Genomic DNA, 57,671 nt, shown 5'->3' with positions numbered 1-57,671 from the left:
TGAACGAGAAGACATGAGTAGCGAATACCATATGAATTGGCAACAGATCTTAGACTGCATGGAGATCTTGACCAAGTTACGAATGTGTATCCCTGATATGGAGAAGCCAGAAGAGTATGCGAGATTCAAATTCTACGCCTCTCAGACACACAGAAAACTTAACCAATTATCGATTATCTGTCCTATAAGCAGTGGGTCACCCATTTGCACACGTGCGATGCATGCACTCACCGAGATCGCATCAAGTACCGAAGCAACTCAACCGGCAGATAGCATGTACGAATTAACAAGCGATATATCAACCGTCGTTTCAAAAGTATACGACCAAGTATTGACGGACATTACCAGAAGCTTGTATCGACCTTTACCTGACATTAACGAAAAGGCGATAGACACCCGATTATCCGTACATCATTACATGTAAAGACTTCGTGAGAGGAGAGCGTGCTGGAACTCTGAATTATTGAGTTCAAATCCGATATCATCTTTGATATCGGATTTTTGTATTTATATGTTTATGCCTTGTGTACTTGTGTACTTAGGATATATAACCTCAAACACCCTCAGATTTAATATCGTTAGACCAAGCTTCTGCTGCAAAATCAATAAACTGACGTACAACAGGGAGTTGATAGCTGCGTGATAGATACACCGCCCAAAGCACACTGCTCGGTGAAACAAAGTCTTCCAAAATCCGCTTCAACTTACCATTGGCAATCAATGGATTCGCTAAGTCACACGGTAATCGCACGATCCCTTTGCCATGCTGTGCGGCGCGGGTTAACACCCCAACATCGTTGGCTTTAATGGTGCCAGACACCTCAACCGAATAATGTTGGTTATCCTTAACAAAATCCCACTTAGAGACACTCAAATGGCGAAAGCAATTATGTTGTCGAAGTTCTTCAATCGTTTTAGGTTCACCGTGCTTGTCTAGATAAGCAGCAGATACACACACAACGGAATCGATTCCCATTAGCTTTCTGGCAATTAAGCTTTCATCAGGTTGATCGGTATATCGAAGTGCAATATCTATCCTCTCATCCACCAACTGAGTAAAACGATCCGAAGCAAAGAGTTCTACCGTAATATTTGGATGACGCTCAGTGAACTGCTCGACCACATCCAATAACATGTTTTGAGTTAAACCAATCGGCGCTGCGATTCGAATTGTCCCGGAAAGATCATCGGTTTGATTAAGCGCAGTAACCTCTAGCTCTGCGGTCTCATGGAGTATTTTTTCACAGCGTTGTAATGCGATTTCCCCTGCCGCCGTCAAACTCACCTTTCGAGTTGTTCTATGCAAAAGTCTTTGTTTTAGCCACGCCTCGATCTCTTGAACGTGGCGCGACACTTGTAATCGACTCATGTCCAAATGCTCTGCCGCTTGCGTAAAACTGGCACAATTTGCCACTTCGACAAAGCTGCGCATCGCCGTCAACCTATCCATCGCACTCTCCTTGAGCTGTTTAGCAGCTAACCGAATCTTATTAGATCACTATATAGATACAATCTACATCATTTTACGATATTTATCTCAACCCAGTAATCTATTAGACTGCAATGGCTGTCGAGAAAACGACTCAATAAATTCGATAATTGGAGAGACATTATGAAAATTGCAGTATTAGGTGCATCAGGTTGGATTGGTAGTCACATCGCTCAAGAAGCTCAATCTCGTGGTCACGACGTGGTTGCTGTAGTAAGAGATGCAAGCAAAGTAGAAACCAAAGGTGTTGAAGTTCGTTCATTTGATTTACAAGATGAAGCAGCAAGCCTTGCAACCGCGCTATCCGGCGTTGATGCAGTAATTACTTCGATTGGCGGACGTGCTCTGGGTAATCACGACATCGTAAAAAATACTGCGACTAAATTGTTAGCCGCATTACCAAGCCTTGGTATCGAGCGCCTACTTTGGGTTGGCGGTGCAGGCTCATTAGAAGTGGCGCCAAACGTACCGTTAGTTACCGTTCCGGACTTTCCAGCAGAGCATAAAAACGAAGCGCTAGCACAAGGTGAAGCTCTTGAAGTGTTCAAACAGTCTGATAGCCAGGTTAACTGGACGTTCATTAGCCCAGCGGCAGAAATCTTCCCGGGCGAGAAACTGTCAACCTACCGCACAGGCGGCGACCAATTACTCACCGACGAAGCTGGCAACAGCAAAATATCCGTCAGCGATTACGCTATCGCGATGATTGATGAACTAGAATCTGGCAAGTTCCCACGCCAACGTATTGGTGTCGCTTACTAGTCAGCTCATATGTAAAAACTAAAAAAGCCGCTTGTTCAAAACAATGCGGCTTTCTCATCTTTGTATTGGGCATTCCTTTAACCCAATGGCAAGTGCCCCGTTTTCACGAGGATAACGGTCTCTTCTTCCACATATGGAAAATGCTCGCTCATGTGAGGGCTACGCATCCATGTGTGTTGAGTATCAAGTAACACCCTTTGGTGAGAAGTTTTTACTGATTCTGGACCAGCTGGAAAACCTACAAAACGAAATCGACGAGATGTAAGTTCGAGCCAGTCCAACTATTGCCAAAAAACGCAAGGCGTAAAAAGCACGCACTATTTAGCTCACTGGCATTTGCTCAAAGCGACCTTTTACAAAATCAATAAAGGTTCGAATTCGGCTCGGTTGATAGCGGTCTCGATGGTAGATCGCTGAAAAATCGACCTTAGGCACCACCCATTCTTCAAATACTTGCAGCAGTTGCCCGTCGTTCAGTTCTTGCAAGCAATAGATGGTTGGTACACGAATAATTCCGTTGCCCGACTTCGCGCCCTGCACCAACACTCGCCCATTTTTACATTGCAGCCTACCTGTCACATGCACATCGACCGTTTTCTTGGTGTCATCTAGCGCTTGAAAGCTCCACTTACGCACCGAGCCGGTTAAGCAATCATGATGGATCAGATCTTTGGGGTGACTAGGCTTTCCTTTACGAGCAAAGTACTCTGGGCTCGCGAGTGTTCCCATCTCAATGTCCAGAAGCTTTCTTGCGATAAACCCTGCATCTTCTAAGCTCCCCATGCGAAAAGCGATATCGAAAGCGTCTTCAATCAGATCGACTCGGTTACTACTAAAATCAAGGCTAATACTGATGTCTGGGTAAAGCTGCATAAACTCATTCACTAGATCCGCGATGATCACCTCACCAAGATAACCGCCGACACAGTTTACTTTTATGTCGCCACGTACTTCTTCGACATCGTCCACAGCAGCAATCAGAGCTTGGTCTATATTATCTAAGGCTTGTTCACATCTCGCGTACAGATCTTGCCCTGCGTGCGTCAGCCTTAAAGTTCGAGTGGTGCGGATAAACAGAGTCACACCCATCTGCTTTTCTAAGCTACTCACTTGACGTGATACGTGGGAGCGTGACACATCAAGCTCCTCCGCTGCTTTAGTGAAGTTACCTAAACGAGCGATAAGCACGAAAGAACGAATGTCAGACAGGTTAATTTGATTGAGCATGGTCGCCAGCTTACTTGTGAAATTAAAAAGTGATGAAGCTATAGAGTTATGACGCTATAAATCTATAAATCTATAAATCTATAAATCTATAAATCTATAAATCTATAAATCTATAAATCTATAAATCTATAAAGTGAACATCTTTATTGTTGCACTTCAGCAACAGTGTTTCAAGTAAAGCGCTATATATCAACAATGCTATTTTCCTTAATATACCTCCATCGCAACGAAACAAGGCAACAAGCACTTGATTCGAATGCACTTAAACAGCACGTCGTAGCCAACCGACGCAATAAAAGTACAGAGGAAATAAAATGAAAAAACTAATCGTAATTACAGGTGCAAGCTCTGGTATTGGTGAAGCAATCGCTCGTCGTCTAAGCGATGAAGGTCACCCTCTGCTACTTTTAGCTCGTCGTGTTGACCGCCTTGAAGCGCTGAACCTACCAAACTCTCTATCTGTAAAAGTAGACGTAACAGACAAAGCGTCTTTTGATGCAGCAATCGCACAAGGTGAAGCGAAATTTGGCCCTGTAGACGCGCTTATCAACAACGCTGGTGCAATGCTTCTTGGTCAAATCGATACTCAAGACGCTCAAGAGTGGAAGACAATGTTCGATGTAAACGTGATTGGCCTTCTAAACGGCATGCAATCTGTACTTGCTCCGATGATGGAACGCAACACTGGTACTATCATCAACATCAGCTCTATCGCGGGTAAGAAAACATTCCCAAGCCACGCAGCTTACTGTGGTACTAAATTCGCGGTACACGCTATTTCTGAGAACGTTCGTGAAGAAGTTGCCGCTTCAAACGTTCGTGTTACGACTATCGCACCGGGCGCTGTAGAAACTGAGCTTCTGTCTCACACTACCTCTCAAGAGATCAAAGACGGTTACGATTCTTGGAAAGAAGACATGGGCGGCGTATTGGCAGCTGACGATATTGCTCGCGCGGTATCATTCGCTTACCAGCAACCACAGAACGTTTGTATCCGTGAAATTGCTCTAGCGCCAACTAAGCAACAACCATAGAAGTTAATTATCACGCATATATTTGTGATGCATAAATAAAAAGCGCCACTACTGATTCAGTAGTGGCGCTTTTGTTTTTATTGAGTCTAGCTACAAGCAGTAACCGTGATTAAAACTCAACGCGATAAACTGACGTGCTACCACTCACTTCGTTGCCAACCGCAATAAAGTGGTTACCAGAGCGAGTGAAATACTTGATTGACTCTGGGCCTAGGTCACCCGCTTTCGAGTTGTAAGTCTCGTTGTCACAATCACCGTCTTCATCAACCTTAGTGCACACAGGCTGAGTAAAGTCGCGGTTATTTAGATAGCTGATGAAACTTGCGTTCTTAGGCTGCGTTACGTCGTAAACCATGATGCCACCTTGGCGCTCAAGTCCAATAAAAGCATACTGCTTGCCGTTAATCTCAGCCACTTCGATAGCTTCAGGCTCTACCCCTTTATCATCACTGCGATCATCACCGCTTTGGTTGTTATCATTGGTGCTGTTGAAGTTTGCTGGATCTTGTTCAAGAACGATTCGAGCGAAATCATCACCGCTATCAAACACTAACTCGCCTGACTCATCCCAGATAGAGAACGAGCGGCTACCGAATGCTTGAACTTTTTGGTCAGCAGCAAGTGTTCCTTGTGGCTTAATCACCTTAAGGCGAGCCAGTTGCTTATTATCTTTCAATGCACCTGCCAATGGGTGGTTAGCGTCAACGTCTAGCTTCTTGCCACGCACTTCATCGACATAAGCAATACAAAAGTCTTTTTCTGTGGTGTAGTTTTCGGTGCCTTGGTAATCGTCACCATCCCACTCAAAGCCTTTGTCATCACACATTTGTTGTGTCGTTTTGATGCCATATTCACGGCCATCACCTTCGTTCGCAGTCACGATATAGGTATTGCCATCAACACTGTAGCTGGTGATGCTGTCTGGCATGTAAAGGCCTTCTAGCATTGCGTAGCTTTGTAGGTTACCGATGTTTTTGTCTTTATTTGACGCATCCAACTGAGCAGTATCCCAAGGCTTTCCACCTAATCCCAGAATCGCATCCACTTCTGCACTCGCCACGTCAATTGCTGCCAATGCATTGTTCTCTTGCAGGGCTACGTAAAGCTTTCCGTTATCAGCAAACGTTAGGTATTCCGGTTCAAGATCTTGAGCAACGGTTGCATTAGGCGCCGAGATTCGAACCTTGTCGGTTAGTTCTGCATGGCGTGGCTGGCCTTGGTTAAATGCCTTAAAATCAATCTGCGTGACTTTCGCTTGCAAAGGACCATTGGTTAAATCAACCAGTGTCACTGAGCCTTCAGGATCAATACTGTAATCCGCATTCGGCTCACCTTCATTTGCAGAGGCAATATAGCGACCATCTTTCGAGAAGCTCACCATGTCCGGCAATGCACCAGCCGTATAAGTAGTGATCAGCTCTAACGTGTCTGAACGATAAAGTGCAATGATGCCGTTTTGTTGCTTGTCGGCGTTTTCAATCGCGACAGCAACTAAGCCTTGATGAGTCGATACACTGTTCGCAGCACCGATAGTAATACCAGAAGCCGCGGCGGCTGATTGAAGGTCAATAGAACCCTCTGATGTTGGGGCGCTGTCAGCGTCCATCGATAGCACGTCAACTTTCTGTGCTTGAGCGTTAACCACATAAAGCTTGTCGGTACATGAATCGTAGCTGACGATTTCGGCTGCGGAAGTATCAAACGGGGCGTCAGCAATAGCACGACCAACAAGACTAATCCCAGAAACAATGGCATCTGTCATGTTCGGTTGTTGAATGGATTGGCATTGGAGGCTAAAAGTATCAAGTGACGTTTGAGACGATGTTGCAGTCGTTGATGGTGTTACCAACGTTGAAGTTGACTGAGAACACCCAACCAGAGCAGAACTTACCGCGATAGGCAGTAATAGAGTCAGCTTATTAAATTTACGATTCATATATCCTCCATAATTAGAACCGCGATCATAGAGGGCTGTTATGACAGTTATCTTTCTCTTTTATTAACAATAAATGACGACAATCAGTTTGCTTTACCCATAACAACAGAAAGTTAAGATGAGCACTCTATTAACAAGCAAGCAAAAAAAAACGCCCAAGCTGACTGATGCTTGAGCGCCTTTAGTAAACAAATAAGGAGGGTTAGAAGTTGTAACCACCACCGATCATGAATACCCATGGGTCGATATCAACGTCTGTTGAGTACTGTTTTCCACCCGCTTTGTATTTCGCTGTAGTGCTAATGTCTGCATACCAAACTGACGCATTCAAGAACCAATCTTCATTGATCATGTAGTCCATACCGATGTTTGCAGCAAGACCCCAAGAGTCATCAAGAGACAGGTCACTCAAGCCTGCATCTTTACCAGTGCCATTAAGTTCTTCATCAAAGAAGACAGTGTAGTTAATGCCCGCACCCACGTAAGGGCGGAAGTCGCTGTTCGCTTGGCCGAAGTAGTACTGAACCACAAACGTTGGCGGAAGGTGTTTAGTGTCAGCAACTTTACCTAAACCATTAACAGAAATACTGTGAGAAAATGGGCTCGCGGCTAATACTTCAAAACTGATGTTATCAGTAAACATGTAGCCGAAAGTAAGGCCAAGCTGAGTATCAGAATCAACCGAGAACTCTAGGTCTGGGTTGTTAAGTACAGCGCCGCTGCTGTCGTTTGGAGATACTGTTGCTGCACCTGCACGGATGATGAAATCACCTTCTTTATGAGCAAGAACATTGGTTGACATAAGAGCCGCAATAACCGCAATACCACATACTGTTTTTTTCATTATAATTTCCTTTTGAGGGCTTAATTCTTTATTGGTGAATGAGTAATCATTTCTTATTTTGCGTGCAAGGTAGCATATAATAACCCTACTTTATTGATGGAAATCAATTTGTGAAAACTTGTGATTATTTATGTAAATTTATATCGACTTGATCACTTTATTGCCTCATTTTATTGACAATTTTGTAATGCAACTTTCCCGTGCGTCATGCCGTTAAACTCACCGTCTCAATCTTGCTCGGACCTTTTGGATCAAAATGGAGCAAGCCAACATTTCGTGCGCATCAATTTGGTGCGTTCTCGTATTATTAGCTCATACCTCGCTTAATATTCAATAGGTTACATTTGGCTTAGTGCTTGCAAGTGTATGTTCATAATCATAAATACATGAGGTTCTGACCATGCAAGACACTCTAACGATCGTTCTGGCCGGCGGTGTTGGCTCTCGGCTTTCTCCCCTCACCGATAACCGTGCAAAACCTGCGGTGCCCTTTGGTGGCAAATATCGAATCATCGATTTCACACTCGCGAACTGCCTGCATTCTGGGCTTCGCCAAATTCTAGTACTGACTCAATACAAGTCTCACTCTTTGCAAAAACATTTACGAGATGGTTGGTCGGTGCTTAACCCCGAGCTTGGCGAATACATCACCAATGTTCCTCCACAAATGCGAACGGGTGATAGCTGGTATAGCGGAACAGCAGATGCGATTTATCAGAACCTGTATTTGCTTTCTCGCAGCGAAGCGAAACATGTGGTGGTGTTATCAGGCGACCATATTTATCGTATGGACTACGCGCCAATGCTCAAACAACATAAACAGAGCGAAGCCGACTTAACGGTGGCTTGTATGGAAGTTTCGATTGATGAAGCCAAAGAGTTTGGCGTTATGGAAATCAACGAATCGCATCAGATAAACAACTTCACAGAAAAGCCCCGTTATCCTGCCTGCGTACCCGGAAGGCCAACACGAAGCATGGCTTCAATGGGGATTTATATTTTCGATAAAGAAGTGCTTACACAAGCACTATTGGCGGATGCAGAAGATCCAAATTCCAGCCACGATTTCGGTAAAGATGTGATACCTAAATTGGTAGGGGATAAAAGCGTTTATGCCTACAAATTTGGAGACACCGAAGGCAGAGTTACACAAGATACTTATTGGAGAGACGTTGGTACCCTCGACTCTTATTATCAAGCCAATATGGATTTACTAAAGCCAGTTTCCCCTATCGATTTATACCAGCCCGATTGGGCAATCCGCACTTACGAACCTCAATTACCACCCGCTCGAACCATCGCTTCAGTTGAAGGTAATCAAGGGATCTTCATCAACTCGATGATCGCAAATGGTGTGGTGATAGAAGGTGGTTCAGCGCAGAACTCCATCTTTTTCCCAAAAGTTAAAGTCAACAACGCGGCCATTGTGATTGACAGTATTCTCTTTGAAGATGTTGAAATTGGGAAAAATTGTCATATACAAAACTGCATCATCGACAAGCATGTGAAAGTGCCTGATGGTACCCAAATAGGTATTGATAGTAGAGCGGATTCAGAACGATTTCATATATCAAAGAAAGGCGTGATTGTGGTGCCCTCTTCTTATGAATTTAATAAGTCATAACCTTAAACAAAACTAAATCACACTATCAAAAGGCAGCTTCAGTTGCCTTTTTCAATACCCGTAATTCAGTGTTCATCAGAACTGTCTATTAACCTAAAAGTGCGCTGAAAAACAAAAGTGTTGTGCAAAAACAAAAGCGCCCTATAAAAACAGAGCGCTTTCTAAATACAGAAAAGGCTACTTAGGTGCTAGTTCGTAGTTTTCTTGCATCTCATGTGGGGCAATCCCGTATTCATAATCAGCCAAGTAACCATCCTTATAAACCTTCATTCCTTTCTCATCCCAGCTGACTTTAATCACAGCCGTTTTTCCATCTTCACTGCCCATCAGTTCGAGAATTTCATCGTCAATCTTAATTGCTTTGATGGTTTTAATACGCTTAAACGGTTTAAATTCAGTGGTCGATGTTGGCAATGATCCATAGCTGCTGATCCAGGTTTCTTTTGGTACTAGCCATTGATTGAAAATGTCATCCACAATCGCTTTAGGCATGCTTGCAATCACTACATCACCCGTCATTACATTGTTTGTCTCTAAGCTGTAACCGCCCTTACCATCTGAAACATAAGTAGGAAAATCAACGCCAATTTCAGACTCCGCAGGCAAACGGCCTAAAGTGACGGATTTCTTAACGTACAGATCGGCGGTTTCAAATTGCTGCATGATTTCTGGAATTTTCTGAAACTCAACAGGTGCAGCAAAAGCATTAAAAGCGAAAGAAAGGGAAGCCGCGATTGCAGCGAATTTAACAGGCATTTTCATGGTGATGGGTCCAAATATAATGAAGCTGTTAGAGTATCCCGTACCAATCGTCGCCTCAACGGTTAACTGTTCTTTATATCAGTAATTGTGATACTGAGTGACGAATTGATAAAAATCACTACCATAACTGACCTTCGCTCTATCCTCTCAAAGATTCCACTCTTCTTCGATTTCAAACGACAAACTATCTTAAATAAAAAACCGACACCATTTTTACCGTACTGTCAGCCTTATGTCAGTGGCGCAAAATGGTAAGTCCTGCGTTCGAACGAAACTAAAATGAGATCTCGATCATCATTTTGAGGTTCTCATGAAGGCTATTTACATCATTACTGCAGCTTTATTGCTGAGCAGCTCTTTAGCAAATGCAAACGTGCACAAATGGAAAAATACCGAATTTCAGACCTATTCCGATAAAACGCAGGTGAGGTTTTTATTAGTAAACCGTTACACCAAACAAGCGGATTACTACCTGCGAATTGATGACAAAGAATTCCCAAACAAAATCACACTGAATGCGAACCAAGAGTTAGAACTGGACATCAATGTTAAGACACCAGCAGCTCAAACAACCAAGAAAAAGCTCTGCACACGCATGGTAACGGACTCTCCGAACAGCTACGAAGTGTGCACGAACCTTAAATTTACACGGTATTAATCAAATTCAAACGGTACTCACGATGCACAAAATCATAACCACGCTACGCAGAGCTTTATTGACTGTCGTTGCACTGGCTATCGCTTCATTGACCAGCCTTTCTCTAACAAACCCGGCATTGGCAAACCCGATACCGAGTGTATCTAACCCATCAGGAACCGACCGAGTTCGCACTTCTCAAGGCGCTTCTTGTGAGCAGGCTATCTCTACAGGAAAAACCGTACAGTTCGGTACTTATGGGTCAACCGGTAATGAAGATAGTGACAGCTATTACAACAATTATTACTACCAGAATCAGGATGAGGCAGGCGTGTACGCAGCTGTTACATTCCAATTTGGTGGTGAAGATAGAGTTGACTGTCGTCGACTCTACGAGTTCGAGCTCCGTGAGCGAGAACGTTTAGAAGAGCTAGCTCAAGCGGAGCATGAGTTAAAGCTATTACAAATCGAAGCAGAGAAATATCGCCTGCTGAAGATGAAACAAAGCAATACCACTTTTTCGGAGTAAAAAATGCTGAATAAAAAACCATTATTTGGCCTAGTTGCCATGTCTATTTTCGTAACTGGATCGGCGATTGCCGTACCGCCAAATCATCAAGATGACAAAACAGGTGATGTTGTATTCTCAGCATCTGTGGAGTCTCAATGTGGCATAGAAGCCACGGAAGACAAGGCTGATTTGGCTTTTGGTGAAAATTACAATGAATCCTATGCGACCGTGAAACTGGTGAGTAACAGGAACGGAATTAAAGTTCGAGCGGAAGAGATCAAATTGGAATCGTTCGATGGCCAAATTCAAAAAAGCGATGTGTACTTCCAATCAACGGGGACAACGGATATCTCCCAATCAGCTGAAGGTTGGGAATCGGGGGTAGACATCACTCGAGATCAAATCCGTGAAGATAATAATATGAATCTATACGCTCGTATTGCTATTGATGAAAGTAACCTTGATGCAAGTGACGACTACGAAGTAAAAACAAAATGGAAGATCGAGTGTAACTAACCCACTCACTCTCACACGGCAAGCCCTCTTCAAAGAGGGCTTACTGACTCAGAGGCCTTATGAAAACCTTATTATTATTCTTTTCGATACTGTTTATCGCACCCTATGCTTTGAGCGCAGGATTCGATAGGCAAGAGGTCGAGCATTTCAATCAAATGTGTGTGGATGGTTCAGACAACCACCAACGTCGAATTTTTGATGCACTTTCAAATTCAGAATACATCGACTGGTCGAGCATCGAATTAGTCGATACAGAGAGTCGTGTTAACTATACCGATACTACTGTCGAGATTAAACAAACAGATCGCGTCACGTGTGACCTTATTGTCGAGTACAAATACCACCACGCCGACATTGTCCTAAGCTCAACCTATCAGGTATCACTAAAGGATAAGCAGACCATCAGCAACGTCGCTGTCACTCAGCAAGCGGTCACGGATTTTATCGTCCGCGTTATGGTGAACTAACATGCTACGTTTTATTGTCGCATTCATCCTAATCAGCTTATCCAGTTGTACATTGGCATTCAATAATCACTCAACTCTTAGCTTTAATAAGCACGTAAGAGAACGTTGTGGGTTAGAAGTGATCAACAATCAAGGCGAAATGAGCTTTGGGCAAGACTACGATGGCCGAGCGATCGTCTTAAGACTGGAGTCCAATCGTAAAGACTCGCGATTGCTTCTCAAACTCCAGTATATTGACCTAGGCTCTACTAATGAACCTCGCCTTTCTCAACTCGTTCGATTTAAAGTCGAAACGCCTGTTCTCTATGAAGGCGACATTGATTATTGGCGTCAGGGAGTTGAGTTTCCCGTCGAGCATCTTGCATCAAATCAAGAAGTAGACATTAAAGCACGAATTGCCATACCCGAATCACAAGTGACGGCTGGTGAGTTTCACTTAAATATGGAATGGGCGGTTGAGTGTCTATAAATCAGCGCTATTTGGGTGTTTATTTATCGAATAACGAGAGGTACGAAAGAGTGACAAGTTCGGAATTATAAAACCAAGGCGGGGAAATTCTCTAGGTTTGAAGTCAAGAGTAGAGTAAATAATCAAGGATGGAGTTTTTTTGAACATGTATTGAAAACACGAAACATAATATGCGCTCTGTACATCGGACTTTCAAGGGACTAACGAGAGATTATTTGATAACACTGAAGTTAATCACACATGTGCTATTTCACGGTTGGTCAATCCATCCGATGTTTGCTACGTTTAAATGACACAGTCATTGGAAAGGTATGATTTATGAAAATAAATGTTCAAACACATCACGTATCAATTAACGACGAGTCACGTAAAGACATCGAAAGTAAATTCGAGAAGATATCTAACCATTTCCCATCACTGATTAGTTGCGACATTATCATCACAAAAGAACACAGCCAACATCAGGTTGAAGTTTTCACCAACTATGAAGGTGTACGTGTAACAGCAAAAGCAACAAATGACGTTATGTATCCAGCTATCGCTTCAGCACTCAAAAAACTTGAAGTAGGACTAAGTAACCGTAAGGGGCAATTAAAAGCCGATCTACACGAGAAACCAACCAGTACGAAGCCAGAAATTGCTTCAGACATCATCCAAGAGATGAAGTTGGTATAATTACTCAAGTAGTTGAAGCGTACTAACTAATAGTAATAGACGCTCATTAAGATTTTCAAAGCCAGCACTTGTTGCTGGCTTTTTCGATTTCTCTAACCTATCCCTGCACTATTTTTCTAAATTCAACCTCGAAGTACCTCCCCTGATAAACGTGTATAAACGATTGGCGCTCCTAACAATAACTTGTAATACTGAGCAAAGTTATGAACGGTAATTTATAGCCAATGAAGAGATATTTACTATGAAAAAAGTCGCACTAATTCTATTTCTAGCTTCTCAACTTATGGCTTGCACAGAAGTAGGCAGTGAAGCCTGGTGTGTTGATATGAAAGAGAAGCCTAAAGGTGACTGGACGGCTAACGAAGCCGGTGATTTTGCCAAGCATTGTATTTTCTAAAAAAGCACTCACCATTCCAATATATTTGTCTTTTTAGATAAAAAAACGACCGCTAGGTAGACCGAAGTACCTAGGGTCGTTTGAGCTTAAAAATGCTAGATAAGCTCTCAACTTTCACGCAGCACATACCACACAGAACGCGCCACACAACAATATGTCTATATGAGTTTGTTACGGATGTGGATCACTACGGCTTCTGCAACGATAACTACCGCAAAGATACTCACTAGTACCATCGACACTTTTTGCCACTCAAATAGGTTCTGCGCATCGTTAAGCACCACGCCAATGCCACCTGCGCCCACCAAACCCAGTACTGCAGATTCACGTACATTAATGTCCCAACGGAACAATACGATTGAGTAGAACGCTGGCATCACTTGTGGCCAATACCCTTTGAGCAAAACGCTCATCCACGAAGCCCCTGTTGCGCGCAGAGCTTCAATCGGCCCCATGTTCACTTCGGCAATCGCTTCCGCTAACAGCTTCCCTACAAAGCCGATACTGCGAATGGCAATCGCCATAATGCCTGCAAGCACACCGGGGCCAAACAGTGCGATGAACAACAACGCCCAAACCAATGAGTTCACAGAGCGTGAAGACACGAGAAAGAATTGAGCAATCCAGTTCAGCGCTTTATTGGGTGTGATATTTGGCGCATTCATTAACGCCAAAGGAATCGCAAACACCAAGGTAAAAAGTGTCCCTAAGGTCGCGATATGTAACGTTTCGATCATCGCTGCGTGAATCGACTCAGGATAGAACGCATAGTCCACTGGCACCATTCGCTCAAACATGTCGACAAACTGTGCGGGTGCGTCGTATAAAAACTCAGGTATCACTTCAACCGTCTGCCAAGACCAAACGATGGCACACACTAGGCTGAGATAAACGGCAAAACGAGCAATGCGTTCGTTAGGTGTAAAGCGTTGCCACTCTTTATCGATAGATGCAGTTGTCATTAGAAGATCCTCCTAACAATGTTGGAAAGGAATTCACCCACAAGAATCAGAGCGATAATAGTCATCAAAATAGCCGCGACAAAGTCATAGTCGAAACGCTGGAATGCCGAGAAAAGAGTACCACCAAGGCCACCAGCACCTACAATACCGACCATGGTTGAATTACGTAGATTTGAATCCAACTGGTAACTTGCAAAGCCAATGAAACGGGTAAATACTTGAGGCATAACGGCATACAAGATGACACTAGTAAAACTTGCGCCCGTTGCTTTAATCGCTTCCACAGGTTTAAAAGAGATCTCTTCAATTGCCTCAGCAAAAAGCTTGGCGATAAAGCCAATTGATGCAAAGACCAAGGTCAAGATACCGGCCAAAGCTCCAAAACCCACCGCTTTTACAAATAGGATGGCAATGATCACTGGGTGAAAAGAACGACACAGTGCGATGAAGCAACGAATTGGCGTTGATACAATTGAGGGCATCATGTTTCTTGCGGCAAGTAAGCCAAGAAACAATGAAATTACGATACCAAAAAAGCTTGAGATAATGGCAATCTGTAAGCTTTCGGCTAAGCCACTCAATAGTAGACTGGTACGTGAGAAATCTGGCGGAAACATTCGTGATAGTAACCGCTCACTTTCGCCAAAACCGATGACCAAGCGATCAAAAGTTAGCCCTAGCGTCGAAAAACTGTAGAACAGGTAAGCAACGATAGCTGCAATGATCGCGCGATTCGTCCAAGAGGTTTTAAACGGATTTTCACGGTTCAGAGACGAGCTTGGGGTTAATCCAGCCATGACTCACCCCCATAGATAATTTTTAGGTCGTCCTCAGAGATACCTTCAGGACTGCCGTCGTAATGCACCTTGCCATTACACATACCAATAATGCGCTTGGCATAACGTTTCGCTAAGTTCACATCATGAATGTTAACCAACACTGGGATATTTTTCTGCTCTGCAAATGTTTCCATGAGCTCCATGATCTCAACCGCAGTTTTTGGGTCAAGCGATGAAGTTGGTTCGTCTGCTAATAAAACATATGGGTCTTGCATAACAGCGCGAGCTATACCGACACGCTGTCTCTGACCGCCCGATAAGCTGTCAGCACGTTGGTTTGCAAAATCTTGTAGGCCAACAAATTCAAGCAACTCGAAGGCTTTTGCTAAGTCTTGTGGAGAGTAGTTACGACGCCATGCATTCCAAGCTGTCATATAACCCAAACGGCCACTCAGCACGTTCTCGATAACCGTCAAACGTTCAACAAGATTATATTCTTGAAAAACCATTCCTATATGACGGCGCTGTCTGCGTAACGCTTGCCCTTTTAATTGGGTCAGATCGGCACCATCAAAAATAATCTCGCCTTGGCTTGGGTCATTAAGGCGGTTGATACAACGGAGAAGTGTACTTTTACCAGTACCCGATGGGCCAATAATTGCGATAATTCCCGGCTCATCGATATCAATATTAATACCTTTAAGGATTGGCTTGCCTGCCACGTATTCATGAAAAAGGTTGTTTATCTTTATTCCTTCATAGCTTGCTACGGCCATACTGCATTTCCTTGTGCGAATTTTAAAATGATCTATGCCCTACCCGTGAGGGCATAGATTTTAAATAAGCTTACTCAGAGAATAAGCTGAATAGTTAAATCATTAACGAAGGGAATTACTGGCTATCGGCTTGTTTTGCTAGCTCTGCAGCTTTTTTCTTAGCACGCTTCGCTGCGTCTTTCTCTGCCAGTTTCTTTAGGCCAGCTTTGGTGTAAGCCGTACCTGTTGCATGTGCGATATCACGAATCACATCCCACTCTTCTTTGTAGCTAATCGGTGAGAAACGATCTGCACCCTTGAACGATGCACTCATTTCAGGTGTAAAGCGGTAGCTAAAGAAAGCTTCGGTGATCTTCTCAGCAAGTTCTGGTTTTAGGTTGTAAGCATAACCAAAAGCAGAGGTTGGGAAACGAGGGCTACGATAGATGATCTTCAGTTCAGAATCGTCGACACGACCCGCTGCAACCATACGATCGTACACATCCGATGCCACAGGTGCTGCATCATAGTCTCCGTTGAATACACCTAGAATAGATTGATCATGTTTACCTGAGTACAGAACTTTGTAATCCTCATCTGGTACTAAGCCTTTCGCTGGGAATAACGCACGAGGAGCTAGGTTGCCAGAGTTTGATGATGCAGAAGTATGTGCAACTTTTTTCCCTATAAGATCAGACATTTTATTAATGCCGCTGTCTTTACGCACAATCGTGATTAGGTTGTAGCCTTGGAAGCCAGACTCATCGCCTTTCACTGCAATTGGAACGTAACCTGCCAGGTTTACCGCATAGCCAGTAGGGCCTGTAGAGAAACCAGCAACATGCAATCGACCTGAACGCATCGCTTCTACTTGCGCTGAGTTCGAGTGCACGGTGTAGTAAATCACTCGCTTGCCGGTAACCTTACTTAAGTGTGCTTGGAAGTCTGCGAACGCATCTTTGTACAACGCAGGGTCTTCTACTGGAGTGTAGGTAAACACAAGCGTACTTGGGTCATTCCACTCGTCTGGATTCTTTGGTGAATCGGCCACCAAATCTTGGTTTTCGTCACAGTATCGATCGTCTAACACACCACGACTAGAGCATTCGCTTGCCATAGCCATTGAAGGAAGTAGTAATGAGCTAGCGATTAACAGTCCTTTAACACTGATTTTCATATTCAAACCTTATTTTTACTTATCGTTGAAAGTCACCTTGGTCATTGCAGCCTTTGTGCCATCTTTTAAATCATTTAAAATCAATGTGTTAATATAAATTCAATTTTCGACAATTACTTTTGTGTCATTCATGTCCAACTCAAAAGCTGACATTTGGGTCATTTATGTCCCAGTGATTTTAATGGTAAAAAAAGAGCCCGAAGGCTCTTTGGTTCACTGCTTTTTCTATTATTATTTCTTGATTGAACGATTAACGATCAAGAGTCAAAACCGATAGTTCGCCAACGCCTAGGCGTCGCTGTCCATACAGTTAGCGTAGTAAGTCACGGTTGCAGGCCAATCGCTGAATACGCCCATCACACCCACGTCTTGCGCCAGTACATCGAGCATTTTCATCATATCGCCATCATTATTGATGCCGTCTGTCACGCTCTTGTAATACCAGCCACCGCCTTGAGCAAGTGGGCCTGAGCGCTCTAATGTCCATGCGATGATCTCGAGATCTGCATCTTTCGCCAATTTCGCGTAGTTTGACGCAACCAGTTCGTTTTTCTCGTCTAAATCAACCAGAGCAAACAAAGGTGGTGCAATAATATTCACACCAGCGTCGTGTAGCTCTTTCATGTTTTCAGCAGAGGCGACAAAGTCCGCTTGCTCATAAACACGGTCATCAAGATAAACGGCCTGTTTACCGAACTTAGGCGTTTCCTTAATCCAGTACTTCACATCGTCAAGGTTGAACGACTGCAAGTAAGTTTCAGAAGGTTTAAAACCGGCATCTTTTAACTCATTCACCAGCTTTTGCGCGTACATCTCTTGGCTAAAGCCATTAAAAGGCATTTCTACAGCAGCCGATTTCAATTCAGGGGTTACCTTCACCCCGTGTTCTTTAAACAACGCCGCGCTTTCAGCGTGTGTCATCAGTGTCCCACTCTGGCTGTAAAGGTCAGTCCTCCAGCCCGGAGTGCCATTCATATACTCTTCCACCGTGGTCGCTTTCGGGTTCGCGCCGTCCATTTTGCCTTTTAACGTCCTAAATTCCGCGAGTGTAAAATCAGAAGTACGACACTCAGCTTGAGCATCCTCACCCGTCGCCAGGTTCGCTGGCTTAAATGGAGTCGAACACTTCTTAGCAAGATCCGGGTGCGCCAATACATCAGTTGTTGTATGCAGATCACTTTGTGAGTGACGACATACCAACGCCTTATCCTTAGTGAAAGTGACATCACATTCGACAACACCCGCGCCCATTTGAATCGCGGCTAAGTAGGATTCTTTGGTGTGCTCAGGAAACTGCATTGCAGCGCCACGGTGTCCGATAGAAAAATCACTACGATGGAAAGGTCCTTCGCTACAACTCAGTAGCTTGGTTTTCAAAGGGCTCTCATCCATATTGTTAACTAAAAAGAGGGGACGAGGTCCTAAGTTTGCAGGCTCTTCAGCGGCCCATGCCGTCATTGAGCTAACGCCTAGTATCAGAGCAATAGAACCCTTCAGTATTTGCTTCATGTTTGTATCTCCTTGCAACAAGCAATTATTTTTCTAATTTCCTTTATTCGATCATTCCGTATTTGAACTGGAAGCATTGCCTTCAGATAAACACCGGATAACCTCATGTGAACGTATGCCACCACGTAGGGATTGCACGCATTGTGCCAAATGTTAAAGCTCTTTTATTACAATTACTTGAAACAGTTCATCATTCGTAATTAAACCAAATGGGTCATTGTTGTCTTGTGCTTTTACTTGTGATGTTACTTTTTACTTTCATTAAACGACCGAACCGGTTAAGCCTTGAAACTTTCTTTATCCAATTGATGTTTCTTCATTTTTCGATAAAGTGTTTTGCGCGGTAGGTTCAGCTTGTTTGAAACCTCATTGATGTTGCCTGCACTTTCAATTAAGGCTTCGGTCAATACGTTTCTTTCGTATTGCTCCATCTGTTTCTCAAATGCAAAATCTTCACCCGAGGTTTCACAAATCGGTGATTGCAGATCAAAGCCATCACCAACAATACCCAACACAAATCGGTCGGCAACATTACGCAATTCGCGCACATTACCCGGCCATTCGTGTCGACATAACTGCTGTATTTGTTCAGGATAAATCGTTGATGGGCGTGTCTTATATTTTTGGCTTGCTTGAATTACAAAGTGTCGAAAAAGTACCTGAATATCTTCTTTTCTATGGCGCAGCGCTGGGAGGTTTAAGCTCGCAATGTTCAAGCGATAGAATAGATCGGCTCTGAACCCACCCGACTCACTAAGGCGTGCGAGATCCGCTTTACTGGCTGCTACAACCACGATATCGACAGGTATCAATTCATTACCGCCAACACGCTCGATCATTCGCTCTTGAATCACGCGCAGCAGTTTAATCTGCACAGCAATCGGCATGCTCTCAATTTCATCAAGAAACAAGGTGCCACCATTAGCTTGTTCTATTTTGCCAATACGTTTTTTGTTGGCACTGGTAAACGAACCCGCTTCATGACCAAACAGCTCGCTTTCAATAATGCTCTCTGTCATACCACCGCAGTTAATCGCCACAAACGGTTTAGCCTTGCGACGACTAAATTGATGCAAAGCACGAGCAATCACCTCTTTACCCGTTCCGGTTTCACCATTAATGATGGTATCGACGCCGGTATGCGACAAAGCGAGCACTTGCTGACGTATTGTGTCCATTGCTTTTGACTGGCCAATCACCACGGATTCAATGGATAGGTCTATATTCTCTTTATCGCCTGAAGTTTTGTGGCTATTGTGCCGGCATTGCGCCAACGCGAGATCGAGTTTCTCCACCAATTCAGTCGCATTAAGGGGCTTTTCTAGAAAATCGAATGCACCCAACTTCATCGCCTCTATCGCCATCGGAATATCACCGTGACCACTCATCAGCAGCACAGGAACATTGGCTGCTCGGTGTTGAATCGAACTTAACAGTGTCAGCCCATCCACTTTGGGCATGCGTACATCACACAACACCACCGACTGACTGTCCGCTTTAAGGGACTTTAGGCCAAGGTTCGGGTCAGTAAAAGTGGTGATGCTAAAACCTTCCAGCTCTAACATTTCACTCACGGCTTCAACGACATCTATTTCATCGTCGATAAGAACTATGTGTTTGTCTGAAATCATGAGCTTGTGCCTTTTGGTAAAGTGACGATAAATGTTGTGCCTTGGTGTTCAATCGATTCCACGTGAATCGAGCCACCAAAATCTTTTATTATGTTGTAGGCGATAGACAAGCCAAGCCCAAGCCCCTTTCCTGTTGTTTTGCGGGTATAAAAGGGGTCAAACAAATGCGGTATATCCTCTTCAGCAATCCCTAATCCATTGTCTTTGACTAAGATTTGAATCGTGTGTGTGAGATCTTTCGTGGCAATATTGAGTTGAGGTTGGCCTTTATGTTCAACAGCATCCAATGCATTACTGATCAAGTTCACCAGTACCTGTTCCAAGCGTATGCTGTTGGCTCGCACCATCAGGCAGCTTTGCGGTGAATACTGAATCGAGACCGTACTCTGCCTGGTTTCAAAGAGATCAATGGCATCACCAATCACCTTATCCAGTTCCACATTATCAATCTTGCCATCGCTCTTACGCGAGAACGCTTTCAAGTGACGAGTGATCGCTGCTACTTTTTCTAGCAAAACCTCGATCTTTTTCAGGTTTTCTTCCGCCCTGTCTGGCCTTTGTTTGCCTAACCAAAGCTGAGCACTTCGAACATGGCTATTCACAGCAGTCAGAGGTTGATTGATCTCGTGAGTGATCCCGACACTTAACTGCCCCAACGCGGCCAGTTTTCCCGCTTGAACTAATTCGTCTTGAGTAACACGTAGTTTGGCTTCTGCTAAGGTTCGTTCTTCAACCTCAGCCTCTAATTTGCGATTGGTTTGCTTAACAATTTTTGCCGTGGTTTGGAACACCTTGAGATACTTGGCCATTTGCGTCACTTCATCTTTGCCACGAATTGAGACTTCGGTATCTAAATGCCCCGTAGATATGGCAAACATGTTGTCTTTCAGCTGTAACAGCCTTTCTAAAATACTCTTTCGTACGTAGAACCATGAAATGGCAGCGGCGGCCAATACGCTAAACAAAGAAAGAAAAAGAGAGAGACGTTGGTTGGATTGCAAAGACTGCTGCGCTTGCTGAATCGACAAATCAATATTGCTGTTCACCTTACTGGTGTTACTTTCAATTTGTACGGTGAGCTGATTCAGGTGCTCACGACTATTTTGCAGAAAGTACTGTTCTTGATAAAGATGATCGAGCGCTTTGTTCTTGAGTTCATACAAACTGCTGTCGCTAGATGCGAGGTTATAAATAACGGTTAATTGATGATCTAATTTTGGGAAGTCACGTCTCAGATCCCCACTGACCCAGAGTTGCCACCACTCTTCACCTACCTGCTCTAGTCGGTAGCTGGTGTAATCCAACTCATTAAAACTGGAGTCGTTATACAGCTTTTCGACCAAACCTAATTGGTAATAAAGTAAAGACTTTAACTGTGTGTACTGGATTTGAGCTTTGGCTGACTCAGGCAAACGATCAAGTGAATCACTCGCTTGCTGCAACAGAGGATAAAAGCCCTCAAGCAAATTACGAAGTTCTCGATTAAGCTGTTCTGACTCAATTTCACTTTGATACAACAAGCTAAGGCTGTTATTAACTTGAGCAATAAGATCTTTAAAATAGGAGTGATAATCAGGAAATTGAACCATGACGCTGTTCATTTCTGAAATAGCACCTTCAATTTTTAGCATCGCCTGTTTACGTTCTAAATTGGATTCTGCGCCACTGAGTTGGGACGACGTTGTGATAATCACTCGCACCATATCATTGAGGCGGGCGGCGTTATCTAAGGCAGGAATTTCACTTTCTTTTAACTCGACAAGGCGTTGGTTTAAATCATCAAAAGTGAAGCTTGAAACCACGGAAAGGAAGATAGTGGTCATTGATAGCATAGCTAATGCCAACACTAACCGTAGTTCAATGCCTTTCCAACCAAACCACTTGCGGCGTGGAATTTTGATCGAAAACGGGCGTTCGAAACTGTCCTTATTCTCTATTGCTTTGGAGACATGACTACTCACTCGCCCCACCTTATTCTCATCAAAAACCAATATGAATTAGCCAGTGATTCAAATAGTTAGGGCTTACACCTTACTCAACCTCACATCAGATAGCTTTAGTGAAACTATTAAATGAAGAGTAATCATTAACATTTCACATAAGATATCATAACAATTATTTTATAAAGCTTAGGTTGTCTGTTTTGCGACAATAGAAAGTGACCCCACCGACAGAAACGTGATTAGTTTATCAATAAGCCCTTAAATTATACGAATAGTACTCTCAATCAATCAGGGAAAATCTTTGATTATTTAATAAGTTAAGGTTTAGAGATCTAAAAAATCGCACAAGCTTTCACTGATGCGATTTCATTTATTATGTCATGTCCATCAACTAGCCGAAACTGAACGATCTTAGATAATGATCATCCCATCTCGATAAGTTAAAGCTGGCGTAACATCTTGCCCAAGTAACACCGGACCATCAAGGTCGACAATCTCAGATTGAACCGCAATAGGTAGTGCTGCGCGCATCGCCAATGAGGTACCAAGCATACAACCAGACATCAGAGTAAAACCAAGCTTTTGGGCTTGTTCAGCAAGTACCAATGCCTCTGTCAAACCACCGGTTTTATCTAGCTTGATGTTAACCATCTCATACTTGCCTAACAACGATGAAAGTTGCGAAGTGGTATGACAGCTTTCATCAGCACAAAGTGGAATCGGGTGCTTGATGTGTGCCAATGATGCATCATGCTGTTGTGGTAGAGGCTGTTCGATCATAGCAATATCAAATTCAGTCAGTTGGTTAAACAATTCTTCGAGATTCAACCCTGTCCACGCTTCATTGGCATCCAATACAATCGTTACACCTTCCGCAACTTCTCGAACTGCGCGAACACGATCCACCACTTGCTCACCATCAAGTTTCACTTTCAGCAGTTTTGCGCCGTTTGCGACATAATCTCGCGCTTGGGTCGCCATCGCTTCTGGCGTACCAATTGAGACAGTCATCGCGGTGATGATTTGCGTTGGCAGCTCAAACAGGCTTTTCGGGAAGACCTGATCAGCTTGCTTAGCTTCAAGTTCCCAAAGCGCACAATCGACAGCATTTCGCGCTGCCCCTCCAGTCAATAAAGACTGAAGATGATCTCTTAGCTCTGCGGGATCGGTAATGCCTCGCTCAAACATCGCTTCAAGCGCACTAGACGCTTGTTGAATTTGCGCTAACACAGACTCCGACGACTCACCATATCGTGGGTAGGGGGTACATTCCCCTTGAGCTTGTTTGCCATCGTGTTCGATGTGAACACGAACAACATGACACTCAGTTCGGCTGCCGCGAGAGATGCGAAAAGGTGTTTGCATCGCGATAGTAATGGGTTCTGCTGTAATCTTCATAATTTCACTCGGTTGATGTTCGCTTTAACAAATGGAAACGTAGAAATGATGAAGTCGTTAAAGTGAATGTCGCAAATGATTCATAATGTGTTGTACACCAAAACGCACAGGGTCCGTCACGGGTACTTGATATAGTGTGGTCCATTCTTGGCACAATGTCGCAGCATCTTCAGCGCTAATCGACGAGGTGTTCAAACAGATACCAAATAGTTTCGCATCTGGGTTAGTCAATCGCGCCGCTTGCAAGTTAGCTTCAATAGTCTGTTCAATACTTGGCAGTTGCGCGTGTGGCAGATTGCGAATATGTGGCCTTCCAACTTCATGGCACAATACCAAGGCATCGGCTTGCGCGCCATGTAAAAGCCCCAAACTTACACCAGCAAAAGACGGATTGAACAATGAACCTTGCCCTTCAATGATATCCCAATCATGGTCGGTAAATTCTGGGCTAATCGCCTCAACCGCGCCAGAGATAAAATCTGCGACGACGGCATCAATCGAAATTCCGCTGCCTTCAATCAAAATACCGGTCTGCCCTGTCGCTTTAAACTGAGCAGATGTTCCCGCTTGTTTAAGCGATTTTTCAATCGCTAATGCCGAGAACATTTTGCCTACTGAGCAATCCGTTCCGACCGTAAGAAGACGCTTACCTTGACGAGGCTTACCGTTACCTACCTTTAGGTCACCATCAAAATGGCGGACATCATGAAGCTTAGTCAATCCTTGCAGCTCCATGTCAGCAAGCGGTGAAAACTCACCCAATCGTTGGTGCATGCCAGATGCAATCTCAAATCCCATTTCTGCAGCTGCCATTATGGTTGACTGCCATGAGTCAGGAATAACGCCACCAGAGTTTGCCGTGCCAATCACTAAGGTTTTCGCCCCCTGTGCTTGCGCCTGTTGTAACGTCATGTCCGTTAAGCCAAGTGAAACGGTATCGCCCGTTAAACGCAGTTGGCCTAGGCAGATTTCTGGTCGCCACTGGTGAATACCGCGAGCAGTTTTCGCGGCGAGCGGGTCAGTAACATCCCCAAGAAAAAGAAGGTAAGGTTGAGCGATAGACATGAGCGTTCCTAATTAATAAGTCCTTGTATGGATTTACTTTAATTAAGAAATTGGTAGCTGCCGAATACCTATTTATCTCGTGCCTATAACCTTAAGTTATAGGGTGAGTATGGCTATTCAATGAAGCGATAAATTGTTTAACGGAAATCGACTGAGGGGTGTGCTCTGCGCAAAGCATCGATACCGAGAATTGGATATCTGGTTGAAGTGGCAACACACAAACCGAATCTTCATTTTGATACTGCTCTGCCGTCCAAGGATCCACAATCGCAAACCCAGCTTGATATTTAACTAATTCAGCAGCCGCACTATATCCACGCACAGATATTGGATGATGATAATGCTCATCTCGCGCAATAAGGCTTTGATGTAACAGCAGACCTAATGGATCGCGGCTATCGAGCCCGATGATTGGCAACGGATAATTGATCAGATCATCTAGCGTTAATTCTGCCGGTAACTGCTCAACCGTATTGGATGGAACCAAAACCTTGAGTGACTCGGTTAAGAGCATTTCACTTAATATAGCCGGCGGCGCTTCATCGCCAAACGCGATAGCAATATCAAGCTCATGCTTTAACAACCCAGCACACAGTTCATCGCGATTGGCAGTCAGCAACTCAAAAGAGAGCTCTTGTTCGCGAGACATTTGGGCTATCACCGGAGTCAGCAATTTAGTCGCCAGAATCGGTGGCGCACCAATGCGCAAGTGTTGATGCCCTTGCTTCACTTTATTGGTCAAAGAACGGAACTGCCCCAATTGCTGATAGACCTTTTCCGCTTCCGGTAACAAAGTTTTCGCTTCAACCGTTGGTACTAAACGCCCTTTAACTCTTTCAAATAAACCAAAACCGAGTTGTTGCTCTGTGTGCGCCAGAATACGCGTCACGTTAGGTTGTGACACATGCAGATTACGTGCGGCTCCAGATACGGTGCCAGTTTGCATGATGGCGTAAAAGACTTCCAACTGTCTTAGGTTCACATTGATGTCCTTATGGTTCACGAAACAAATCTAGGGGTTGGATTTTCTTATATTAGCTAAGCTGTTTATCGGTCTAGCTAGCTTTTTGCGTGAGTCCATTTTAGTAACTCAGCTATCGCAGGTTGAAGTACCTCAGCCCAAACTTGATAAGCTTTAGCATTCAAATGCAGGTCATCACACGAGTATTCATTCGACAGAATCTGATTAGGCGACAAAACTGAATTCACATCTAAGAACGCAATACCTTGCTGAGAACAGTACTCGCTTATCTTGCTATTGAGCAGTTCAACCGACGAATTCAAACCTTGCAGTTTAGAGCCAACATAAAGCGTTGATTGCACCAATATGCGAATATCCTTTTCTTGCCACACCCTAAGCATATCAATGTAGTTCTGGTAGATATGTTCGACATCATAACCCTGAGCTAAATCGTTTATCCCTGCCATAAAACATACCAGCTTTGGTTTCACATTCAACGTGGTATCAATGCGGCGCAACATGCCTGTTGTGGTATCACCTGCTAGGCCACGATTGACCATTGAGATATCACGGAAAATATCCGCCCACGGGGCCCATTCAGTGATCGAATCACCAAACATCACTAGGTCTGCATTTGGGGAAAAATGGCGGTGATTATCTGATGTCATGATGTAACGGCTCATGCTGTGGCCTCGTTGCTGAATCTCAGATTGGATTGCGACCGATTCGAGGATTTCACTATCAGACGTGGTGCTATCGAATTGAGCCAATAATCCTTCAATGTGAGGTTTGAAAGGGCTAAGACGAGTATTTAATTGATGCTGTTCTTTAAGGGAAGATAATCGCTCTAATAAAGCATATAAAGAGTGGTTTTGACCGACTTCTTGGAATAACTGGTATAAATCGAGGACAGGATTTTGTTGTAGCGCGGCAAGTAATTGCTTGTCTTCCATGGTGTTATCTAACCCTTCAATTATCTGGTGGTGAACTCAGATAATATCCGATTGCATGAGGGATAGATAACACTAGAAGCGGAGAATTACTTTTCTTTTACTAATAAGTGATTACGATTATCACGGCTTTTCTTAATCAGCTCGTTGCTCTCGTCCATTTCATCCGATTTAGCAAGGCGATCATAAAGTAGCACGTTGACCGTCGCAGCTAGATTCATACAGCCTACCGTTGGCACATACACAACGTGATCAGCTCTATCCGCAACATCTTGAGAAATTGAGCCATCTTCAGGGCCAAAGATATAGATAGCGTTTTCAGGGTGTTTAAAACGAGGCAGTGGTGTCGCACCTTCTGCTAGTTCTACACACACAATCTGAGTTTCCGCGTCAAGATTATCTAAAAATGACTCCGCGGCTGTAAGCGGGATCGTGCGCGCTGCGCTCTTCGTATCAGTGTGGAATTTAGCGGCTTTTTCGTAGCGTTGCCCTGTGTATTTAACTTCGTCGACTTGGTAACAACCAGCCGCGCGCATAACAGCGCCAACATTCGTCGGGCTCTTTGGGTTAGTTAAACCAATAATCACATGGCTTTTGTTCATGAATATTTCTCACTTAACGAATAAACATAGCAAGGTGCTACAAAGGGCCGCATTCTACCAAAGCAGCGTCGAATTCAAAAGCATCGATACAAACTCGCTTTTTCGCTCTTAAGCCTCTAATTGCAAGGCTTCTCACTTGAAAAACTTAACCATCATCATATTTATCAAACAAAAACACTCTAGAGTAACAATTAGACAACAAGCCCATTTACATTTTGAAACCACATTAATAATGTGTTGAAAATTGTATGAGAAAATCACACAGGAAGCGTGAAATGACCCTAACCATCAAAAACCGCCTTTATATTCTCTCTTTCATTCCTTTGCTACTAATGGCAATTGGCATGATGAGCGTGACGTATATGAAGAGCACCGAGCTAACCGCACAGCAAGTAGAATCGACGCGTAGCAATATGATGGCGATGAAAGAAAAGGAACTCAAAGCGTACCTGCAAATGGCCTACTCTTCGATCAGCCCATTTTTAGATAAAGGGGCAACGCTAGAAGAGGCTTTACCAACATTGAGAACCCTAGAATATGGCGAATCAGGCTATATTTTTGGCTATGACTCTAAAGGTGTCCGAGTTGTGGTTGGGCAAAGTAACGATGGTATTGGTAAAAACTACTATGACCTTCAAGACAAACAAGGTAATTACCTAATCCGAGACCTGATCAAGAACTCAAAATTGGGTGAATTTACGACTTACTATTTCCCGAAACCGGGCCAATCTATCGCGTTACCAAAACTCAGCTACTCAGTATTTGTTCCGCAATGGGACTTAATGCTTGGTACTGGCTTCTACACCGATGACATCGACGCTGTTATTGCCGAGATGAAAGAAAGTTCGAATATCGCGCTACAAAGTTCCTTGACTGCTATCGCGATTTTCTGCGGATTGATTGCCCTAGTGGTAGCCGTTTTCGCTGTTGCAGTGAACCGTACCATCATGCAACCTCTTGAGCAGTTTGACCGTTCGATTAGCGCCTTTGCTAGTGGTGAAGCCGATTTAACCGCACGAATGGAAGCGTTCAAAGCACCAGAGTTCACTAAGCTCAGCGAAAACTTCAATGCCTTCGTTGCTAGCCTGCAAACCATCATTCGTAGCGTAAGTGATGTGGGCCAGCAAGTCGTATCAGAAACCAGCAGCATGTCTTCTCGCGCCGCACAGGTTGACGAGATTGCCACTGGTCAGCGTGAAGAGACTGAACAAGTTGCAACAGCAATGACCGAGATGACCACGACGGCACAAGAGATTTCAAGCAATGCAAGCCAAGCAGCAGACTCAGCCAAACAAGCGGAAAACAACGCCAAAGAAGCTCAACAGATTGTTAATGCGGCTGCAAACTCGGTTGCAGGCCTTGCCAGCGAAGTATCAGAAGCGAACACTGTGGTATCTAGACTTGAAGGTGATGTACAAAACATCTCGTCTTCACTGACAGTCATTCAAGATATTGCAGAGCAAACCAACTTGTTAGCACTGAATGCAGCGATTGAAGCCGCACGTGCTGGTGAGCAAGGACGTGGATTTGCGGTGGTAGCGGATGAGGTACGTAAACTGGCAAGTCGTACTCAAGAAAGTACGGGCGATATTCACAAAATGATTCAACAGCTAAAAGCCGCTTCAGATGCCGCCGTAAAGGCCATGGATTCGAGCCAAAATCGAAGTGCTCAAACCGTAGAAGAAGCGAATGCCGCTGCTGCAGCACTGGCCAAAATTCAGGCGTCGATTGATACCATCATGGACATGAACTCGCTTATTGCCACCGCGACTGAACAACAAAACATTGTAGGCCAAGAGATATCACAACGTATTGTCGTGATTTCAGATCAAAGCTCACAATCGGCATCACTGGCGAATCAAAACCGTACAGGTAGCCAGAACCTAAACAGCCGCGCGAATGAGCTTTACCACTTGGTGGATCGCTTCACGGTTTAATACATTTTCAGTCTAGTTAATAACAAGCAAACGCTACTTAACTATAAAATCTTTCGCACTACATAAAAACGGGCTTCAGAATCACCATTCTTAAGCCCGTTTTTTATTCCAATGATATATTGATACAGCAAGCTCGTTGAGTCGAACCAAGGTCAAACTCCTGCCTTAGTGCAACCTTGATTCAGTGGGCAATGTTCACACTTGGGCTTTGGGTTACAAAACTGCTGACCGTGCTCTACCAATAAGCCATGATAGTAAGCATACCTTTGTGTATCCAACGGAATCACACTTTCCATCAAGGCTCGGAATTTCTCATACGATTTAGGGACATCAAGCCCGTTGCGAGTGAAGATCCTTCTTGCGTATGCATCAATCACAAAAGAAGGTTTACCTATCGCGTACACCAGAATCGCGTCAGCCGTTTCACCGCCGATTCCTTTGACTTCCAGTAACTCTTTTCGCAGCTGATCTTTGTCCTGCTTACGAACCACCGACATATCGTATTGGTACTTCGAAAACCATTCCGTCACTGCCTTTAACTTAATGGCTTTTTGATTGTAATAACCACTGGAACGTATCTTCTGCGCAAGCTCATCAATATCCATCATAGCAACGGCTTTCGGATTACAGTCTTCTCCAAGGTTATCTATCGCCTTCTCTGCATTCTTCCAATTGGTGTTCTGAACCAGAATAGCGCCAAGCATTATCTGGTAAGGAGCATCCGTTTGCCACCAATCAAAATAGCCATAGTGCTGCTCAAGTATATCGAACACTCTGAGTATCACGTCGTTTGGACTGATTTCATTACGGTGGCTTGGCGTCATAGAGCTAATCCAGTTGCTCAGATAGGAAATCGACTAATAAGCGAACCTTTGAAGACAAGTTACGGTTCTGAGGATAAAGCGCCCAGATCCCCTCTTTGTCGTCTCGGTAATCCGACAGCACCTCAACCAACTCTCCACAATCAAGGTCTTCACTCACGTAGTACTCTGGTAATTGCACCAAGCCAATGCTCTGCTTCGCTGCATCCAGCAAGGCTAGACCACTGTTACACCTAATGCGCCCGTTGACACGAACCGAACGAGGGCGATTATTCTCTTTGAAACGCCAATGTTCAAAACCACCCACTAAACATTGATGATTGCTCAACTCAGAAAGCGTATGCGGCTCACCATAACGTTCAATGTACTCAGGGCTGGCACATACATAGAGTTGTCGTTGAGACAGCTTCTTGGCCACGAGGCTTGAATCTTCTAATCGGCCAAGGCGAATCGCCACATCAACACCAGAATCGATAAGGTCGAGCTTTTGATTAGTCAGCATCAACTCAAGTTCTACCTGTGGGTGAAGCTTTAAGAATTGATGGAGTATTGGAGCTAGTTGACGCTCACCATAGGTCACAGGTGCGGTCACTTTGAGCAAACCTTTGGGTGTAGATTGCATCTGGGTTACTGCTAACTCTGCAATTTCTAAGCCTTCTACCAACAACTTACATTGCTGATAATAGAGTTGGCCTGCTTCTGTTAGGGAAACCTTACGAGTCGTTCGATTGAGTAGTTTCACAGCTAAGCGCTCTTCAAGATTCGCCACTCTGCGACTGATTTGAGCCACAGACGTAGCAAGCTTCTGCGCTGCACCTGTAAAACTTTCACGCTCTGCTACTGCAACAAACTCACTGACCCCTTCCCAATTAGCCATACCTTTACCTTATTCTGAACGATGGTTACCCATACAGTGTATTGAAGTTATAAATCAGTGTCACTGGCTTGCTATGCTCTGTGCATAAATCTTCGCCATCTACAATCGCTCAAAATCATTCCAACCAAGCCCTGACATTTCTCAATTTTCCTCACCGAACACTAACAAATTTAGCATTCCCTCTGACACTCATCTTACCACTTCATTGGTATGTTAGTTCTGTACCGGAACACAGGTACTTCAACAAAGTAAGGTACTCCTATGAAAAAATTAATCATACTTGCATCAACTCTTGTACTCAGCACGACAGCGTTTGCAGCAACCAAAACAACGATTCAAGAAACAACGCTAAAATCTGATACATTTGTTACTGAAGCGGAAGCATACGATGCAGGAACAAACCTTATGGATGAGCTAAGCGCAAAGACACCTTTTGAGCTTTCTAGAGAACTACCACAGTTCCAACAAACAACAAAATACGATTCGTTCAAGATTGATGACGCGAATATGGAAGTGAAAAAAATCACTAACATGAGTGGCGACATCCATTACCAAGCGAATGTAAAAGTTGACTACCGTTACACATACAAAGACGGTCGCAGCAGCTAACCCAGACTTATTGACTAGATCGGCAAAGCACATTGCGTGTCTAAAATGAAAGCCTGTATCTCAACAAAAAGTCCGTATAAAAACAAAGCTCGCATATAAAAAGAAAGCCCGCACTCATAGAGTGCGGGCTTTTTGATTTATTCTTCTTTGGCTATTTTTTTCTGACAATTCGGTTTGATCAATCTATTTCGATTCTCGCTACTCATGACAGGTTGACGACCAAACCACGACCTTGTTCGCCTGCGCGCGCCGCTTCAATCACAATTTCACTCTTAATTGAGAGGTTATTGATACTCATAAGGGGGTTTATAACCACACCGTAAATAGGGACGCGCGCATAATATACAGTATCAATTTAAAAGCTAGCTAAAAGTTTGTGAATCTAGTCGCATAGCAAACGTTACCCTTGAGTCAACTGTCGAATACTTAACCAAACGTCAACTTGAAAAAGATCTGAAGAAAGCAAATATCGCACTTATTTACCCTAGACATGCTCAAACACTGGAGAAGTATTGGAAATAGCACCATAATGTACGGCTCAAAAGTAAATAGGTATGAACATGAAAATTTGTGGTGTTGAAATCAAAGGTAACGATGCAGTCATCTGTCTTCTTTCTCTGTCAGATGGTGTATTTAATATCCCTGATTGCCGAGTTTCTAAGGTTGCGATTAGCGACGCAAACGACACGCAGAATATGAAAGACTTTCAATTCTCTTTTGCAAAGTTGATGGAAGATTACCAAGTAGACAAAGTTGTGATTCGTCAACGCCAAACAAAAGGCAAATTTGCTGGCGGTGGCTTTGGCTTCAAACTAGAAGCAGCAATTCAACTGATCGACGGCCTGGACGTAACGGTTGTATCACCTGCTGACATCAAAGAGAGCCTAAAGCGCAATCCTCTTATGATGAAGTTTAAAGAAACTGGCCTTAAGCAATACCAAGAAGCACCGTTTACAACGGCTTACGCTTGCTTGATGCAGCGCTAGTTCATAGACGAAAAAAATGATCCAAACGAAAAGAGCCTGAATATTCAGGCTCTTTTTTCATATCTATCATGTCAGTTTTAGGCCTAACACTTCTCGTTCAGCCTATATCCAATAGCTGCAGCTATATGTTTGCTCACTATTAACGGTTAAGCGATTCTCAGCGATTCAATGCAGCGTGTCTTCGAGACTTGAATAGCTCTGGCTTTTTGACCACCAAATATACCGCAGCGGCCGACAGAGCAAACCCCATTGCGCCATAGATATCGAACGATTCACCGAAGATAAGCCAAGCTTGAATTGCCGTCGTTGGTGGTACTAAATAAAACACCGATGCCACACTTGAAGATGCTCCATGCTCTACCATGTACAGTAGCAACAGTATTGCGATACAGGACAACACAACCACCAGCCAGATTAGCGTTAACGTGAATTCTACCGTCCAGTTCACTTGCATGGTTTCGTAACGCATTGCGAAAGGTAAAAACAACGAAGCTGCAGCAAGATATTGCACCATCGCGCCACCGACCATATCCGTCCCTTTGCAGAAACGCTTTTGGTACAGAGTACCGACCGTGATACCCACCAGCGAAACCAAACACAACAGCGTCGCCATGCCCTTTTGATCATCTGATTGCCATTCAATATTTCCCATCAACACTAGGCTAATGCCCGCAAAGCCGAGGGCTAAACCCAGCCATTGTGCGAAGTTAAACCGCTGTGAAGTACAACTGATCATAATCAATGCGGTAAGAATTGGCTGTAAGCCTACCAGTAAAGAACTCAACCCTGCAGGCATACCCATATCAATCGCCAGATAGGTGCCACCAAGGTAGAAACCATGAATCAATATACCGACAACACAAGCATGGAAGAATGCGCGACCACGAGGAACTCGACGCTTAAGAATGGCGATCAAAACCAAGAACAGCGCCACATTGGCTGCCATCCTGAGTGAAAGTAACGTAGCGGGTTCAGCATATTCCACACCAAGACGTGCGCCAACAAAACCTGACGACCACAATATTACAAACACAAACGGAATCATTTTAATCAGCATTACAAACCTCTGGTCAACTCTTCATCAATGCTGTTACCTTAGTTGGGTACAGATAACTAATAAAGATACAGATATAACACTTTAAATGGTTACAGATTGAGAGTGAGCAACGAGGGAGAATAACGTGGAAGTAGAACTCAGCGGCAATAAATACCTTGCTACCGAACAACATATTAAGGCTCAAATTGATAAAGGGCTCTTTCACCCAGATGATCGCCTTCCCTCGATCCGCCAACTCAGTGAACAGCTTGGCGTGAGCAAAAACACCGTGATTCGTGCCTATCAAGAACTGGAGGCTACAGGCTGGGTTTATTCGGTCCCCAAGTCGGGTTATCGTGTCAAAGCGCCCAATACAACAAGTTGGGACACGCCAAGTCAACCTCAAAAAGTCGACCTACTCTCTGTCACTAAATCGGTGCTCTCTCGTCCAAAGGGTCGCTTGAAGCTTTTAGCAGGTTCTGCACATCCCAACATCAACAACCCCGCTATTCGTAGTTTATACGCCGAGATCGGTCGCCACAGCCGATTGCAAACTCAGTTACCCGGTTACTACCAACTACCTCCTGGCGACGAGCAATTAGTAAAGCAATTGTTAAAGATCACCCATGATCTAGGCGTGCCCGCGGGATCGAAAGAGATTGCGATTACTCACGGTGCTCAACAGGCGATCAGTTTGGCTCTGCGGGCATTAACCAAACCGGGTGACATCGTCGCTGTTGAGTCGCCGTGTTATTTCGGTAACTTACTACTACTTGAATCACTTGGGTTACAGGCTCTTGAAATACCAAGTAGTATTAGCCACGGAATCGACATCCCTTCACTACAAAGTGCATTGGATAAATGGGAAGTAAAAACGCTACTGCTAACGCCAAACTTTACCAACCCGACAGGCTCAAGAATGCCTTTAGCTAATCGAAAAGCGCTGCTGGAGATAACCGGATCTTTGCCGATTATCGAAGATGATGTGTTCGGTAGCTTGGCATTTGACACACCGATTGCGAGCTTGAAAGAGCTGGATGACCAAGATCGAGTCATTTACGTCAACTCGCTATCCAAAACCTTAGACTCTCGCCTACGCATTGGTTGGTTACTTTCAGGACGTTACCAAGCTCAAGTCGAAAAATATCTACTTTGCGACAACATGGGCAGTTCCAACCTCATGCAATCGGCGGTCGGACAGTTTCTCACCACAGGCAAATACCGCAATCACCTGTCCAAAATGAAACGACTCTATCAAACTAATCAAAAGCAGTTTCAAAGCTTGTTAATACAAGCATTGGATAGCTACCCACACCTTGTTGGGTGCTACCACTTGTCAAAACCGGAAGGCTCTTTTTTAAACTGGATAACACTGCCTGAGTCGGTCGATAGCTACGCGGTCTATCAAGACTGTTTAAAGCATAAGTTGGGGATTTTACCCGGCACCGTTTTTGGTACGCACGATCAATTCAAGCACTGTTTGCGCTTTACTGTGGCTAACATTGAAGAGAGTAAAGATTGGAAAGAAGGGATAGTGACGCTGGCTATGATCATCGCTAAACATGCACATTAATCGTTCACTTTCCTCAATTAGAACTGACACCAACGAAAAAGCCCCACTCAAGCGAGCGGGGCTTTCACTATATCCATAACCAAAGGCTAATTAGCGTAGCCTTCAAGCAACTTACCCTCTAAGCAAGTTGATATTTAGGCAGATTAACCTTGCCAAGCAAACTGTTCGAACACCTTGTCTACTGGCGTTTTGGCAACGCGGTTTACGTAGTTGCTGATCACTTTCTGAGACAAGCCAAGAATCACTTCTAATACCTGTTGCTGACCATAGCCCGCTTCGAAAAATGCTGCCATTTCACTTTCAGGCACATTGCCACGATTACGTACCATGCTTAACGTGAAGTCGTGCAATGCTTGCAGTTTTTCAGTTGGCAGTGCAGTACGGTTACGAAGTGCTTCGGTGATTGCAGGATCAACCTTCATTGAATGTGCAATGCCAGTATGCGCAGGCACACAGTAGTGGCACTCGTGCTCAACATTTATGGTTTGCCATACCACGGTTAACTCATCAGCATCAAAAGACGAATCACTAAATGCTTGATGAAGCTGCGTGTAAGCTTTGAGAGTATTAGGTGATTCAGCCATCACCCCAAAAAGACCAGGAACTCGACCCATCTGTTTTACAGCCCCTTCAAGAATGGGTTTGCTTTGCTCAGGTGCTGATTCTACTGAGTGAATTTTAAAGTTGCTCATGTTCTATTCCTTTCGATTCTTTATACTAATTTGATTCACAATCGGAGTGATATATGACTGTTCTCCGTTGGCGTGAAAACAATATAGATCAAACTAGAACGATCGTTCAAGTATTAATTTGAACAATCGTTCAGATTAACACTATTTATCGAATCAACAATTAAGAAATAACCGTATTCATTTGAGAAGTTCTGACCCTATCCGTATGATTTAAAATAAAAAGCCCATCAGATAACATCTGATGGGCTCACTTCTAACTCTGAATTCTTATTTCAATCAACGATCAATATTAACGGTACAAGCCTTCAGGTCATCTAATCACATTTAATCTCATCACAAGGTTAGACACTTTTACCTTCAAACTGGTAAAGCTCTCTAAGCGTGTCTTTTAGCCATAGAACGATTGGGTTGTAAGCATTGCGTTTATGCCAAATCATGGTGAACGGGATCAGCAGCTTTTTGGCGTTCTCTTCATCTAGAGGAATAGGTAGACAAGTAAGATTAGGATGAAGTTGTTCAACGTAACGTCGGCAGTAATTCGGTGCCACGGTAGTCATGGTGTGGTTTGACTGAGCCGCCATAAACAAAGACTGCTCAAAACCCGCTAGCGTAAGTGCGATATGTCGGTCGAGTTGCAAATCTGTGAGAATTTCATCCAACGCCCATGTTTCACTTTTTTCCCACACAATATTGATGTGAGGGTATTTGAGGAAAGCCTCAAGGTTCCACTCTTCTTGCAAGGCTGGGTGGTCTTTTCTCAAATACACCACGGGCAAATCGTGGAACAGTACCTCGAAATCAATGAAGTATGGCAGTGCATCTAGAGATTCTTTCGAACGTGGGTGGCTTTCTCGCCCTGAAAATCCAATATCAGATTCGCCACGTACGATGGAATCTATCGAATCGTAGTCCCAATTACGCATTTTGATCTTCGCATTGGGATAACGTTGATACACGCTTTGCGTCAATTCGTTCAACATGATCAACGATAACGGAGATTCGGCTTCTAAATTTAAACGTAAGTCCTTTGGGGCGTCGTCGCCACGAGTAGTGAGTATTTGACTACCAATCTGCAACCAGTCTTGAAGATCTTTCACCATGCTCAGCGCAAGTGGTGTTGGCGTTAAGCCCCTCGGCGTTTTCACAAATAGAGGATCATCGAACCAGTCTCGAAGTTTAGTCAGTGATTTGCTTACCGTTGAAGGCGTGACGTTGAGCTTTTTGGCAGCTTTTGAAACACTCTGCTCTTGCAACAGCAATTGCAGAGTGAATAACAAATTCAGATCAAGACGGGCTAGTGGCTTCTTCATAATCACTTTTAACTTGGGAAGGACCTACCCATAGTATTAGAGCAATACTGATAACTCCACCAGCAGCCAATATAAATGCCAACATATTCAATGCACTTAACCCGATAACGCCCATAAACCAGATAAACAGTGCTGAAGTACATACTTGGGAAACTCCGAGTATTGAACTTGCCACACCTGCGCGCTGTGAATAACAGCTCAATGCTTGGCTCATCGCGACACCAAAACCCAATGAGAAGCCGCCGCACACAAAAGCAAAGCCCAACAACGTCACGTAATGCCCTAACCCACCATCAATCGATGCGAGCAACAAGATAGCCGCAACGACAAAGCAAACTTGTGAAGTCAGCATTAAGTTCTTTTGCTTAAACACATTCAAAGCAAATGGTGCAGAGAATGACACCAACATACTCACCAATGCGGTTAACGCCATAGTGTAAGAATACTGACCTCGGTCGAAGCCAAGCTCTGTCATGATCAACAGTGGAGAGACATTCACATAAGTGAGAATTGCGGTCACTCCTAGGCTGGTCATGATCACTCGGCTGATAAACAACGGGTCTTTGAACGTTTCAGTTGAAGTTGGTTGAAATGTCTCAGATAAAGAAGCTTTTGCTAACACCGACCCTATAACCTTAGGTTTAGTCTCTTTTAGCACGAGCACCGACAACAAACACACCACAACACCCATGCTCGCCATGGTCGTGAACAAGCTCGGCCACGGGTAAACCGTCATGATTAAGTGGCCAATCACAGGCGCAAGCACTGGTACGATGCAGGTAATGCCATTCATCATCGACAGCACCTTAGCGCGTTTTTGGTCATCCAATACATCTCGCAAGATAGCGAACGCCACCACATAACAAGAGCCAGCACCCACACCTTGAAAGAAACGCACGAGAAGAAATGGTTCTGCATTGGTCACAACACCGCCGAACATCGAAGAGGTAGCAAAGACAATCGCACCGAAAATAGCGACAGGTTTTCTTCCTACACTGTCGGCAAATTTACCGGCAAACAACATGGTGGTTGCCATTCCTGCGAGATAAATAGAGAACGCGGCATGAAGCTGAGCCTCAGACGCATTTAGGTCCGCGGCAATTTGAGGCAACCCAACTAAATACAAATCAATAGCCGTTGGATACAAGAGAACAAGCGTAAAACTACAAAATAGAAAACGGTACATAACACCCCCACATAATTGGTGTGAGGATAATAAGAGCGAAACGCCAAACTACCGAGTGGTATCTACGACAACGGATCTTTCCATTTACGACAAACCCTCATGCTACAACTGGATAGCCTCTTCATTGGGGAGATCCAATTAGTACTCATAAAATAAGGGAATCCGGCAGGAAATCATCAAATAAGCAAGGTTTTGACTTGGTTTCACTGAAATTAAGGCATCCGTTAATCAGCCGTATAGAACGAATGATTAAACGGCTGTTAATGAACATAAGTTATCAAAAAGATAAAACAACTCACAAGATGAATACAAAAAACAACCAGCCATATGCAGCGTAAATCTCTTCGTAAATTTTTTAGAAAATTTCAAAAATTATTAGAATTTAATCCCTAACTCTAATGAGTATTTTGTTAGTCTTGGAAACAATTATTTACAATCCAAAGAAAAATTATTTGGATCGCTAGAGGTTGTTTTTTTGAATATGAAATTATTCGGCAGTTCTTTGATTCTTTCAGGAACTGCATTAGGGGCTGGTATGCTTGCCATTCCCATGGTGTTGGCCCAATTTGGCTTCATGATCAGCTCAGTGCTTATGCTGCTTATCTTTATTGGCACCACCTACTCAGCACTCCTCCTGGCAGAAGCGTGCACCAAAACCAAAGACAACAGTGGAATGAGCAGTGTTGCTTACTTAACGCTTGGCAGTAAAGGTAAACACTTTATCAATGCACTCTTTTACCTGTTGCTGGTATGCATGCTGATCGCTTATATCTTGGGTGTCGGCGACATCACCCACAAACTGCTGCTCGACGTTGGCATCGATGTGTCTACATCGGTTGCCTATACTATTTTCAGCCTATTGATGGGTGTGATTGTGGTGGCGGGTAAGTCGTATATCGACAAATTAAATCGCGGTTTATTCATCACGATGGTGGTGATGCTGCTTATCGTTATCGCCTCTTTGTTTAGCAACATTCGCATTGATTACCTGACTCAAGCCAGCAAATACACGGCTAATGACGTGGTGCAGTACAGCGCGGTTATCTTTACCAGCTTTGCTTCTATGGTGGTGATTCCGTCACTGGTTATATACAACCGAGAAGCGACTCAAAAACAGATCCGCAATATGATTCTATTGGGTTCAGTGATTCCATTAATTTGCTACCTCACTTGGTTATTCGCAATTATTGGCAACCTTGGCACAGACGCTATCAGCCAATTCCATAACATTTCAGAACTGATCTCAGCGTTTAGCAGGCAGTCTGCTTGGTTAAAAGTAGTGATTGCGCTGTTCTCAGTATTGGCATTGGTAACCTCTTTCCTTGGTGTGTCTATGGCGCTGTACGACCAAAACAAAGATGCAGTCACCAGCAACAAAGCATTGGCTTATGCCCTAACCTTCGTTCTACCTTTGGTATTAGCTGAGTTATTCGCTAGCCAATTCGTGAGCATGTTGGATTACGCGGGGATGGTGTTGGTGTTCTTAGCTATCTGGGGACCACTTGCAATGGTGGTTAAAGTTCGTAGGCCAGACTTTCCTCACCTACAGACTCAAGGCAGCTATACCGCAGCCGGTGGTGACACGGCACTTATCGCAACATTTGGTTTTGGTGCGTTGATTTTTATCTCTTGGTTTATGGGTTAATTCTCAAACTAATACAATATCAAGTGACCATTTCAACGGTAGTCGATACCAAAAAGCCCGTGAGCATTACTCTGGATTAGCAATGACCGCTAATTAGTAGTAAAGGCTTATGGGCTTTTCATTTTCTGATTATCATTGCCGAGAACTAAAAGCCCTCTCTCATTTGGTCAAGTTACCAAGCAATTGCTCACACTGTGCTTTTAATGATTTAAGCTCATCTTCGTTCATCTTGGAGAGACACAGCATTTCGACTGGCACGGTTTGCGCTTGTTCTTTGAGATCGACCCCTGCAGGTGTCAACGTGATAACTCGAACTCGTTCATCTTCAGCACTGCGAGTTCTAAGCACATAACCTTTCGCTTCCAAACGCTTGAGTAGTGGCGTCAAGGTACCAGAATCTAAATGCGTTTTTGCGCCTAGCGCTTTGACATTTATCTCTTTTTCTTCCCAAAGCACCATCATCACAATGTACTGCAAGTAAGTAAGATCAAGCGCTTTCAGTAAAGGTTGATACGCCCTACTCATTGCATTCGACGCACTATACAACGCAAAACACACCTGATTATCCAGCTTTAGATAGTCATCTTGGTCGCTCATGATCACCTCACCAATAAATTAAATTGTGCACAATATACTTGCGCGCTCAAATTTTATCAATTAAGCTAGCTTTAAAATTAAGTTGTGCGCAATTTAATTTTACACAATTCAAGTAAGGACTAAAACAATGACAACACTCTACACAACTTCTGCAACAGCAACGGCAGGCCGTAACGGCCAAGTTTCTACTGATGACAACCTGCTTTCAGTGGCGTTGAGCTACCCTAAAGAGATGGGCGGTACAGGTGAAGCGACCAACCCTGAACAACTGTTTGCTGCGGGCTACTCTGCGTGTTTCTCAAACGCGTTGCTTCATGTAGCGAAAGAGATGAAGATTAAGATCGCATCAGCGCCAACGACTGCAACGGTAGGCATTGGTCCAAATGAGAATGGTGGCTTTGCTTTAACCGTTTCACTAGCCGTTGAACTCGATTTAGATCAGGAACAAGCTGTTACGCTTGTGAAAACGGCTCACCAAGTCTGCCCATATTCAAATGCAGTTCGTGGCAACATTGATGTGAAATTGTCGGTTAACGGACAAGCGCTTTAGTTCTTGGTTCTTGGTTCTTGGTTCTTAAAGCATAGAACGAGAACCTAGAACTTAACGATGAAAATCAACACGCCGACGATAAGCGTGAATGACATTCTTACCTCAATGCAGCTAAATCAGGATATCGAGATATTGCAATATCTTACTTTAAAGAGTATATTTCACGTTAATCGAAAACAGCAGCCAAACGCCATGTCAGATATGAATGAAGTTTTAAAGTCAATCAACAACCCTGTACGCAGAGATATTCTTCATTGGCTTAAGTCGCCTCAAGAGCACTTTAACCTAGAGAAACAACTCGTTGATACCGATGTTGAGGGGGTATGCGTCAGCATTATTCAAGAGAAGAGTGGCTTATCTCAATCTACCGTTTCTTCTTACCTCTCGAACCTGCAGCGTGCAAAGTTGGTTACTTCAAAACGCATTGGCTCATGGACGTACTACAAGCGTAATGACGAATACATCGAGACGTTTTTAAAAGAGTTATCTAACTCACTCTAACAAGCAGAATCAAAACAGACTGGGTGGATAACGCCGCCCATTTTAATCTTATCTATTTTCAGAAGACTAGATATCGAGATTTCTCGATATCTAGCTATTCAGATGTGCCATTAAATAGAAAAATATACGAAAAATTAAACGGAGTTGGTAAACATGAGCAAGTCTATTCAATCTTTTAATCCTAGTAATGGAGAACTGCTTGGTGAGGTCAATAACGCCTCTAGAGATGAAGTAGTTCAAACGATTCGCCAATCAAAGGCAGCACAAAAAGCATGGAGAAAACTCCCGATAAATGAGCGCGTGCGAACCATTATTAGAGCTTACCAACACCTTGAACAGCATGCAGACTCCTTCTCAGAATTACTTGCCCGCGAAATGGGTAAAGATATTGGTCGCGCGATTGGCGAAGCAACAGGCGCGATTTATATGGGTCAGCATTATGCAGAAGATGCTCAACGTGCACTCAACACTCGAAAATTGTCCGGCTCAACAGAACTTCAATACCGCCCACTAGGTGTTGTCGGAGTTATATCTCCTTGGAACTACCCGGTGATGATGGCAAATAACCTCATCGTGCCTGCATTAGTCGCGGGTAATACCGTGATTCTAAAACCTTCTGAAGAGACCCCTCTTATCGCTCAAGCATTCTTTGGTGAGCTACAGAAACACCTACCCGAAGGCGTATTAACAATTTTGCATGGCGACCGCGAAACGGGTAAGGCTTTAGTTGAAGGTGATATTCAAATGATTGCGTTCACGGGTTCTAAAGCAGCAGGCCAAGACATCATGGTTCGTGCAGCAAGCAAAGTGAAACGCCTTGTAATGGAGCTGGGCGGCAAAGACCCCATGATAGTGATGCGCGATGCTAACTTAGAGCAAGCAGCACGTTTTGCCGTCGCGGGTAGCTTTGAGAACTCAGGGCAAATGTGTACGTCCATCGAACGTATTTATGTTGATGAGCGAATCGCCGATAAATTCGAACAACGTGTTACTGAGATCGCCAATATGTACCAGATTGGCCCGTGGGATATGCCTAACGTAAACATAGGACCAATCATCAATGCCACGCAACATGGAAAAATCTCGGATCAACTAAAAGACGCACAACAAAAAGGGGCAACTTTCCTTCTAGGCGGGATTGAACAACCAAAGCGTTATATCCGCCCTACTGTTATCACCGGAATGACAGCAGAAATGAAGCTGGAAACAGAAGAGACTTTTGGGCCAGTGGTCGCGATCAGTCGTTACTCAAACATTGAAGATGCGATTGAGCGCGCTAACAACAGCGAGTATGGGTTGGGTGCCGTGGTGTTCGGAAACCAAGGTGTCAATGACGTTGCTGACGAACTTGATGCTGGCATGGTTGGCATTAATCAAGGACAAGGCGGCAGTGGTGATGCTCCCTGGGTTGGCGCGAAACAGAGTGGCCTCGGTTACCACGGCTCGGTTGACGGGCACCGTCAGTTTGCACAAGTAAAAGTGGTTTCAAGATAGAGGTTGATGATGAATAACAAAGAAAATTTTTATGTCGTTCGACGCGAGTCTGGTACTCAGCGCAGTGACCTTCCCGTTTGGGCACCAAAGTCGGCTAATCCATTTGCACTTGATAACAACGTGAATGCAGTGTCACGCGTTGAAGTAAACAATGTACCAGGTGCTTTCCAACTAAGAGATGTACTTCTTCCTGAAGAGGTTAAGCGGATACTTAATGAAGCGAACCAACTTGGTTTTACAGAAGATGCCGCAGTTTCTTTACCGAGAGAAGTTCGTCACAATCAGAATCTCAACTTGATCGCGGATACTGAAACCCTCGACATTATTTGGAAGCGTTGCAAAGATCATTTCGTTGATAAGTACGACCATTTTTCTGGTGTGAAACCACTTGGAATCAACGGTCGTTTTCGATTTTATCGCTACGATGAAGGGGATTTCTTTAAAATGCACACCGATGGCTCTTGGCCCGGTAGTCAAGTTGTCGATGGAGAACTGATCGATGACTCTTTTGGCGACCGTTGGAGCATGTATACCTTTTTGCTTCTCTTGAGTGATGATTTCGTCGGTGGCGAAACTCAATTCATGGTTAGCCATGATGACCCGAGTAAGCCTGCTCGTCGTCAAGGGCATCATCATGAGAGTGCAGATATAGAATCGGTTAGAACACCCAGTGGTAGTGTCCTGTGTTTTCCTCACGGTACTCACCCTGCTCATTGTATACACGGCTCAGCACCGATACTTTCTGGCACTAAATACATTATTCGTACTGACGTATTGTTTGAGCTTTAACTTGTCGTTTCTATAAAGCGCAGTCTTAGTCGCTTCAAATCCTAAAAAAATGTCCCGCATTAAGCGGGACATTTCGTTATATAAGATAGATAGCTCTTAACTTTAAGCTATTAGCTATTAGCTATTAGCCATGAGCTCGGAAAGATTAACTCTTAAACGTATTCGAGAGTTCTTTCAGTGATGTTGCCAATTCTGCTTGTTCTTTGGCTGTTGCTGCAATTTGAGTCGCGCCCGTCGTCGATTCGGTCGACTTCTGCTCAACCGCCACCACGTTCTGAGCAATGTCTTGTGTCACGACCGCTTGCTCTTCTGTTGCCGTTGCAATCTGCTCTGTCATGCTGAATATCTCGCTCACAGCACTAGAAATATCTTGTAGCGTTTGTTCTACTTCTCGCGAATCTTCAACCGCTCTTGATGACATTTTCTTACTGTTCTCAATCACATTGAACGCTGTTTGTACATCAGACTGTAGCGAACTGATGAAGCCCTCTATCTCTAACGTCGACTCTTGCGTACGCTGAGCCAATGTACGAACTTCATCAGCTACAACGGCGAAACCACGACCTTGTTCACCAGCACGTGCCGCTTCGATCGCTGCGTTTAGTGCTAACAAGTTTGTTTGATCAGCAACCGACTTAATCACATCGATAACGCTGTTAATGTTATTGCTACTTTCGTGTAGGTGGGTAATTTTCTCAGCTAAGCCGTTAATCTCAGATGCCAAGATTTCAATCGATTCATAAGAGTGTTGAACTGTGCTCAAGCCCTCTTGTGACTGTTGATCCACCATTTTCGCCGAAGTTGCCGTTTGCTGCGTTTTAGCCGCGACTTCATTCACGGTTGCCGAAAGCTCTTCAGTTGCCGTTGCAATCAGCCCAATTTGGTCTTGTTGCTCAACCAAGGTATTGGAGTTGTATTGGCAAGTTTGCGCCGTCTCTTCTGCTGCCGAAGCAAGTGTTAAGCTTGATTGAGACAAGTTATCGATCACCTGAGAGAACTTCTCTAACGTTTCGTTAAGCGATGAAGATATCTGACCAAGCTCGCTCTCACCCAAGTAAGTTGCGCGAACCGTTAGGTCATTGTCATCACGAACCTTTGAAAGCACCAAATTCAGGTCTTTGACTCGGGTAGTTAGGTCTGTAATGGCTTTGAAACTGACAAAGGTTGCAAACAAAGTAATCACAACAAACATCGCGATACTGCCCATCATTGCTGATTGAGCTTGCTGAGTTTTCTGATCAGTCAATGCAATAAGAGAGTCTGCCAGTTGGTTCTCAGTCTTCTTCAGCTGAACAATACGTGCCGTTGATTGCGCGAACCAATAGACAGGATCAACATCAAAACCACTCATTTTCGATTCTGCTAGCTGTCGAAGTTTTTCTACTTCCGCTACAGATCGATCATTCAATTGTTGTTCAAAGAAACGAACATTATCGGCAGTACTCAACACTTTAAAGTTCGAAAAATAGGTATTTTGCTCTGTCACCAAAGAGATGAATTTCACTAGCATACCTGGGCCAAATTCATTTTTAGAAAAGGTGTTGTTGAGGACAGCACGCTCGATACCTGCTCGCTCTTTACCTTGCAAGAAATTGTAGTAAGCGATGGTTTCAGTAGTAATCGTCGAGTCTGAGCTCAGTTCCGCAATCAAAGCCGATACACTAAGCAGTTTTGCATTCAGTTTTGTGTAGTAACCTAACGCCTCAGAGAGTGGAATTGATTGAGAATCCACTCGGTTTCGAATCGTGGTTATTTGATTAAGGCTTTGGCTTATTTCACTGTTCAAGCGATTGATCTGTGGCAGATCGATATCAGCCGACTGCCAGTATTCGTTTCTCTGATCACGTCGACTATCCGCACTAGTACGTTGAGAACGTAATTCACTCACAAATTGAGTGCCTTGAGAGCCGATAAAGCCAGCCGTCATGCCTCGCTCTTTTTGCAACTCATGTACCAATTCACTGTAAACAACCGACAAGCGTGTCAGTTGATTCAATGATGACATTTCACTCGTCGTTTCTACGCCTTTTGAAATCGCAGAAACACTGAGCCATAGAAACCCTAAGATCGGCAAAATAAGCAAAGCAATGATTTTTTGCTTAAAAGACATATCGGATAATTTCATTTTTATTCCCTAGCAGCTAACAAATCTCTATCTGTCATGTAATTAGACACACTTCTAAACCGGCATGCCCTTGTTGAGATCATATAATTATTCAGTTTTAACAATTGCCGTTCTATATCGACGGCAATCGATAAATCTAACACTTAACCTTACAAAACTCATTGATTTATTTATAAAACTGCAAGCTATGCAACCTTAGTAGCCATACAAATGCGTGCAACAGCATTTTATTGGCGGAGTGACTAAAAATTGACAGCTTTTGCATAACCATAAAGAGGTAGATCAGCACTCGCAGTATAATCCTTACCAAGTAATGCACTCGCGATCATCTATAAATTCAACATCAAATATGTATAATGCCGAGCTCTTAAAATTAACGTAGATGCATAATTAGAGGTTTTATGAATTGTCCTGCTTGCGAAGAAAACATTGGATGGGAGTGGGTAGAAGAGGCAGCAATTGAACCCAACGAAGAATTCAACTGCCCAGAATGCGATGAAACTCTAATGTATACCATTGATGAAGGCACCTATTACGGCGCGCAACATAAAACTGTAGAAGTAGTCGACGCGTAAATTACAGCCTTGTGGCTACACACTGGCCACTTTATTTCAAATACTTAGCAAATAACTAAACTAAGCGGCTTACTTTCTTGCTGGCTCTTCTTTACTAGAACGGGCGTTCAGCATAAAATATTGAACATATGTTCAGATTAATGAAGTAGATTTTATGGCCAAGACAGCGAAGTTCGATAGACAAGATGTAGTAGACAAAGCAACTAACCTGTATTGGGAAAAGGGCTTTCACGCGACTTCTATGCGCAACCTGCAAGACGTGATTGATATGCGTCCGGGAAGCATCTACGCGACTTTTGGCAGCAAAGAAGGCCTATTTAAGGAAACTCTTGCTCGTTATACCGAGCTTGGCATCCTAAATCTGAATCGCTTTCGCAGTGAAACGGACTCGCCGATTAAAGCGCTCGAAAATTTTGTGAAGCGCGCCGTGGTCGAATCTAAACAGAGCTCTCCTAACGGCATGTGCATGTTAGCTAAAACGGTTGCTGAACTGACTGACGAGCACGCAGAATTATTAGCAGAAGCGAAGAAATCATTAAAGATCATGGAAGGTGAATTCGCCAAGTTGATAGCTGAATCACAAGATCTAGGTGAGATAAGCAAAGAGCGAGAACCCGCTCAGCTTGCTCGTCATGTTCAAGTTCAAATCGCTGGCCTGCGTACCTATGCGAAAACATGCGACGACATCGAATTACTCAATTCGATGGTTGAGGACGTATTTAAGTACCACCCTTTTTAGAGGCTGAACTTATATAAGTTCAGACCATATAAAAAGACGCCCAAGTATTATTATCAATACTTGGGCGTCTTTTTATTTATCGCTTTTCAGCCAATCTCAAGAGCCGATTACTTTTATACTTTCCTCATGATTAACGCCTGTGCATTAAGCATCGCTTCTTTGGTGCTGACATCTAAGGTTTTAACGTTCGCAAAGCGCTCGACTTCTTTGATTGCCACATCGTGAGCAAAAATCACTAGCCTAGCTTTTTCAATATCTTTTTGTGTAATACGATTGCCTATCCCGTTTGCACCTTGTGTTTCGACTTTTATCCGAACCCCAAGATGATGTGCCGCCTTTTCCAAAGACTTAGCCGCCAGAAAAGTGTGCGCGACACCTGACGGGCAAGAAGTAATAGCAAGTACATCAGCTTGCCCTTCTTCCGTGACCGAACCACCCGTAAATTGATTAGAGCGAGACTCATCTTCAACCACATTCTTTTTAAGCAGTATCACGATCGCAGCCGTCGTCAGTGCACCCGCTAACGTTCCAACAATGTAGCCAATCTTGCCATCAACCACAGGCAAAACAATCCAGCCCCCCCAAGGAGCATGGTTTACTACATGGAACATAAAGCCAACCACGTTACCGACAATGCCACCAGCCACAACCGCAGGCAGAACACGCGCAGGATCGGCCGCTGCAAATGGGATTGCACCTTCACTGATGCCAATCATTCCCATAATACCTGCTGCTTTACCTGCTTCGCGTTCGTCTCGTTTAAACTTCTTCGGCGATAAGAAAGTCGCCAGCGCCATACCTAATGGGGGTGTACAAATGGCAATGCCAACGCCCCCCATTAACCATGGCTGAGTATTCACCTGAGTTTGTGCAAACAGCGTGGCTACTTTGTTGATTGGGCCGCCCATATCAAACGCGGTCATTGCACCTAGAATGCTACCCAGCACCACTTTTCCTGAGCCAGCCATACCAGTCAGCATTTGGTTCATCTCAAGCATCACCTGCGCAATGGGGGCACCAATCACCCACATCACAGCCCCACAGGTAACAAACGTGCCGACAAGCGGATAGATGAAGATAGAGCTCAGCGAGATCATGCTGTCTGGCAGCTTGATCTTCTTAAGTAGATTAACCACAAAGCCTGCGAAAAAGCCGACCACAATCGCACCAAGGAAACCAGTGTTGTATTGATTAACCGCCACCCAAGAACCAATCATGCCTGGTGCTAAACCCGGTTTGTCTGCCATTGAATACGCGATGTAACCGCCGAGCACGGCGGTAAAAAGCGTTAAGCCCGCAATACCCATTTGTGCAATGTCAGCCAAAACGCCGCTCTCTGGAACGGCACCGTGACCAGACATCATGACCGATAAAGACAACAGAACACCGCCCGCGACCACGAATGGAATCATGTGTGAAGTGCCGTACAACAAGTGTTCTTTAAGACGATTGAGAGATTGAGCCCAAGGGCTGAGCGGCTCGATGTACACTTCATGATAGTTGGAGGCGTAGTTGTCAAAAGAGTCAGAATTAGCTTCGAGAAACAACTCTAAAGCTTCCTCTACCGACTCCATCGCCTTTAATTTTGTAACAAAGTCATCTTCAATCAGTTTGGTCGATATTTGAGCCAATACCTCGATATGATGATCATCATTGTTATCGGGTGAAGCGAGCATGAAGAACACATCAGACAATTCACCACCGTCGGCCCCATAATCGATTCCAGAACGACTGATACCAACGGCGACAGCAGGTTTAGCTACGGCTTTACTTTTCGCGTGTGGAATCGCAATACCATCATCAAATCCAGTATTACCTATAGCTTCACGCTTCCAGATATCATCAAGGAAATCACTTTTACTCGAGAGCTTACCGGCACGGTCGAGCAGTTCAACAAGCTCTTCAAATACCGCCTGTTTCGAGTCTGCCTGTAATTCCAAGCAGATAATCTCTGGCTCGATAATGTTAGTGATATCCATATGCTGCCTCGTACGAGTGCCGATTTAAGTAAATGAGCTAAAGAAGTTAATGAGATGAAAAGATTAACGACGCAAGGCTTCTCAATATATAGGACGAAAAGTGCATTAACTGGATAATTGTAACCAAGAACTCAGAGTGTGACGTCCACCTTTGAATTAAAAACGGCAATCCATAAAATCCACAGATTCGGATAATAGTATCTGATCCACACAAGCCGAGAATAATAATGAGAATTGTAGCGGTAACTGCGTGCCCTACAGGCATTGCCCATACCTACATGGCAGCGGATGCATTAATTAAGACTGCCCCTAAGTTCAACGTTTCAATCAAGGTTGAAACGCAAGGTGCTATGGGTATTGAAAACTTACTGACAGATCACGACATCGTGCAAGCTGATAAAACCCTGATCGTCTCCGATATCGACATTGAACAACCAGACCGATTTGATCCTGCAAAAACCGTGTTGATCTCAATGGAGGAAGTACTGTTAAGCGTCGAGAAGGTCTTTATCAAACATTGTCGTGACCTAAAACCTTGTCGTGATACGAAGCCTTGTCGCAGCTAATCCTCGGTATGAATGAATATCAGATCACCTTCTTCGTAGACGACCCAGCGGCTAATTCTCACGTTGCGCAGCCTCTCACCCGTTTGGCGAAGAAGTTCAAAAGTAACATCCGTATTATCAACATCACTCAAAACCGAACGGCCGATCTATCCAAATCTGTCGCGATGTTACAAGTCGGTCTACTTCGTGGTGATTTGTGTCAGATAACCGCTGTTGGTATCGATGCGGAACTGGCGTGCTTTGTTCTTAAAGACATAATCGCCGAGCATTACGCCATGGTTGGATCGCAAGTAAACCATGAGTTCTCTAACGATTTAATTCAGCGTATGCCGCAGATATGCCCACCTTGTGAGATCAAATGGCATCATGCCAAAGCACAAACCCAATTAACCAAATTCGAATGCTTAAAAGGACTCGCTCACTTAGTTCACCCAAACGATCCTGATGAGCTGATTCTGGCTTTCATTAAGCGAGAAGAACGTTCTTCAACGTGTGTATCGCCGGGCATCGCACTACCTCATGTGATGTTTGAATCGACCAAAGATCTTTCCATCGCAGTCATCGTTAGTGACGAAGCGATTGATTGGGCGTCTCAAATTGGCCAAGTACACGTTGCCATCGCACTTGTACTGCCAACTAAACCACAAAGAGAACATATTGTAGCGGCCACCAATCTAACCAGAAACCTGCTCCACGATCAGGTTAACGAGCGTTTGCAAAAGACCCGAAGCAGTGTCGATTTGCAGGCCCTATTGATGTACATCTCGTCACGTCTGATTTAGTTCATCTCTCCCTTTTAAATTCATTTCCTTGATTAACTAAGTTACTCGCTCCATTAGTTGTAATCTCAATGGTTCACACAATAAAAAACGGCTGAGCAATTACGCTCAGCCGTTCTATTCTAAATGGCTTATCTTGTAGGTTTAGTTACCTAAGCCGTTTTGTTCTCTTGTTTCGCATCTTCCACCGAGTCGTCCACGGCTTTCACCAGCATCAGACCAACGATAAACACGATACCGCCACACAGTACGAACATCATTCTTCCCCAGAATGGGTTCGGTAGAGCAAACATCGCCATTACTGCCACACCAGACACTGCAATCAGTGAGCCCAGCATGTGGCGTTGCTTGTTATCCAATTTCTTCTGTGCTGTTGATTCAGAAACCAAAGGTGTCGCAAGGTTGTTGAAGAAAATATCTACATCTTTCTGACGAGACGCTTCTAGTGGTTTGTAGAACAGGGTCGAAAGAATGAAGAAGCCACCTGTGAACGTTAAGTGAGCAATCAGGCCTACCGCTACTTTCAAATCAGACCATTCACGGCCCGTTAGCGGCTCTAAGTTGAACCAGTTTTGTAGCATTTCAGCGGTAATCACGAAGCCTACGATGTAAGACACAATCGCGCCAACCACTAACGTGCCCCAACCTGCCCAGTCTGGAGTCTTCTTAATGAAGAAGCCACAAAATGCTGGAATGGTCATTGGGAAACCGATTAATGCACCGACGTACATCATGGTGTCGAACAGGCTCAAACCTTTCAGCGAGTTGATAAACAGTGCGATAAGGATGATGGCGACGCCGAAGACCGAAGACATCAACTTAGACACAACCATCAACTCTTTCTCTGTCGCGTTTGGACGAAGAATCGGTTGGTAGAAGTTGATAACAAAGATACCCGAGTTACGGTTTAAACCTGAGTCCATTGAAGACATGGTTGCTGCAAACATCGCTGCAATTAGAAGCCCCACCATACCTGCTGGCATGTATTGCTCTACGAAGTATAGGTAAGCGAAGTCGCCCGCTTTAGAACCTGCATCTGGGTAATGCGCTGCAAGATCAACGCCTTGTCCCGCAACAAACCAAGGTGGCATGAACCAAATGATTGGACCAATTGTCATTAGAATACACGCCAATAGTGCTGCTTTCTTCGCGTTCTTAGAGTCTTTTGCCGCTAAGTATCGGTAAGAGTTCAACATGTTATTGGTGATACTGAATTGTTTGAAGAAGATAAAGAATGCCCAAATTCCGAAGATACTTACGTAGTTCAGATTGTTTCCAGAAACAAATGACGCGCCTTCTGCAACAGGGAAATCGTTGATGATTTCAGTCACGCCACCACCCTGCACAATAGCCACGGCTGCACACGTTACCGTTACCGCCATGATAATAACCATCTGCATGAAGTCAGACGCGATAACCGCCCATGAACCGCCTGTCACCGACATCACCAGTACAACAAGACCGGTTAGAACGATGGTTGTCGTCATATCGAAGCCAAAGATGCCCGATGCGATAATCGCCAAGCCATTTAGCCAGATACCTGCAGACACTATACTGTTAGGCATGCCAGACCAAGTAAACACTTGCTCGTTCAAGCTACCAAAACGCATACGAATTGCGTCAATTGGCGTGACTACACGCAGCTGACGGAATTTCGGAGCGAAGTACAGGTAGTTCATCAAGTAACCAAAGGCGTTTGCTAGGAAGATAACCGCGACAGCCATACCATCGGCATACGCTTTACCTGCTGCACCGGTGAAAGTCCAAGCACTGAACTGAGTCATAAACGCAGTTGCGCCAACCATCCACCAAAGCATGTTACCGCCCCCGCGGAAATAGTCACTGGTTGTACTGGTGAACGTTCTAAACATCCAACCTATTGCGATAAGGAAAAGGAAATAAATTCCTACGATCAGAGTATTGAGTTCCATGAATTAAGTCTTCTTTATTATTAATATCTGAAGAGCATATTATCCATAGAAAATTTAATTTGTAGTATTATAAGTCAAGATTGTGATGAGACATATAAACCTGAATATTCGATTTCGAGGCATGAATTACGCGCTAGTAAACAAAGAATAAGCCGGCATAAAGTAAGCATTTAAAATCAATGACTTAAAGTCACTTCGATCAGTAACTCGGACAGCAATAACAAGATTTTGTCGTCTCGATAAGTGGTTTTTAATTTACTTAACATTCATTAAATGCATCGAGTTAATACATCAACTCTCACACGTTTAATTCAATTAATAGAGAGCGGAAATAATAAGCAACTCGCAAAGCTAACCCTTAATGTTATTAATTAGGGTTATTTAGTGAAGTGGGGTAAATAGAAAAACGAGCTTAGAGATGAAGCGTAGGAATAAACACTAGAGGAAAACACAAAGTAAGTGACCACCACAGCTCAGAACCAGCAGTGATGCTCTAGTCATACAAATTTCGGTCATATAAGCTCAGGTCAGAAAAGGGAATTTTAGAGTATATTAGATTGACCCACGATATTGTGTCGGTGTTCTTCCTGTTCGGTTTTTGAACACTCGACAAAAGTAATTCACGTCCCTGAAGCCACAACGCACCGCCACTTCATTGAGCTTGAAGTTGTACTTTTTGAGCATGAACTTGGCGCGGTCGACTCGCACGCGTGTGATGTACTCTGCCAGCGTCATATGGCCCTGCTGGCGGAACATTCGTGATAAGTGATTGGATGAAATACTAAAGCGTGAGGCAATGCTGTCTCGGGTTATTTGGCGATGGAAGTTCTCTTGAATGTAGATACAAATTCCCTGATACACATCCTGCACTCGGCTGTGAGACTTCTCGACCGGCGCATCCAACATCGACTTACTGTATTGAAGAAGAGCCTGTAGCAATAACTCATCCATAGGCTGCTTGTTGCTCTCTCTTGCTAGTGAGCTGAGCGCCTCAAGAATGTTATCAATCGCAAACCCAGATCGAGTCTGAATACTGTGCTTTTGAATATCATAGAAACTCTCTTCCCCTTTGCGCTTACTCACCAAACTTAAACCAAGCTGACGACGCCCAAACAACATGCTCAACACAGAACAATCGGTATCCCAATTAGGCTTATTCCAGCAGTTAGGCGGAATGAAAATCGCATCTCCGGCTTTGGCAACAACGTTAGTGATTTTGCGATCATGACTTTCCATTTCATTAATATACTCTCCGTCTAGAACCAACTCTAAACGCGGAAAGTTCACCTGATAACTAAAAGCTGAAGGCGTATGAAAATCTCCAGCAAACCAGATGTTATGAAACGGTTCTCTCTCATTTAGCACCGAGGAGATTAAGTCATGAAATATCATTATTCGTACTCTGATGGGCAGCAATAAGGCTACGAGAATAGATATACCCCTTAGTGAAACATAGCGCTATTGAGCAAAATCACAATTTGAGATCTAGGTTACAAAAATCCAGTCATAGAAATAAATATCCAGTCTAAAAACTGATATAGAACGTCATTTTTAAAATAGACTACTACGCCACAACCTTTATAAATAAAAGCCTCGTTGCATTATCAATGCTGTCAAGATAGGCCTAAAATCGACGGTTATACCGATCAAAATCACACTCTTTTTAGAACGCAACAATCATCCAGTAAATGCATTTTTTCTGCACTACAGAAGGTGAGTGATCAATTCCAGAATACCCATTACAAAATAAAAACGTATTAGGGGTTCATTATGATCACGACATTGATCAATCAAGATTTGATTAAGCTTTCGCTTAGCGCTAATTCAAAAGAAGACGTATTTAAAGAGCTAATAGACGTGCTTTATGCACAGGGTCGAATTTCAGATAAAACACAATTTCTTGCCGATATTAAGGCGCGTGAAGCACAAGGTAATACTGGCTTTGAAGAAGGTATCGCCCTTCCACACGCGAAAAGTAGCGCGGTAATCAAACCCGCGGTTGTGATCGGCGTCCACAAGCAGGGCATCGACTACGGCGCAGATGACGGTCAGCCATCCAAACTCTTTTTTATGATTGCCTCTCCAGATGGCGGCGATAACCATCACATCGAAGTTCTAGCAGAGCTTTCTTCAAAACTGATTGAAGAAGGCTTTATCGAAAGCTTCATGAATTCCGACTCAGAACAAGCGGCGTTGGAACTACTGCTTACTAAACCTGAACCATCAACAACCGAAACCAACGTTGAGAAGCAAGGCTTCATCATTGGTGTTACAGGTTGCCCTGCAGGCGTTGCACACACTTACTTAGCAGCAGAAGCACTTGAGAAAGGCGCGGCAGCACTTGGTTACGACATCAAGGTCGAAACCAACGGTTCTATTGGTGTTAAAAACAGCCCAACTCAAGAAGAGATCGAACGTGCTGACGCGATTGTCGTGGCTTGTGACAAGCAGGTCGACATGGCGCGCTTTGCGGGAAAACGCGTTATCAGCACCAACGTAAAAGCACCAATCAAAGACGCGCAAGGTTTGATTAAGCAAGCGCTCAACGCACCAAGTTATCAAGCAGACCAAGCGCCGACCAACCAATCTGTTGCAGAGAAAGCCTCACAAGCGCGTTCAGACCTTTACCGTTACTTGATGAATGGCGTATCACACATGATCCCATTCGTAGTAACTGGCGGCCTATTGATCGCACTTGCATTGGCCATTGGCGGCGAGCCAAGTGAATCCGGCATGGCGATTCCTGCGGGCAGCATGTGGAACCAAATTCTAGAAGTGGGCGTGGTTGCCTTCACCCTAATGATCCCAATCTTGGCTGGCTACATTGCTTACGCGATTGCCGACCGCCCTGCCCTAACCCCTGGCTTGATTGGCGGTTGGATTGCGAACAACGGTTCTTTCTACGGCGCTGACGCAGGTACAGGCTTCATTGGCGCAATCATCGCAGGCTTATTAGTCGGTTACTTCGTTAAATGGATTACCTCATTTAACTACCACAAATTCGTTCAACCACTTGTGCCTATCATGATCGCTCCGATCACTGGCTCTCTGTTCATCGCGGGTCTGTTCATCTTTGTGATTGGTGCACCTATCGCTGGGCTGATGGACGCACTGACTGCACTGCTAACGAGCATGAGTACAGGCAACGTGGTTCTGCTAGGTATTGTCCTTGGTGGTATGGCCGGTTTCGATATGGGCGGTCCATTCAACAAGGTGGCGTTCCTATTTTCAGTCGGCATGATTGCCAGCGGTCAAACTCAATTCATGGGTGCGATGGCGTGTGCAATTCCTGTTGCTCCACTGGGTATGGCTATCGCAACCAGACTTGGCCGTAAGTTCGACCTATTCGAATCTTCTGAAATTGAAGCGGGTAAGGCAGCAGGTGCGATGGGCTTGGTGGGCATCTCTGAAGGTGCGATTCCTTTCGCAGCTCAAGACCCGATGTCGGTTATCCCTGCCAATGTACTTGGCTCAATGACGGCAGCGGTTATGGCGTTCTCATTTGGTATCACCAATAGCGTTGCTCACGGTGGTCCAGTGGTCGCTTTACTAGGCGCAATGAACTACCCACTGCTGGCACTTCTGTGCATGGCATCTGGTGCGGGTGTGACTGCGGTGACTTGTATCGCGCTTAAAAATCTACGCAAAGCCAAGCTAACGACAGCAGCGGCTTAAGCCATTTCAACTCCAATGGCTTGAGCCCTTCGACTCTCTGTTTTTGATAACTAATAGTTTTAGTAACTAGTTTTTTATTAACGAGTCAGCCGATTACAGCTCAAGCCATGTTTCCCTTCATGGTGATTTCGATGTCTGATTTTTCTTTAGCGAACGACTCGTTCGTACAACGCTTTTTCTACCCTATGACCAACGTGATTCAGAACTACGCATGGGGTAGCCCTTCTTCGTTTAGCCAACTGTTTGGTATTGATAACCAATCTGGTGAGCCGCAAGCGGAGATCTGGATGGGCGCTCACCCCAATGGTTGTTCTATGGTGAACGATAACGGGCAGCAGACCACCCTATCGAGCTTGATCTCTCAGAACCTAAACCTGTTTCTAAGTGAGAAAGTGGCGAGTCGTTTTGGTGAGCTGCCGTATCTGTTTAAGGTATTAGCAGCAGAGAAAGCACTCTCAGTTCAAGTACACCCGAATAAGCAACAAGCGGAATCTGGGTATGCACTCGAAGAGCAGCAAGGCATTCCAATGACAGCGGGCAACCGTAACTACAAAGATGCCAATCACAAGCCAGAACTGGTGTATGCCCTAACCGACTACACGGCGATGAATGGTTTTAGGTCGATCGACGAGATCCTTGAACATTTCCACTACCTCGATATTCCAGAGCTGCATTCGATGATCAACGATTTAGCGGGCGATCAAACACCGAATGGACTAGCGTGCTTTTTCGCAAGCCTGTTATCTTTGGAAGGCGAACAAAAAGAAATGGCACTCACCATGTTGATCATGAGGGCCAAGCTTTCTGATGACCGTGTATTCCAGTTGGTCTCAGAGTTGGAAGAGCAATACCCAGGTGATGTCGGTTTGTTTGCCCCGCTGCTATTGAATGTGATCACCCTAAAGCCAGGGCAAGCCATGTATTTGGATGCCGAAACGCCCCACGCTTACATCAAAGGGACTGGATTAGAGATCATGGCGAATTCCGATAATGTGCTTCGTGCCGGGTTGACACCTAAGTACATGGATATCAATGAACTAGTCTCTTGTACTCAATTCAATGAAAAGCCTGCGGATAGGTTACTGCTAAGCCCAGTTGAGCAAGGTGATGTAATGGAATACCAAATTCCCGTCGAGGACTTTAAGTTCTCTATCGTCCAGAATTCTCATAAGAGAGAGATCACTACTGAGGGCGCAGAGATCTTGCTGCCGCTCGATGAATCCATGGTGCTCACCCATCAATGCGGTGAAACCTGTGTGATAGAGAAAGGCCAATCGGTTTTCATTCCAGCTTATGCTGAGAGTTACAAACTGGATTGTGTTGGGCGTGTTGCACGCGCTTACAGTTAGTCAGCACTGAGAAAATCTAAATAAACTCACACTGATCATGCCCTGCTTTTGCGGGGCATTTTTGTTTTTACGAAGCCTATTGGCGTATCAAAACATAATCAAAATTCCATTAAATATGACCCGTATCACACTGCATTAATGAGGCTTTGTTGCGTAATTCAATGGAACTAAATCAAGAACCTACGATCTGATCAGCTACGTCCACTCTCTCTCGTAGCCCTATGCCTAAGCCTCGTTACAAAACAACCAACTGGAAGCAATACAACCA

The 57,671-nt window shown here is 44.2% G+C and carries 54 protein-coding genes and 2 pseudogenes (1 of these 56 running past the window's edge); 27 read left to right on the top strand and 29 right to left on the bottom strand.

What is annotated here, in order from left to right:
* Positions 1-424 carry the 3' portion of a hypothetical protein gene (locus tag AACW75_RS13635; protein ID WP_102551303.1) on the top strand. It extends 425 nt beyond the left edge of the window, so the window shows 424 of its 849 coding nt (coding positions 426-849); its start codon lies beyond the left edge, outside the window; the stop codon is at positions 422-424.
* Positions 425-553: 129 nt separating this feature from the next.
* Here AACW75_RS13635 and AACW75_RS13630 read toward each other — a convergent pair whose 3' ends face one another.
* Positions 554-1,450 carry a LysR family transcriptional regulator gene (locus AACW75_RS13630; protein ID WP_145571843.1) on the bottom strand — a complete coding sequence of 299 codons (897 nt, stop codon included), beginning with the start codon at positions 1,448-1,450 and terminating at the stop codon, positions 554-556.
* A 162-nt stretch (positions 1,451-1,612) separates the two neighbouring features.
* On the opposite strand from AACW75_RS13630, the gene AACW75_RS13625 reads away from it, so the two are divergent.
* The gene (locus AACW75_RS13625; RefSeq protein ID WP_145571844.1) at positions 1,613-2,251 is read left to right on the top strand and encodes an NAD(P)-dependent oxidoreductase; all 639 of its coding nucleotides are present in this window, start codon (positions 1,613-1,615) and stop codon (positions 2,249-2,251) included.
* Between the two features lie 77 nt (positions 2,252-2,328).
* On the opposite strand, the pseudogene AACW75_RS13620 reads toward AACW75_RS13625, so the two are convergent.
* Positions 2,329-2,430 (bottom strand): annotated as a pseudogene (locus AACW75_RS13620) (cupin domain-containing protein); the annotation flags it as partial.
* Between AACW75_RS13620 and AACW75_RS13615 the strand changes: the two are divergent.
* Positions 2,427-2,516, top strand: a pseudogene (locus AACW75_RS13615) (winged helix-turn-helix transcriptional regulator); the annotation flags it as partial. The pseudogenes AACW75_RS13620 and AACW75_RS13615 overlap by 4 nt on opposite strands.
* 56 nt (positions 2,517-2,572) lie before the next feature.
* On the opposite strand, the gene AACW75_RS13610 reads toward AACW75_RS13615, so the two are convergent.
* The gene (locus AACW75_RS13610; protein WP_004733015.1) at positions 2,573-3,478 is read right to left on the bottom strand and encodes a LysR family transcriptional regulator; all 906 of its coding nucleotides are present in this window, start codon (positions 3,476-3,478) and stop codon (positions 2,573-2,575) included.
* Positions 3,479-3,792: 314 nt separating this feature from the next.
* Between AACW75_RS13610 and AACW75_RS13605 the strand changes: the two genes are divergently transcribed.
* Complete coding sequence (locus tag AACW75_RS13605; protein ID WP_010433036.1) at positions 3,793-4,512, top strand: SDR family oxidoreductase; 720 nt, start codon at positions 3,793-3,795, stop codon at positions 4,510-4,512.
* A 109-nt stretch (positions 4,513-4,621) separates the two neighbouring features.
* Here AACW75_RS13605 and AACW75_RS13600 read toward each other — a convergent pair whose 3' ends face one another.
* Together AACW75_RS13600 and ompW are read right to left on the bottom strand one after the other, a co-directional pair.
* Positions 4,622-6,448 carry a choice-of-anchor I family protein gene (locus tag AACW75_RS13600; protein ID WP_145571846.1) on the bottom strand — a complete coding sequence of 609 codons (1,827 nt, stop codon included), beginning with the start codon at positions 6,446-6,448 and terminating at the stop codon, positions 4,622-4,624.
* Positions 6,449-6,650: 202 nt separating this feature from the next.
* Positions 6,651-7,292 (bottom strand): outer membrane protein OmpW, encoded by a 642-nt coding sequence (ompW, locus tag AACW75_RS13595; protein WP_145571847.1) that lies wholly within the window; start codon positions 7,290-7,292, stop codon positions 6,651-6,653.
* A gap of 400 nt (positions 7,293-7,692) precedes the next feature.
* Here ompW and glgC point away from each other — a divergent pair, with 400 nt between their 5' ends.
* Positions 7,693-8,916 carry a glucose-1-phosphate adenylyltransferase gene (gene glgC / locus AACW75_RS13590; protein WP_102551295.1) on the top strand — a complete coding sequence of 408 codons (1,224 nt, stop codon included), beginning with the start codon at positions 7,693-7,695 and terminating at the stop codon, positions 8,914-8,916.
* 177 nt (positions 8,917-9,093) lie between these two features.
* Here glgC and AACW75_RS13585 read toward each other — a convergent pair whose 3' ends face one another.
* On the bottom strand, positions 9,094-9,678 hold the full coding sequence (locus tag AACW75_RS13585; RefSeq protein ID WP_145571849.1) for a hypothetical protein: 585 nt from the start codon (positions 9,676-9,678) through the stop codon (positions 9,094-9,096).
* Between the two features lie 310 nt (positions 9,679-9,988).
* Here AACW75_RS13585 and AACW75_RS13580 point away from each other — a divergent pair, with 310 nt between their 5' ends.
* From AACW75_RS13580 to AACW75_RS13550, 7 genes are all read left to right on the top strand, one after another.
* The gene (locus tag AACW75_RS13580) at positions 9,989-10,336 is read left to right on the top strand and encodes a hypothetical protein (RefSeq protein ID WP_145571851.1); all 348 of its coding nucleotides are present in this window, start codon (positions 9,989-9,991) and stop codon (positions 10,334-10,336) included.
* Between the two features lie 22 nt (positions 10,337-10,358).
* Positions 10,359-10,844 (top strand): hypothetical protein, encoded by a 486-nt coding sequence (locus tag AACW75_RS13575; protein WP_017075898.1) that lies wholly within the window; start codon positions 10,359-10,361, stop codon positions 10,842-10,844.
* Positions 10,845-10,847: 3 nt separating this feature from the next.
* Positions 10,848-11,342, top strand: coding sequence for a hypothetical protein (locus tag AACW75_RS13570; protein WP_145571853.1), 495 nt, complete (start codon positions 10,848-10,850; stop codon positions 11,340-11,342).
* Positions 11,343-11,401: 59 nt separating this feature from the next.
* Complete coding sequence (locus AACW75_RS13565; protein WP_017076485.1) at positions 11,402-11,809, top strand: hypothetical protein; 408 nt, start codon at positions 11,402-11,404, stop codon at positions 11,807-11,809.
* Position 11,810: 1 nt separating this feature from the next.
* Positions 11,811-12,278, top strand: a complete 468-nt coding sequence (locus tag AACW75_RS13560; protein ID WP_145571855.1) for a hypothetical protein — start codon at positions 11,811-11,813, stop codon at positions 12,276-12,278.
* A 318-nt stretch (positions 12,279-12,596) separates the two neighbouring features.
* Positions 12,597-12,953 carry a ribosome hibernation-promoting factor, HPF/YfiA family gene (gene hpf, locus AACW75_RS13555; protein WP_017076487.1) on the top strand — a complete coding sequence of 119 codons (357 nt, stop codon included), beginning with the start codon at positions 12,597-12,599 and terminating at the stop codon, positions 12,951-12,953.
* Positions 12,954-13,194: 241 nt separating this feature from the next.
* Entirely contained in the window at positions 13,195-13,350 is a 156-nt protein-coding gene (locus tag AACW75_RS13550; protein WP_017076488.1) for a DUF3012 domain-containing protein, read from the top strand.
* A 158-nt stretch (positions 13,351-13,508) separates the two neighbouring features.
* Here the strand turns inward: AACW75_RS13550 and phnE (AACW75_RS13545) are convergent, their stop codons facing one another.
* The 12 genes from phnE (AACW75_RS13545) to AACW75_RS13490 form a co-directional block, all read right to left on the bottom strand.
* Positions 13,509-14,312, bottom strand: a complete 804-nt coding sequence (gene phnE / locus AACW75_RS13545) for a phosphonate ABC transporter, permease protein PhnE (RefSeq protein ID WP_017076489.1) — start codon at positions 14,310-14,312, stop codon at positions 13,509-13,511.
* Complete coding sequence (phnE, locus tag AACW75_RS13540; RefSeq protein ID WP_145571857.1) at positions 14,312-15,109, bottom strand: phosphonate ABC transporter, permease protein PhnE; 798 nt, start codon at positions 15,107-15,109, stop codon at positions 14,312-14,314. Before phnE (AACW75_RS13540) ends, phnE (AACW75_RS13545) begins: the two co-directional genes overlap by 1 nt.
* Positions 15,097-15,867, bottom strand: coding sequence for a phosphonate ABC transporter ATP-binding protein (gene phnC / locus AACW75_RS13535; RefSeq protein WP_017076491.1), 771 nt, complete (start codon positions 15,865-15,867; stop codon positions 15,097-15,099). The genes phnE (AACW75_RS13540) and phnC overlap by 13 nt, the downstream gene beginning before the upstream one ends.
* A gap of 115 nt (positions 15,868-15,982) precedes the next feature.
* Positions 15,983-17,023: a phosphate/phosphite/phosphonate ABC transporter substrate-binding protein gene (gene phnD, locus AACW75_RS13530; RefSeq protein WP_145571858.1), complete on the bottom strand. Its 1,041-nt coding sequence runs from the start codon at positions 17,021-17,023 to the stop codon at positions 15,983-15,985.
* Between the two features lie 288 nt (positions 17,024-17,311).
* The gene (locus tag AACW75_RS13525) at positions 17,312-18,532 is read right to left on the bottom strand and encodes a glycerophosphodiester phosphodiesterase family protein (RefSeq protein WP_145571860.1); all 1,221 of its coding nucleotides are present in this window, start codon (positions 18,530-18,532) and stop codon (positions 17,312-17,314) included.
* A gap of 278 nt (positions 18,533-18,810) precedes the next feature.
* Positions 18,811-20,163, bottom strand: coding sequence for a sigma-54-dependent transcriptional regulator (locus AACW75_RS13520; protein ID WP_145571862.1), 1,353 nt, complete (start codon positions 20,161-20,163; stop codon positions 18,811-18,813).
* The gene (locus AACW75_RS13515; protein ID WP_145571864.1) at positions 20,160-22,133 is read right to left on the bottom strand and encodes an ATP-binding protein; all 1,974 of its coding nucleotides are present in this window, start codon (positions 22,131-22,133) and stop codon (positions 20,160-20,162) included. The genes AACW75_RS13520 and AACW75_RS13515 overlap by 4 nt, the downstream gene beginning before the upstream one ends.
* Positions 22,134-22,517: 384 nt before the next feature.
* Positions 22,518-23,504: an N-acetyl-D-Glu racemase DgcA gene (gene dgcA / locus AACW75_RS13510; RefSeq protein WP_145571865.1), complete on the bottom strand. Its 987-nt coding sequence runs from the start codon at positions 23,502-23,504 to the stop codon at positions 22,518-22,520.
* A 57-nt stretch (positions 23,505-23,561) separates the two neighbouring features.
* Positions 23,562-24,569, bottom strand: a complete 1,008-nt coding sequence (dgcN, locus tag AACW75_RS13505; protein WP_145571867.1) for an N-acetyltransferase DgcN — start codon at positions 24,567-24,569, stop codon at positions 23,562-23,564.
* A 91-nt stretch (positions 24,570-24,660) separates the two neighbouring features.
* A complete protein-coding gene (locus AACW75_RS13500) occupies positions 24,661-25,551 on the bottom strand; it encodes a LysR family transcriptional regulator (protein ID WP_145571869.1) in 891 nt (296 codons plus the stop codon).
* 77 nt (positions 25,552-25,628) lie between these two features.
* A complete protein-coding gene (locus tag AACW75_RS13495; RefSeq protein WP_145571871.1) occupies positions 25,629-26,483 on the bottom strand; it encodes an SGNH/GDSL hydrolase family protein in 855 nt (284 codons plus the stop codon).
* A gap of 86 nt (positions 26,484-26,569) precedes the next feature.
* Positions 26,570-27,082: an RNA methyltransferase gene (locus AACW75_RS13490; RefSeq protein WP_102450444.1), complete on the bottom strand. Its 513-nt coding sequence runs from the start codon at positions 27,080-27,082 to the stop codon at positions 26,570-26,572.
* Positions 27,083-27,357: 275 nt separating this feature from the next.
* Here AACW75_RS13490 and AACW75_RS13485 point away from each other — a divergent pair, with 275 nt between their 5' ends.
* Complete coding sequence (locus AACW75_RS13485) at positions 27,358-29,019, top strand: methyl-accepting chemotaxis protein (protein ID WP_145571873.1); 1,662 nt, start codon at positions 27,358-27,360, stop codon at positions 29,017-29,019.
* Between the two features lie 152 nt (positions 29,020-29,171).
* Here the strand turns inward: AACW75_RS13485 and AACW75_RS13480 are convergent, their stop codons facing one another.
* The gene (locus AACW75_RS13480) at positions 29,172-29,843 is read right to left on the bottom strand and encodes an endonuclease III domain-containing protein (protein ID WP_145571875.1); all 672 of its coding nucleotides are present in this window, start codon (positions 29,841-29,843) and stop codon (positions 29,172-29,174) included.
* A 4-nt stretch (positions 29,844-29,847) separates the two neighbouring features.
* Positions 29,848-30,717 carry a LysR family transcriptional regulator gene (locus AACW75_RS13475; protein WP_017076503.1) on the bottom strand — a complete coding sequence of 290 codons (870 nt, stop codon included), beginning with the start codon at positions 30,715-30,717 and terminating at the stop codon, positions 29,848-29,850.
* A gap of 261 nt (positions 30,718-30,978) precedes the next feature.
* On the opposite strand from AACW75_RS13475, the gene AACW75_RS13470 reads away from it, so the two are divergent.
* Both AACW75_RS13470 and AACW75_RS13465 read left to right on the top strand, forming a co-directional pair.
* The gene (locus AACW75_RS13470) at positions 30,979-31,326 is read left to right on the top strand and encodes a DUF3316 domain-containing protein (protein WP_017076504.1); all 348 of its coding nucleotides are present in this window, start codon (positions 30,979-30,981) and stop codon (positions 31,324-31,326) included.
* A 560-nt stretch (positions 31,327-31,886) separates the two neighbouring features.
* Positions 31,887-32,312: a DUF3010 family protein gene (locus AACW75_RS13465; RefSeq protein ID WP_010432976.1), complete on the top strand. Its 426-nt coding sequence runs from the start codon at positions 31,887-31,889 to the stop codon at positions 32,310-32,312.
* 157 nt (positions 32,313-32,469) lie between these two features.
* On the opposite strand, the gene AACW75_RS13460 is transcribed toward AACW75_RS13465, so the two are convergent.
* Positions 32,470-33,369 carry a DMT family transporter gene (locus tag AACW75_RS13460; RefSeq protein ID WP_145571877.1) on the bottom strand — a complete coding sequence of 300 codons (900 nt, stop codon included), beginning with the start codon at positions 33,367-33,369 and terminating at the stop codon, positions 32,470-32,472.
* Positions 33,370-33,493: 124 nt separating this feature from the next.
* Here AACW75_RS13460 and AACW75_RS13455 point away from each other — a divergent pair, with 124 nt between their 5' ends.
* Complete coding sequence (locus AACW75_RS13455) at positions 33,494-34,921, top strand: aminotransferase-like domain-containing protein (RefSeq protein ID WP_017076507.1); 1,428 nt, start codon at positions 33,494-33,496, stop codon at positions 34,919-34,921.
* Between the two features lie 143 nt (positions 34,922-35,064).
* On the opposite strand, the gene AACW75_RS13450 is transcribed toward AACW75_RS13455, so the two are convergent.
* The 3 genes from AACW75_RS13450 to AACW75_RS13440 form a co-directional block, all read right to left on the bottom strand.
* Positions 35,065-35,613, bottom strand: coding sequence for a carboxymuconolactone decarboxylase family protein (locus tag AACW75_RS13450; RefSeq protein ID WP_017076508.1), 549 nt, complete (start codon positions 35,611-35,613; stop codon positions 35,065-35,067).
* 341 nt (positions 35,614-35,954) lie between these two features.
* Positions 35,955-36,923 (bottom strand): HTH-type transcriptional regulator YidZ, encoded by a 969-nt coding sequence (yidZ, locus tag AACW75_RS13445; RefSeq protein WP_145562944.1) that lies wholly within the window; start codon positions 36,921-36,923, stop codon positions 35,955-35,957.
* Positions 36,898-38,109: an MFS transporter gene (locus AACW75_RS13440; RefSeq protein WP_145571879.1), complete on the bottom strand. Its 1,212-nt coding sequence runs from the start codon at positions 38,107-38,109 to the stop codon at positions 36,898-36,900. Before AACW75_RS13440 ends, yidZ begins: the two co-directional genes overlap by 26 nt.
* 481 nt (positions 38,110-38,590) lie before the next feature.
* On the opposite strand from AACW75_RS13440, the gene AACW75_RS13435 reads away from it, so the two are divergent.
* On the top strand, positions 38,591-39,754 hold the full coding sequence (locus tag AACW75_RS13435; RefSeq protein ID WP_145571895.1) for an amino acid permease: 1,164 nt from the start codon (positions 38,591-38,593) through the stop codon (positions 39,752-39,754).
* Positions 39,755-39,913: 159 nt separating this feature from the next.
* Here AACW75_RS13435 and AACW75_RS13430 read toward each other — a convergent pair whose 3' ends face one another.
* Entirely contained in the window at positions 39,914-40,351 is a 438-nt protein-coding gene (locus AACW75_RS13430; protein WP_171312141.1) for a MarR family winged helix-turn-helix transcriptional regulator, read from the bottom strand.
* Positions 40,352-40,478: 127 nt separating this feature from the next.
* Between AACW75_RS13430 and AACW75_RS13425 the strand changes: the two genes are divergently transcribed.
* The 4 genes from AACW75_RS13425 (at position 40,479) to AACW75_RS13410 (ending at position 43,685) form a co-directional block, all read left to right on the top strand.
* Complete coding sequence (locus AACW75_RS13425) at positions 40,479-40,901, top strand: organic hydroperoxide resistance protein (protein ID WP_135457044.1); 423 nt, start codon at positions 40,479-40,481, stop codon at positions 40,899-40,901.
* Between the two features lie 192 nt (positions 40,902-41,093).
* On the top strand, positions 41,094-41,402 hold the full coding sequence (locus AACW75_RS13420; protein WP_054546255.1) for an ArsR/SmtB family transcription factor: 309 nt from the start codon (positions 41,094-41,096) through the stop codon (positions 41,400-41,402).
* 153 nt (positions 41,403-41,555) lie between these two features.
* Entirely contained in the window at positions 41,556-42,896 is a 1,341-nt protein-coding gene (locus tag AACW75_RS13415) for an aldehyde dehydrogenase family protein (protein WP_145571881.1), read from the top strand.
* A 9-nt stretch (positions 42,897-42,905) separates the two neighbouring features.
* Entirely contained in the window at positions 42,906-43,685 is a 780-nt protein-coding gene (locus AACW75_RS13410; protein WP_135457114.1) for an oxidoreductase, read from the top strand.
* Positions 43,686-43,830: 145 nt separating this feature from the next.
* On the opposite strand, the gene AACW75_RS13405 is transcribed toward AACW75_RS13410, so the two are convergent.
* Positions 43,831-45,810 (bottom strand): methyl-accepting chemotaxis protein, encoded by a 1,980-nt coding sequence (locus AACW75_RS13405; protein WP_135457039.1) that lies wholly within the window; start codon positions 45,808-45,810, stop codon positions 43,831-43,833.
* Positions 45,811-46,211: 401 nt separating this feature from the next.
* On the opposite strand from AACW75_RS13405, the gene AACW75_RS13400 reads away from it, so the two are divergent.
* The gene (locus AACW75_RS13400; RefSeq protein ID WP_162838716.1) at positions 46,212-46,385 is read left to right on the top strand and encodes a hypothetical protein; all 174 of its coding nucleotides are present in this window, start codon (positions 46,212-46,214) and stop codon (positions 46,383-46,385) included.
* 154 nt (positions 46,386-46,539) lie between these two features.
* Positions 46,540-47,124 (top strand): TetR/AcrR family transcriptional regulator, encoded by a 585-nt coding sequence (locus AACW75_RS13395; RefSeq protein ID WP_065206324.1) that lies wholly within the window; start codon positions 46,540-46,542, stop codon positions 47,122-47,124.
* 113 nt (positions 47,125-47,237) lie between these two features.
* On the opposite strand, the gene AACW75_RS13390 is transcribed toward AACW75_RS13395, so the two are convergent.
* Complete coding sequence (locus tag AACW75_RS13390) at positions 47,238-49,103, bottom strand: fructose-specific PTS transporter subunit EIIC (protein WP_145571883.1); 1,866 nt, start codon at positions 49,101-49,103, stop codon at positions 47,238-47,240.
* Between the two features lie 227 nt (positions 49,104-49,330).
* Between AACW75_RS13390 and AACW75_RS13385 the strand changes: the two genes are divergently transcribed.
* The gene (locus tag AACW75_RS13385) at positions 49,331-49,669 is read left to right on the top strand and encodes a PTS fructose transporter subunit IIB (protein WP_145571885.1); all 339 of its coding nucleotides are present in this window, start codon (positions 49,331-49,333) and stop codon (positions 49,667-49,669) included.
* An 8-nt stretch (positions 49,670-49,677) separates the two neighbouring features.
* Positions 49,678-50,451: a PTS sugar transporter subunit IIA gene (locus AACW75_RS13380; protein WP_054546248.1), complete on the top strand. Its 774-nt coding sequence runs from the start codon at positions 49,678-49,680 to the stop codon at positions 50,449-50,451.
* Positions 50,452-50,600: 149 nt separating this feature from the next.
* On the opposite strand, the gene AACW75_RS13375 is transcribed toward AACW75_RS13380, so the two are convergent.
* The gene (locus tag AACW75_RS13375; protein WP_145571887.1) at positions 50,601-52,379 is read right to left on the bottom strand and encodes a sodium:solute symporter family transporter; all 1,779 of its coding nucleotides are present in this window, start codon (positions 52,377-52,379) and stop codon (positions 50,601-50,603) included.
* Between the two features lie 552 nt (positions 52,380-52,931).
* Positions 52,932-53,771 carry a helix-turn-helix transcriptional regulator gene (locus AACW75_RS13370; protein ID WP_145571889.1) on the bottom strand — a complete coding sequence of 280 codons (840 nt, stop codon included), beginning with the start codon at positions 53,769-53,771 and terminating at the stop codon, positions 52,932-52,934.
* 378 nt (positions 53,772-54,149) lie between these two features.
* On the opposite strand from AACW75_RS13370, the gene AACW75_RS13365 reads away from it, so the two are divergent.
* Positions 54,150-56,054 carry a PTS fructose transporter subunit IIABC gene (locus AACW75_RS13365; protein ID WP_145571891.1) on the top strand — a complete coding sequence of 635 codons (1,905 nt, stop codon included), beginning with the start codon at positions 54,150-54,152 and terminating at the stop codon, positions 56,052-56,054.
* 131 nt (positions 56,055-56,185) lie between these two features.
* Positions 56,186-57,403 carry a mannose-6-phosphate isomerase, class I gene (manA, locus tag AACW75_RS13360; protein ID WP_145571892.1) on the top strand — a complete coding sequence of 406 codons (1,218 nt, stop codon included), beginning with the start codon at positions 56,186-56,188 and terminating at the stop codon, positions 57,401-57,403.
* Positions 57,404-57,671 lie beyond the last annotated feature (268 nt).

This window comes from Vibrio sp. L3-7 (assembly GCF_963898195.1).
Taxonomy (GTDB): domain Bacteria; phylum Pseudomonadota; class Gammaproteobacteria; order Enterobacterales; family Vibrionaceae; genus Vibrio; species Vibrio echinoideorum.
The sequence above is the reverse complement of the archived record's forward strand: the minus strand, read 5'-3'. Positions and strand labels throughout refer to the sequence as shown.

Coding starts and splice junctions, on each gene's coding strand:
- AACW75_RS13410 (WP_135457114.1), top strand. CDS start 42,906: ATGAATAACAAAGAAAATTTTTATGTCGTTCGACGCGAGTCTGGTACT.
- AACW75_RS13380 (WP_054546248.1), top strand. CDS start 49,678: ATGAATGAATATCAGATCACCTTCTTCGTAGACGACCCAGCGGCTAAT.
- phnD (WP_145571858.1), bottom strand. CDS start 17,023: ATGAAAATCAGTGTTAAAGGACTGTTAATCGCTAGCTCATTACTACTT.
- AACW75_RS13560 (WP_145571855.1), top strand. CDS start 11,811: ATGCTACGTTTTATTGTCGCATTCATCCTAATCAGCTTATCCAGTTGT.
- AACW75_RS13600 (WP_145571846.1), bottom strand. CDS start 6,448: ATGAATCGTAAATTTAATAAGCTGACTCTATTACTGCCTATCGCGGTA.
- AACW75_RS13630 (WP_145571843.1), bottom strand. CDS start 1,450: ATGGATAGGTTGACGGCGATGCGCAGCTTTGTCGAAGTGGCAAATTGT.
- AACW75_RS13580 (WP_145571851.1), top strand. CDS start 9,989: ATGAAGGCTATTTACATCATTACTGCAGCTTTATTGCTGAGCAGCTCT.
- AACW75_RS13550 (WP_017076488.1), top strand. CDS start 13,195: ATGAAAAAAGTCGCACTAATTCTATTTCTAGCTTCTCAACTTATGGCT.
- AACW75_RS13520 (WP_145571862.1), bottom strand. CDS start 20,163: ATGATTTCAGACAAACACATAGTTCTTATCGACGATGAAATAGATGTC.
- AACW75_RS13420 (WP_054546255.1), top strand. CDS start 41,094: ATGTCAGATATGAATGAAGTTTTAAAGTCAATCAACAACCCTGTACGC.
- dgcN (WP_145571867.1), bottom strand. CDS start 24,569: ATGTCTATCGCTCAACCTTACCTTCTTTTTCTTGGGGATGTTACTGAC.
- ompW (WP_145571847.1), bottom strand. CDS start 7,292: ATGAAAAAAACAGTATGTGGTATTGCGGTTATTGCGGCTCTTATGTCA.
- phnE (WP_017076489.1), bottom strand. CDS start 14,312: ATGACAACTGCATCTATCGATAAAGAGTGGCAACGCTTTACACCTAAC.
- AACW75_RS13425 (WP_135457044.1), top strand. CDS start 40,479: ATGACAACACTCTACACAACTTCTGCAACAGCAACGGCAGGCCGTAAC.
- AACW75_RS13480 (WP_145571875.1), bottom strand. CDS start 29,843: ATGACGCCAAGCCACCGTAATGAAATCAGTCCAAACGACGTGATACTC.
- AACW75_RS13385 (WP_145571885.1), top strand. CDS start 49,331: ATGAGAATTGTAGCGGTAACTGCGTGCCCTACAGGCATTGCCCATACC.
- AACW75_RS13430 (WP_171312141.1), bottom strand. CDS start 40,351: ATGAGCGACCAAGATGACTATCTAAAGCTGGATAATCAGGTGTGTTTT.
- AACW75_RS13470 (WP_017076504.1), top strand. CDS start 30,979: ATGAAAAAATTAATCATACTTGCATCAACTCTTGTACTCAGCACGACA.
- AACW75_RS13625 (WP_145571844.1), top strand. CDS start 1,613: ATGAAAATTGCAGTATTAGGTGCATCAGGTTGGATTGGTAGTCACATC.
- AACW75_RS13495 (WP_145571871.1), bottom strand. CDS start 26,483: ATGGAAGACAAGCAATTACTTGCCGCGCTACAACAAAATCCTGTCCTC.
- AACW75_RS13375 (WP_145571887.1), bottom strand. CDS start 52,379: ATGGAACTCAATACTCTGATCGTAGGAATTTATTTCCTTTTCCTTATC.
- phnC (WP_017076491.1), bottom strand. CDS start 15,867: ATGGCCGTAGCAAGCTATGAAGGAATAAAGATAAACAACCTTTTTCAT.
- AACW75_RS13610 (WP_004733015.1), bottom strand. CDS start 3,478: ATGCTCAATCAAATTAACCTGTCTGACATTCGTTCTTTCGTGCTTATC.
- dgcA (WP_145571865.1), bottom strand. CDS start 23,504: ATGAAGATTACAGCAGAACCCATTACTATCGCGATGCAAACACCTTTT.
- AACW75_RS13475 (WP_017076503.1), bottom strand. CDS start 30,717: ATGGCTAATTGGGAAGGGGTCAGTGAGTTTGTTGCAGTAGCAGAGCGT.
- AACW75_RS13435 (WP_145571895.1), top strand. CDS start 38,591: ATGAAATTATTCGGCAGTTCTTTGATTCTTTCAGGAACTGCATTAGGG.
- AACW75_RS13605 (WP_010433036.1), top strand. CDS start 3,793: ATGAAAAAACTAATCGTAATTACAGGTGCAAGCTCTGGTATTGGTGAA.
- AACW75_RS13370 (WP_145571889.1), bottom strand. CDS start 53,771: ATGATATTTCATGACTTAATCTCCTCGGTGCTAAATGAGAGAGAACCG.
- AACW75_RS13565 (WP_017076485.1), top strand. CDS start 11,402: ATGAAAACCTTATTATTATTCTTTTCGATACTGTTTATCGCACCCTAT.
- AACW75_RS13525 (WP_145571860.1), bottom strand. CDS start 18,532: ATGAAGCAAATACTGAAGGGTTCTATTGCTCTGATACTAGGCGTTAGC.
- AACW75_RS13365 (WP_145571891.1), top strand. CDS start 54,150: ATGATCACGACATTGATCAATCAAGATTTGATTAAGCTTTCGCTTAGC.
- AACW75_RS13485 (WP_145571873.1), top strand. CDS start 27,358: ATGACCCTAACCATCAAAAACCGCCTTTATATTCTCTCTTTCATTCCT.
- AACW75_RS13465 (WP_010432976.1), top strand. CDS start 31,887: ATGAAAATTTGTGGTGTTGAAATCAAAGGTAACGATGCAGTCATCTGT.
- AACW75_RS13390 (WP_145571883.1), bottom strand. CDS start 49,103: ATGGATATCACTAACATTATCGAGCCAGAGATTATCTGCTTGGAATTA.
- AACW75_RS13440 (WP_145571879.1), bottom strand. CDS start 38,109: ATGTACCGTTTTCTATTTTGTAGTTTTACGCTTGTTCTCTTGTATCCA.
- AACW75_RS13405 (WP_135457039.1), bottom strand. CDS start 45,810: ATGAAATTATCCGATATGTCTTTTAAGCAAAAAATCATTGCTTTGCTT.
- hpf (WP_017076487.1), top strand. CDS start 12,597: ATGAAAATAAATGTTCAAACACATCACGTATCAATTAACGACGAGTCA.
- AACW75_RS13415 (WP_145571881.1), top strand. CDS start 41,556: ATGAGCAAGTCTATTCAATCTTTTAATCCTAGTAATGGAGAACTGCTT.
- yidZ (WP_145562944.1), bottom strand. CDS start 36,923: ATGAAGAAGCCACTAGCCCGTCTTGATCTGAATTTGTTATTCACTCTG.
- AACW75_RS13575 (WP_017075898.1), top strand. CDS start 10,359: ATGCACAAAATCATAACCACGCTACGCAGAGCTTTATTGACTGTCGTT.
- AACW75_RS13450 (WP_017076508.1), bottom strand. CDS start 35,613: ATGAGCAACTTTAAAATTCACTCAGTAGAATCAGCACCTGAGCAAAGC.
- AACW75_RS13400 (WP_162838716.1), top strand. CDS start 46,212: ATGAATTGTCCTGCTTGCGAAGAAAACATTGGATGGGAGTGGGTAGAA.
- AACW75_RS13490 (WP_102450444.1), bottom strand. CDS start 27,082: ATGAACAAAAGCCATGTGATTATTGGTTTAACTAACCCAAAGAGCCCG.
- phnE (WP_145571857.1), bottom strand. CDS start 15,109: ATGGCTGGATTAACCCCAAGCTCGTCTCTGAACCGTGAAAATCCGTTT.
- AACW75_RS13585 (WP_145571849.1), bottom strand. CDS start 9,678: ATGAAAATGCCTGTTAAATTCGCTGCAATCGCGGCTTCCCTTTCTTTC.
- glgC (WP_102551295.1), top strand. CDS start 7,693: ATGCAAGACACTCTAACGATCGTTCTGGCCGGCGGTGTTGGCTCTCGG.
- AACW75_RS13570 (WP_145571853.1), top strand. CDS start 10,848: ATGCTGAATAAAAAACCATTATTTGGCCTAGTTGCCATGTCTATTTTC.
- AACW75_RS13460 (WP_145571877.1), bottom strand. CDS start 33,369: ATGCTGATTAAAATGATTCCGTTTGTGTTTGTAATATTGTGGTCGTCA.
- AACW75_RS13395 (WP_065206324.1), top strand. CDS start 46,540: ATGGCCAAGACAGCGAAGTTCGATAGACAAGATGTAGTAGACAAAGCA.
- manA (WP_145571892.1), top strand. CDS start 56,186: ATGTCTGATTTTTCTTTAGCGAACGACTCGTTCGTACAACGCTTTTTC.